The following is a 57671-nucleotide window of genomic DNA, read 5'->3' on the forward strand; positions in this document are numbered from 1 at the left end:
GCCCGTGCTGCTCGTCGACGACCCCGTCCCCGAGCTGGCCAGCGTCGCTCCGCCCCCACGCGCGGACCGTGCCGCCGCCGGTCCGCGCGAGCACGAACTCGGCGCCGGCGGCGAGGTCGGCGGCGTTCTGGATGCTGCTCGTCGGGAGCAGCATCGGGCTCGGCACGGTCGTGTGCTTCCCGCCGTCCCCGAGCGCGGCGTTGCTGTCGTTGCCCCAGGCGTAGACGCGGCCGCCGGACGTCCGTGCGTACGAGGTCCAGCCGCCCGCGTCGGTCTCCGCGATCGTCTCGCCGCCGAGCCCGGCGAAGGTGAGCGGCACCGGCGTCTCGACCTGCCCGTGGGTGCCGTTGCCCACCTGACCGAGCCGGGAGTCGCCCATCCCATAGACGGTCCCGCCGTGCGTGCGCACGAGCGCGTGCGTCGCGCCGGCGGCGACCTCAGCCGCGCCGGTGACGACGCTCATCGGCGTCGGCAGGAGCTGGACGGAGGAGGCGCCGCTGAAGCCGCCGATCCCGAGCTGGCCCTCCATGTTCGAGCCCCAGCTGTAGACCGCCCCGGACTGCGCGATCGCATACGAGGACCCGTTCGCCTCGACGTCGCGGATCGCCGGCAGCGGGTCGCCCGGCGTCGGCGGCTCCCCCGGCTCCGGGGGGTCCCCGGGCGCGACGGTGTGGGTGACCTGCGTCGGCAGGTGCCGCCTGACCACGAAGACCTCGCCGATGCCGAGCTCCCCGTAGTAGTTCGACCCCCACGCGTAGACCCGGCCGTCCTGGGTGACCGCGAGCGAGTGCTCCGCGCCCGCCGCGACGTCCACGATCCGGGAGCCCGCGCCGGTGGGCAGGCCCTGGACCTCGACCGGCCGGGAGCGGTGGACGCTCGTGCCGTCGCCGAGTTGCCCGGCGCTGTTGCGGCCCCACGCGAGGACCCGTCCGTCGGCGGTGCGCGCGAGCGTGTGGTAGCGGCCGGCGTCGACCTGCACGACGTCGCTCGCGACGACGGCGGCTCCCGCCGGCGCGGCGCCGACGACGGCGAGCGTGGCGGCGACGAGCGCGGCCACGAGGGCTTCCCTGCGGTACATCTGGCCTCCGGGCGAGGGGACGGAGCGCGAAAGCGTACGCGAGCGTTCCGAATGACGGGCGGTCATGCGTCGGCCGCGGCGGGCGGGTTCTTCACAGCTCCCTGACGTTCCACGGCGTAGGTTGGAGGGCAGAGGGGCCCTGATGCCCCGCCACCACCACCAGGACATGGGGAAGATGTTCGAGACGCGCAGCCACGCATGGCGGGAGGTCGGGCTTGCCCGGCAGCTCAGCGTGCGCGCGGTGAAGCGGGCGCGGATCGAGGTCCTGATCCTGACGCTGCTGGCCGGCGCGACCCTGGCGCTGTACGTCTTCCGCGAGGAGCTGTTCGGCATCGACGTGCCCGTGCGGCTCATCGCGGCGGTCGCGCTGCTGCTGATCGGCTTCGGCATCGCGCGCGACCTCGGCCGCATCTTCGCACCCGCGCTGTTCCGGCGGATGGACCCTGGGACGGCCGGCACCGTCGGCTTCCTGATCCGGCTGTTCTTCGCGGTGGTCGCGCTGCTCGCGTCGCTGCGGGTCGCCGGCGTGACGAACCAGTCGCTCGTCCCGGCGGCCGCCGCGTCGGCGGTGATCATCGGCCTCGCGGCGCAGCAGACGCTCGGCAACGTCTTCGCCGGCATCGTGCTGCTCAGCGCGCGGCCGTTCGTCGTCGGCGACCGCGTGCGCCTGCAGGGCGGCGACCTCGCGGGCGAGCTGGAGGGCACCGTGTCGTCGCTCGGCCTGCTCCACACGGTCTTCACCAACGGCGACGACTCGATGCTCGTCCCCAACCGCAGCGTGCTCAACGTCGCGATCGTGCCGCTGCGCGAGCCGGCGGCGATCAACCTCCGCGCGCGCCTGCGCCCGGGCGTGACGCCGCTCGACATCCAGCAGCTGCTGCAGCGGGCGGTGGAGACGCCGATCCGCGGCGAGCCGCGCGTGCTGCTGGAGGAGATCGACGGCGACGAGGTGATCGTGCGCATCATCGCCGCGCCCGAGCTGAACGCGGACGGGCCGCGGCTCGCGTCCGAGGTGCTCGCGGCGATCGGCCCCGAGACGCGGCGGTTCGAGCGCGACGAGCAGCGCGAGCGCCACGTGTCGACGACCGTGCCGGACGCGCGGGTGGACTTCGAGGCCGGGCCCGGCGAGTGACGCGCTAGCGCTTGTCCGCCTGGCCGGCTGCGATGCGGTCGGCGATGCCCGCGCCGCCGAGGCGGCGCGTGACCACCTCGGCCACTCCCGGCGCGACGCTGGAGAACACCGCGCCCGCGCGCAGCGGCACCGGCGCGACGTCGATCTCCGCCGGGTGCTTCTCGAGCGCCCGCAGCACCGCCCGGGCGACGTCCTGCGGCGTCTTCGTCCCGACGCCCGCGGGCAGCTCGGCGCCCGACTCGGCGAACATCCCCGCGTCGCGGATGAAGCCCGGGTTGACGACCGTCACCCCGACGCCGGTGCCGTGCAGGTCGGCGCGCAGCGAGAGCGCGAAGCCGCGCAGGCCGTACTTCGTCGCGCTGTAGAGCGACGTTCCGGGCGCCGCGGACTTGCCCGACAGCGACGACATGAAGACGAACGCGCCCCGGCCGCGCGCGACCATCGCCGGCGTCAACGCGTGCGCGAGCATGATCGGGGCGCGGAGGTTGACGTCGAGCAGCCGGTCGATCTCCTCCGGCGTGAACGAGTCGAGGCGACCCGAGCCCGGCAGGCCCGCGTTCGCGACGACCGCGTCGACGTCCGCGACCTCCTGCGCGAGCCGCTCCACCGCGCGCGGGTCCGCGAGGTCGACCCCGATCACCTCGGCGCCGTAGGGCGCGGCGAGCGGCATGAGCACCTCGGTCCGGCGACCGGTGAGGACGAGCTTCGCGCCGCGGTCGCCGAGCGCGGCGGCGATCGCCTGGCCCAGCCCACCCGTGGCCCCTGTCACGAGGATCTTCGAACCCGAGATGTCCATGGGGCGGAAGCCTGGCAGGTGCGGCGGCGACGAGGCGGGGCGGGCTAGCGGGCGAAGACGGCGAGCGTGGCGGTGAACGTGTGGAGGAACGACCCGCCGCCGACGGGGCCGATCTCGCCGGCCGCGAACAGGCCGGCGGCGGGGACGTCGCCGAGCTCCTCGCCGATCGCCTCCGCGTCATGGTCGCCGCGGCCGAACATCCCGCGCCCACGGCCGTTGCACGTGAACACCAGCGCGCCCGCCGCGTCCTGCGCGCCGAGCGCCTCGCGGCGCAGCCCGAGCGCCTCGTGGAGGTCGCGTGTCGCGGTCTCGGCGTCGCGCGCGTGGAGCCGCACGACCTGGCCGGGGCGCACGGCGGTCGCGACCGCGATCGAGCCCTCGTCCGGGTCGGCGCCCGCGAGCCCGCGCACGAGGAAGTCGCCGTGGAGGTACTCGGGCTTGTCGCCGTCGATCACGACGCCGAGCAGCAGGCCGCGCGAGAGCAGCTCGCGGTCGTGCGGCTCCAGCGCGAGGATCACGTCGCGCAGCTTCGCGAGCGCCGGCTGGCCCGCGAGCTCGGCGATGACGTTGCCCTCGCCGGCGGTGATCGTCAGCTCCGGCCCGACCGGCGTCGCGCCCTGCGAGACGCACGGCAGCAGCTCGACGCCCTCCAGCCGCAGCCCGACCGCGCCCTCGAACAGCACCTCGTCGTCGCGGAAGAGCACCGGGCCGCCCGACGCGGACTCGCCGCTCGCGACCCCGCCGAGGACCGGCACGCCCGGCGCCCGCGCGGTCAGCTCCGCGAGCACGAGGTCGGTCGGGTAGCTGAACGGGTCGGGCAGCAGGATCGCCCCGGACGCTCCCGACAGCTCGGGCAGGCCGGTGACCGCGATCGCGTCGTCCTGCTCGATCGCCCGCGAGTGGAACGAGCGCGCCTCACCGCCGTCGAACGCTGCCGCCCACACGGAGATCGCGGTGCCCGACTCGATCTCCCGCCGGCCCTCCAGCACGCCCCCGGCGCCGCACCCGACGAGGGCCCGCGGCGACAGGCCCTCGTGGACGCCTTCGAGCGTCGCGTGCGGGTCGAGCAGGTGCTCGCCTGACGCGAACACGACCGCGACGTCGGCCGGCTCGCCGCCGAGCCCGGCGCGCGCCTGGACGGCCGCCTCGGCCGCCGCGGGAAGCGGCTCGCCCCCGACGACCATCGCGCTTCCGATCCGCACCGCCATGGATCCGACAGTAGCTTGGGTGGGGTGCCGCCGCCGACCGTGTTCGCGCTCTTCGGGCCGACCGGGGTCGGCAAGACGGACGTCGCCCTTGCCCTCGCCGATCGGCTGCGGGCGGACGGCGCGGCGCCCGTCGCCGTGTCGGCCGACGCGCTGCAGGTCTACGCCGGGCTGGAGGTCCTCACCGGCACCGCCAGCGCAGCCGAGCAGCGGCGGCTGGAGCACCGGCTCGTCAGCTTCCTGCCGGTCGACGCGACGTTCTCGGTCGGGGAGTACGCGAAGCTCGCCCACGCGGAGATCGACGGGCTGCTCGCGGACGGGCGGACGCCGATCGTCGTCGGCGGCACCGGCCTGTACCTGCGGGCCGCGCTCGCGGAGCTGGACCTGCGGCCGCCGCCGCCGGAGGGCCTGCGCGAGAAGTGGGAGCGCGCGCTCGAGGCGGAGGGCGTCGAGGCGCTGCACGCGGAGCTGGTGCGGCGGGCGCCGTGGGCGAAGGAGCACGTGGGCGTGCGGGATCGGTCGAGGGTGGTGCGGTGGCTGGAGCTGAGCGACCTCGGCGAGCTGGAGCCCCCGCGCGCCGAGGAGGAGAACCAGCTCTGGACGGCCGACACGCGCCACCCGACCAGGCTCGTCGGCCTGACGATGGAGCGCGACGCGCTGTACGCCCGCATCGGCCGGCGCGTCGACCAGATGGTCGCGCAGGGTGCGCGCGAGGAGGTGCTGCGCGCGAACGCCGCCGGCGCGAGCGAGACCGCGCGCAAGGCGCTCGGCTTCGACGACCTCCTCGCCGGCGACGTCGAGGGCATGAAGCGCCGCACGCGCAACTACGCACGGCGCCAGCTGACGTGGATGCGCAAGCTGCCCGGCGTGGAGCTGATCGACGTGACCACGACGCAGCCGGACGACGTTGCCGCGATGATCCTCGGCGCATGAAGTTCGAGAAGTGGCAGGCGCTCGGCAACGACTACCTGATCGTGACCGAGCCGCTCGACCCCGACGCGGTGCAGGCGATCTGCCACCGCCACCTCGGCGTGGGCGCCGACGGCGTCCTGCTGATCGAGCCGACCGACGAGCCCGGGTTCGTCGCGCGGCTGCGCATCTTCAACCCCGACGGCAGCGAGGCGGAGCTGAGCGGCAACGGCGCGCGCGAGGCGCTGATGTGGCTCCATCACAACGGCTGGGCGCCGGGCCGCGAGTTCTCGATCCGCACGGTGGCGGGGGAGATCCGCGCGCACGTGCTCGACGACCGCTCCTGCCGTGTCGACATGGGCCGCGCGCGGATCGTCGAGGAGGAGGGCGAGATCGGCGGCTTCCGCTACGTCGCGCTCGAGGTCGGCAACCCGCAGTGCTCGATCCGCGTCGCGGACTGGGCGACGCTGCAGGGCCTCGACCTGCCCGCGGTCGGCCGCCCGATCGAGACCGACCCGCGCTGGCCGAACCGCACGAACGTCAGCTTCTGGACGCCCCTTGCGCCCGACCGCATCCGCGCGCGCATCTTCGAGCGCGGCGTCGGCGAGACGATGTCGAGCGGCACCGGCGCGACCGGCGCCGCGATCGCGCACGTGCTGCGCGGCGGCGACTCGCCGGTGACGGTGGAGCTCGACGGCGGGGAGCTGGTCGTCGACGTCGCCGAGGACCTGCACGTCGACCTGACCGGGTGGGCGGTGAAGGTGTTCGACGGCGAGTGGCAACCGCACCCCAACCCCGGCGCAACTCCCCGGTAGCTGCGCGGTAAGCGGGCGGCGGGATCGTCCCCGCCATGCCCGCTGTCGCCACCGCCCTCACCATCGCGGCCGCTGCGGCCGCGTCAGCCCCGGCCCAGGACGCGCCCAGCGCGTGCGTGACCGGGAACGCCCCGTCCTACGCCTGCGAGGCCCAGATCAGGCACCTCGCCGGCGCATCGCCGCTCGCGGTCCCCGCCCAGACGGCGATCGTGCGCCAGCGCCGCGCCGCGATCGAGGTGCGCTGCATCGCCGCGCCTGGCAGCGGATGCCACGGCACGATCGAGCTGCGCGTGCTCGTTCCCGCGCCGGTGCTCGGCGTGGCCCGCGTGGACCTGGACGCGGGCGAGCGGACGGAGATCCGCCTCACGGTGCGCCAGCGCGCCCGGCGGATCGCGGCGGCAGCGGGCGCCGGCTCCGCGGACTTCCCCGCCGTCGCGCGCTTCCGGGCCGACGGGGCGGGCGCGCCGGTGACGGCGGGCGCGGTCGCGCTGCGCTGACGCAGGCGGCGCCGGATGCGCGCTAGGTTCGTGGCCCTATGAGCGGCTACGAGACCCGCGGCGCATCCGGCGCCGGCCTGAGCACCGTCGACGTCGACTCCGGGCGCGTCCTGGACGCGTGGTTCCCGGCTCCGGCGATCGACGCCGAGCCCGAGCGCGTGGACGGCCTGCCGGACACCGCGCGCATCGACGACCTGCGCGGCGTGCGGGTCGAGCCGGTCGTCGTGCGGATCGCCGACCTGTCCGAGCCGCCGGAGGACGCGCGCGACGCGTACCTGCGCCTCCACCTGCTCTCGCACCGCCTCGTCAAGCCGCACCAGGTCAACCTCGACGGCCTCTTCGGCACGCTGGCGAACGTCGCGTGGACGAGCCTCGGCCCGGTCGACCTCGCGAAGGTCGAGCACGTCCGCCTGCGCACGCGCGCGCTCGGCCGCCACTTCGAGGTCTACGGCGTCGACAAGTTCCCCCGCATGACCGACTACGTGGTGCCGTCCGGCGTGCGCATCGCGGACGCCGACCGCGTGCGGCTCGGCGCGCATCTGGCCGAGGGCACGACGGTCATGCACGAGGGCTTCGTGAACTTCAACGCCGGGACGCTCGGCGCGTCGATGGTCGAGGGCCGCATCAGCGCGGGCGTCGTCGTCGGCGACGGTTCGGACATCGGCGGTGGCGCGTCGATCATGGGCACGCTGAGCGGCGGCGGCAAGGAGGTCATCGCGATCGGCGAGCGCTGCCTGCTCGGCGCCAACGCGGGCATCGGCATCGCGCTCGGCGACGACTGCGTGGTCGAGGCCGGCCTCTACGTCACCGCGGGGACGCGCGTGACGACGCCGGACGGCGAGGTCGTCAAGGCCGGCACGCTCAGCGGCGCCAACGGGCTGCTCTTCCGCCGCGACAGCGAGACCGGCGCGGTGCACGCGCTGGCGCGCAGCAGCACGTGGGGCGGCCTGAACGCCGCCCTGCACGCCAACGACTAGGGCCGCGCGGGCGCGGCGGCGAGGATCTCCGCCGCCGCGGCGCACTCCTCGACGGTCGGGACCAGGGCCACGCGCACGTGGCCCTCTCCGCCCGCGCCGAGCCACGAGCCCGGCGCCACGACGATGCCGTGCTCGTCCAGCCAGCGCGTGGCGAGCGCCTGGTCGTCGCCGTCGGGGACGCGCAGCCAGAGGAAGAACGACGCGTCGCCACCCGCCGGCTCCAGCCCCGCCGCGAGCAGCGCGGGGAGGAGCGCGTCGCGCTTGCGGCGGTAGCGCTCGCGGATCTCGACCACGTGCGCGTCGTCCTCCCACGCGGCGACGCTGCCGCGCTGGACGAACCGCTGCGGCGCCGTGCCGACGTTGGGGCGGAAGCGCTTGAGCGCGGCGATCAGCTCGGGGTCGCCCGCGACGAAGCCGCTCCGGTAGCCGGGCATCGACGAGCGCTTGGAGAGCGTGTGGAACGCGAGCACGCCGCGCCGGTCGCCGACCTCGAGCGCGCTGGGCGGCGGGTCGCCGTCGAACCACAGCTCGATGTACGCCTCGTCGCTGGCAAGCACGACGTCGTGCGCGCGGCACCGCGCGGCGGCCTCCTCCAGCCACCTCAGAGGCGCGGTCGCCGCCGTCGGGTTGCCGGGGAAGTTGAGCCAGAGCAGGCCGAGCCGCTCCCACGGCAGCGCGTCGAGGTCGGGCAGCCAGCGGCGCTCGGCGGTCAGCGGCATCCGCACGACCTCTCGCCCCGCGAACAGCGCGCTGCGCTCCTGCACGGGGTAGCCCGGCGTCGGCACCGCGACCGCGCCGTCGAGCACCGACACGAGGCCGTAGATCGCCTCCTTGGACCCGAGCGTCGGCAGCACCTCGGTGTCCGGATCGACCGTCACGCCGAACCGCCGCGCCACCCAGCCCGCGGCGGCGGCGCGCAGCTCGGGCATCCCGGCGGCCAGGGGGTAGGCCGACACGGGCTCGTCCTCGATCGCGCGCGCGACCGCCGCGCGGAGGAAGGCCGGCGTCTCCTCACGCGGCTCCCCGACGCCGAAGTCGATCACGCGCCGCCCGGTGGCGACGAGCCGCGCCTTCTGCTCCGTCAGCCGCGCGAAGGGGTAGCCAGGCAGGCCCGTGAGGACCGGGTTCAGCCGCGGCACAGGGTCTCCAGCAGCTCGTACGAGCGGCGCAGCGCGGCGACCGACACCTGCTCCTCGCGCGTGTGCGCGAAGCGCGGCTCGCCCGGGCCGAGGTTGATGGCGTCGACGCCCGCCAGGCCGAGCTCCGCCACCGGCGTCCACGCCTGCTTGGGCTCCCACGGCAGGCCGGCGTCGAGCAGCCGCGTCACGTAGGGGTTGCTGCGCGGCGGCACCGCGCCCGACGGGGCGTTGGAGATGATGTGCAGCGCGACGCCCTCCAGCCCGCCGACGACCTCCTCCAGGCGCGCCTCCGCGTCCGCGGCGGACGTCCCCGGCGCGTACCGGTAGTTGACGTGCGCGGTGGCGCTGTCCGGGATCACGTTCTGCGCGATCCCGCCCGCGATCTGCGTCACCGACATCGCCTCGACGAACGTCAGGCCCTCGAACTCGCGCTCGGTCCACGGCTGCGCGGCGACGGCGGAGACGGCGGCGGTCAGGCGGTGGATCGCGTTCTCCGCGTGCCACGGCCGCGCGCTGTGCCCGGCCTTGCCCGTCGCGGTGAGCGTGGCGTTGATGTTGCCGACGCAGCCCGCGTGGATCGTGTTCGTCGTCGGCTCCATCACGACCGCCAGCGCGGCGTCCCGCAGCGACGGCTCGCGCGCGAGCAGCGGCGTCAGCGCCGACTCGTGGAACGGCAGCTCCTCGCGCCCGAAGAAGACGTACCGCGCCGGCACGCCGGCCAGCGCCAGCTCGACCATCACCGCCAGCGCGCCCTTCATGTCGGCCGCGCCGAGCCCGTGCACGACGCTCCCGTCCTGCTCCAGGCGACCGGGGCGGTTGTCCTGCGCGGGCACCGTGTCGAAGTGCCCGGCGAGCACGATCGGGGCGTCGTCGGGCCCCGCGATCACGCACGTGTCACCCGCGTCGCGCACGGGCACGTCACCATCCCGGAGAACCGCGAGCACGTGCTCGGCCAGGCGCCCCTCGTCGCGCGACTCGGAGGGGACGTCGATGAGCTCGAGGGTGCGCGCGGCGAGGCGCTCGGCAACCATGGAGGGGGAGGCTATGAGGTACTGCGGCATCGACGTCTCCGCCAAGCCGGGCAACCAGCAGCTCTGCACCCTGCACGAGCGGCCCGGGCCCGAGGGGCAGGAGCTGATCGCGACGTTCTACGAGCCGGGCACGGTGGAGCAGGTCGCGCGCACCGTGCGGGGCTTCGGCGGGGAGGCCGTCGTGGCCGTCGACGCGCCGTCCGGGCACCGGCTCGACCTGCTCGCGGAGGGCGAGCCGCTGCGGGACCGGTTCGGGCTGCAGCCCGGCCGCTACGAGCGCTCGCGCGTGTGCGACATGCTCCTCTTCCGCCGCCGCCTGCCGCTCTACCCGGTGCCCGCGGCCGGGGAGGCGCTGACGCAGTGGCAGGCGTGGATCGGCGTCGGGTTCGACCTGTTCGAGGCGCTGGAGCCCGCGCTGGGCCTGTTCCGCCCGGAGGCCGGCGACGCGCTCGAGGGCCCGATCGCCGCGGGCGACCTGCGCTTCGGCCGCGTCGCCGAGACGTACCCCGACGCGGTCTTCTGCGCGCTGCTCGGCCACCGCCCGCCGAACAAGCGCACGCCGTCGGGCCTGCAGCAGCGCATCGCGGCGCTCAAGCTCAAGGGCGTCGTCGACCCGGACGGCGGCCTGTGGCACCGCTCGCTCGACGAGCTGGACGCCTGCGCGGCGGCGTTCGCGGCGTACGGCCTCGCCGCCGGCCTGGGGTGCTGGGTGGGGGAGCCGCGCGAGGGCGTCATCGTGCTGCCGGTCGCGCGCCTGGAGGACCGCTACGACCCGCTCCCGCCGCCCGCGCGCACGCCCCTGGCGTAGCCCCAGTGAAGTTCCGCATGGAGCGGTCGATGTACCGGTGAGATGGACCTCGTCCGCCGATCGCCCGTTGCCACGTTCAGCGTGGTGAGCCTGGTCACGCTCGCCGCGCTCGCCTCGGTGCTCGGCTTCGTCCTGCAGGACCGCATCCGCGATCGCGCGCTCGACAACGCCGCCGCGAAGGCCGGCATCCTGGGCGAGATCGCCGTCCGGCGGTACATCCCCAAGTCCGAGCTGACGACCGGCCGCATCTCCTTCGGCACCGAGGCGCACCTGGACGAGAACCTCCAGGGCGGCCAGCTGGCCGAGCTGGGCGTCAAGGAGGTCGAGGTCTACAACGTCAAGCGCGAGCTGGCCTACTCGAGCACCGGCGAGATCGCGGGCAACCCCGAGCCGCCGACGTCCCACGTCGCCACCGCCCTGCGCGGCGAACGCGTCGCCACGGTCGCCAAGGGCACCGAGGACGACGGCCACGGCGAGGAGGTCATGTCGGTCTACTCGCCGCTGCGGTACGAGGCGGGCGAGGAGCCCGCCGGCGCCTTCGAGGTCTACCTGGACTACTCGGGCACCGCCGCCGCGGCGCGCTCGGACGTCCTGACCATGTGGTCGCTCGTCGCGGGCGGGTTCGTGATCGTGTGGCTCGCGCTCTTCCGCCTCGTCGGTTCGGTCTCCGGCGCGCTGCGCAAGCAGGTCGACGAGAACCGCCGCCAGGCCACGCACGACGCGCTGACCGAGCTCCCCAACCGCACGCTCCTCTTCGAGCGCGTCGCCGCCGCCGTCGAGGCGGGCCCGGCCGCGCTGCTCATCATCGACCTCGACGGGTTCCGCGAGATCAACGACACGCTCGGCCACGACCACGGCGACGAGCTGCTCGTGGACGTCGCCGCGCGCCTGTCCGCCGCGGCCGGCGAGGACGACCTCGTGGCGCGGCTCGGCGGCGACGAGTTCGCCGTGCTGCGCAGCGGCGAGGCGGGGGAGCAGACCGCCCGCACGCTCGCCGAGGCGCTGGCCGACACGCTCCGCACGCCGCTCCAGGCCGGCGGCACGGCCGTCGTCGTGGACGCGTCGATCGGCCTCGCGCTGGCGCCGACCCACGGCCGCGACGCGGCCACGATCGTCCGCCGGGCCGAGGTCGCGATGTACGTCGCCAAGCGCCGGCGCTCCTCGATCGAGGTCTACGACCCGGGCCGCGACCACCACAACCGCGACCGGCTGCAGCTCCTGGGCGAGCTGGGCGGCGCGATCCGCCGCGGCGAGCTCGTGCTCGCCTACCAGCCGAAGGTCTCGCTCGCGGGCGCGCGCGAGGTGCAGGGCGTCGAGGCGCTCGTGCGCTGGCGCCACCCCGAGCACGGGCTCATCCCGCCCGGCCAGTTCGTCCCCGCCGCCGAGCTGACGTCGCTCGTCCGGCCGCTCACGCTCCACGTCGTCGACGCCGCGCTGCGCACGCACCGCCAGTGGTCCGACACCGGGATCGAGCTGCCGGTCGCCGTCAACCTCGCCGGACCGTGCGTGATGGACGTCGGCATCCCGGCCGCGGTCGCCGACCTGCTCGCCGACCACGACGTGCCCGCCTCCGCGCTGACGCTGGAGATCAGCGAGGAGACGATGATGAGCGACCTCCCGGGCGCCCTGAAGGTGCTCGAGGACCTGCGCTCGCTCGGCGTACGGCTCTCGCTCGACGACTTCGGCACCGGCCAGACCTCGCTCGGCCAGCTGCGCCAGCTCCCGCTCGACGAGATGAAGGTCGACCGCTCGCTGGTGATCGGCGACCACCGGCTGCTCGCCTCGGTCGTCGACATCGCGCACCGGTTCGGGCTGGAGGCGGTCGGCGAGGGCGTCGAGACGCCCGAGATCGCCCGCACGCTGGCCGAGGCCGGCTGCGACCAGGCCCAGGGGTTCCTCTTCGCGAAGCCGATGTGGGCGGACGACGTGCCGCTCTGGATGGCCTCGCGCGAGGTCGCGGAAGCGGCCTGACCCCGGCGGCCCGGAGCGCTCCCTCCGGATGGCCTGCCAGGCTGTGGCGCTGCGATGCGCGCCTGGGTCGCCGCCAACGCCGTCGTCTTCGGCCTGCTGTGCCTGATCACCGTCGGGGGAGGCGCTCTGCGCGTCGAGCCGGCGGCGAACCCGTCGGACTACCAGTCGGTCGACGAGCGAGCGTACGCGCGCATCGCGCGCAACCTCGCGCGGCACGGGACCTACGACGCGCCGGAGATGGCCGATCCGGTCCGCTGGCCGCCCGCCGCGCCGTTCGTCTTCGCGGCCGCACACGAGATCCGGCCGGTGCTGACCGAGGGGGAGCGGTGGGACGTCCCGTCCGCGTACCCGGTCCAGTGGGTCTTCTCGACGGCGACGATCCCCGCCGTCTTCGTGCTCGCGCTGCTGCTCGCCGGGCCGGTCGCGGGGCTGCTGGCGGCGGGCGCGATCGCGTTCTACCCGCCGTTGATCGGCGTGACGGGCGACCTGCTGACCGAGCCGATGGGTGCGCTGGTGCTGACGTGCGCGCTGATCGCGGTCGTGCTGGCGCTGCGCCGGCCGTCGCGGGGGAGCGCGGCGTTCGCGGGCCTCGCGCTCGGGGTCACGGTGCTCACGCGCGTCGACCTCGTCGCCGTGCCGTTCCTGATCCTGCTGCTGTTCACCGCGGTGGTGTGGCGGGGGCTGGGCCGCGACGTCGGGCTGCGCGCGGGCGGCTGGATGCTCGGCGGGATCCTGCTGCTGACGCTGCCGTGGTCGATCTACGCGTCGTCGGTCGCGGGCAAGCCGGTGCCGATCTCCAGCGGCGGTGCGTCGAACCTCTTCGTCGGGACGTACACGCCGGGCGACGGGTCGATGTTCGGGCTCAAGCGGGAGCTGCGCGACGAGGTGGGCCGCCGGTACCCGGAGCTCGACGACGAGCCGTTCTGGCGGATCCCGCAGCAGAAGGTGATCGACACCGTGGCGGCGCGGCGGCCGGAGCTGGACCGCGAGGGCGCGCTGCGGGCGGCGGCGTTCGAGAACCTGCGCGAGCACGTGCTCGGGGACCCGGTCGGGTTCACCGCGATGTCCGGGCGCAAGGCCTGGCGGCTGTGGGGCGACTACACGGTCGGCACGTACCGCAACCACCGCGCGTGGATCACCGCCTACCACCTGCTGCTGGTGGCGGTCGGGTTCGCGGGGCTCGTCGGCGGGCTCGTGCTGCTGCGCGGGCCGCGGCGGGTCGAACTCGGCGCCATCGCGATCGTGGTCGGCTACACGACGCTGATCAACATCGCGCTCGTGAGCGAGGCGCGCCACAACCTGCCGGTGATGCCGGTGCTGGTCGCCGGCGGGGTCGCGGGGCTGTGGCTGCTGATCGCGCCGCGCGTGGCCGCGCGGCGCGCGGGGGCGTCAGCGGTAGCGGGGGATCGGGCGGTCGCCCGCGTCGGCGCGTAGCGCGCGGCGCATCCGCTGCACCGTGGCGGAGCTCGCGCTGCTGACGTCGCGCCGCTCGCGGGGGTCCTTCGTCCGGTCGTAGAGCTTGGGGTCCGTGAAGCGGTTGGAGTCGATGTAGCTCCACCGCTCGTCGCCCGCCCAGACGTAGTCGTTGTAGCCGGCGGTCTGCACCTTGCGCTCCTGCGGCTCCTCGCCGTGGAAGAGCGGCGCGAGGTCGTGGCCCTCGCTCGCCTCGGGCGCCGCGAACCCGAGCATCGCCAGCGCCGTCGGTGCGATGTCGTGGCACTGCGCGAGGTAGTCGGTCACGTCGCCGGCGCGGCGGCCCTCGGGGTGGCGGATGAGCAGCGGGACGTCGACCATCTCCGCGTAGACCTGGCTTGGGTTCTTGCCGACGTAGCCGCGCTCGGCCAGCGAGATGCCGTGGTCGGACCAGAAGACGACGACCGTCCGCTCCAGCAGCCGCAGGTCGTCCAGCCGCTCGAGCAGCGTGCCGAACCACTTGTCCGCCATCGTCAGCTCGGCGCGGTAGAGCGCGCGCATGCGCTGCTGCTGGCGGCGCGTGAGGTAGTCGGCGCCGCCGTAGAACGGCTGGATCGGCTCCAGCCCGCGGTAGCCGGGGTCGTCGTAGAGGTCGACGTACTTCTTCGGGGGGTCCCACGGCTCGTGCGGGTCGTACGACTCGACGAAGAGCGCGAACGGCTGCGTCGGCGCGGTCTTGGTGTGCGTCTCCAGCCAGTCGATCGCGCCGCGGAAGACCTGCGGCGCCCACCAGTCCTCCTCGCGCTCGCGGCCGGACGCGTTCCTGAGGTACGTCTCGACCACCTTCAGGTGCGCGCGGACGCGCTTGTCGTCGCTGCGGCGCAGCTCGCGCGTCACGTGGTCGGCCAGCTCGATCCGCTTCGTCCGCACGCCGCCGCGCAGGCGTTGGTGCTCCTGGCCCTCGATGCCGCGCCAGGTGCCGAACGTGTTCCGGAACCGCTTCCACGACGGCTTGAGCAGCCACGTGTTGTCGGTGACCATCGCGGTCGCGTAGCCGGCGGCACCCAGGACCTCCTGGATCGTCGTCTGGCCGGCCGGGATGCGCTGCCAGCCGTAGATGTGCGGCGAGTCGTCCTCCGGCTTCCAGGCGTCCATGGGGAACGTGCGGATGCCGGTGTAGAACGAGCGGCGCGTCGGGCCGGTGGGCAGCGACTCGGGGCGGACGTGGCGGAACCGCAGCGCGTCCTTCGCGAGCGCGTCGATCGACGGGGTGCGGGCGGCGCGGGCGGGGCGCGTGGCGTCCTGGGCGTAGCAGCCGACGTGGTCGGCGCGGACCGTGTCGAGGTTGACGACGACGAGGTTGAGCGGGACGCCCGGCTTGCGGATCGGCGGCCGCGCGGCCAGGTCGGCGCCGCGGCCGGAGCGGGCGATCGCCCCGCCGCTCCCCAGCAGCACGGCGCCGCCGAGGCCGGCCGCCGACGTGCGCAGGAAGCGACGGCGCGTGTGGCGTCCGTCGGGGGTCATGCAGCGGGCCACGGTACCGGGCGGCCCGGAGGGCTCCGGTGCGCGGCGGCGGTACCCTGCGCGGTCCGTGCTCGCCCGACGCCTCCGCGCCGCCGCGCTCGTCCTCGCCCTCTCGCTCCTGGCCCTCGCCGCCCCCGCGGTGGCCGGTGCTACGACCTTCTCGAACCCGGTGCTGCCGGGCGACTACCCCGATCCGTCGGTCGTGCGGGTCGGCGGCGACTACTGGGCGACCGCGACGAGCGACCGCTGGGCGCCCGTCTTCCCGGTCCTCCACTCGCGGGACCTCGTGACGTGGCGGCAGGTCGGGTCGGTGCTGCCGGACGCGCCGGAGTGGGCGCACGGCGGGCGGTTCTGGGCGCCGGAGATCACGTACGCGGAGGGGCGGCTCGTGGTGCTCTACGCGGGGCTCGAGCGGCCGGGGCGGTTCTGCATCGGCGCGGCGACCGCCGCGCGCGGGGAAGGACCGTGGCGCGACCGGGGCGTGCTGACGTGCCGGACCGGCGGCGCGATCGACCCGGTGACCGTCAAGCGCGAGGACGGCACGCACTGGCTCGTGTGGAAGGCCAAGGGCCACGGCGGCGGGCTGTGGGCGCAGCAGGTCGACCTGGGCGGCCTGCGGGTGCTCGGCAACGCGCTGCCGTTGCTCGCGCCCGAGCGCGCGTACGAGCGCGGGGTGACCGAGGGGCCGTCGCTGATCAAGCGCGGGCCGTGGTGGTACCTGGTCTACAGCGGCGGGAACTGTTGCAAGCCGCCCTGCACGTACGTGACCGCGGTGGCCCGGTCGGCGAACCTGCTCGGGCCGTACGAGAAGGCGCGGCGGCCGATCCTGCAGAGCTCGCCGACGCTGCGCTGCCCCGGTCACGGGACGCTGGTCGACACGCCGGACGGGCGCCTGTTCTACCTGCACCACGCGTATGCGGCGGGCGACCTGCTCAACCGGCGCCGGCAGGGCGTCCTGACGCGCGCGTGGGTCGACGCCGACGGGTGGCTGGCGATGGGCAACGCGGGCGCCGCGGACGTCGGCGGCGACGCGCCGCTGGGGGCGGGGCAGGCGCCGCGGGCGGTGACGTTCGCCGACGACTTCGCCGGGCCGGGGCTCGTGCCGGGCTGGCAGTGGGTGATCCGCCGCGAGCCGCCAACCTTCGCGGTCGGCCACGGCCAGCTCGCGCTCGCCTGCGACACGCACGCGCTCCTCACGCGGCAGGTCGCATCGGACCTGTTCGAGGTGTCGGTGACCGTGCTGCCGCCGCGCAAGGGGGAGACCGACGGGGCGCCCGCGCTGGTGGTGCGGGAGCGCGACGGCGTCCAGCGCGGCATCGAGGTGCGCGACGGCCGCGCGCTCGCGGTCTGGCGCCGGGGGACGGGCGCCGTCCGGCTCGGGCCGTCCGTGAAGGTGCCGCGCCGCAAGCCGCTCCGCCTCGTGGTGACGACCGGCGCGGACGGCACGCTCACCGCCGCGGTCGTGCGCCGCGGCGTCCGCGTCCCGCTCGTCACCGGCCGCGCGGGCCGCGGCGTGGCGCCGACCCGCATCGGCCTCTCCTGCCGCCCGACCCAGGGCGAAGGGGCCGGCACCGCCCGCTTCGAGCGCCTCCGGGTGACGGCGGCGGCGGGCCTCCCGCTGGGCGTCCCCGCCCGCTGAGGCGCGGCGCGCCGCGCAGTATTAGGCAGGGACACGTATGTGTTCGTGATGAGCGCCGATGCGCCAAGTCTTGTGCGATATGCACGAACTTGCTTTGACAGGTGTCGCTCACCGAACAAGGGTGGACCCTCTGATCGGCGTCGTCGATCAAGCAGGCGAAGCACATTGCGCCTGCAGTTTTGACTTTGCCCGAAGGGGACGGAGGACCGATGCGGGAGGGAGCGCTCTGGCTGCGCGCGCTGCGTGCTGCTCAGATGCAGGGACGCCGCGTGTGGCGCGGGACACGGTGGACGCAGGGTGCCGCCGTCGCGATGGTCACTGCGCTCGCCCTGGTCGCCGCGATCGCGTCGGCGCAGACCGTTCCGGCCACCGATCCCGGCACCGAGCCGGAGCAGGCGAAGGTCCCGGCGGCCGATCCCGAGAGCGCGACGCGCTACGCGGGGCTCGACGACGCCGAGGCGTGGCGGCTCGCGCGGACCGTCCTTCCGGCGCCGCTTCCGCTTCCGCTCGACGCGGCACGGCCTACGGCCCCGAGCGGCGGGGCCCGGGCGGCGACGAGCGCGACGCCGGCCGCACCAGCCGCTTCGGCGGCACCGGCGAAGGTCGAGTACCGCGGCGACTACGCCGCGCTCGTCCACCCGGCGGGCGGCAAGAAGCCGTCGCTGGTCGCGACGAGCTTCCCGCTCCGCACCCGCGACGCCAAGGGTCGGGCGCGGCCGGTCGACCTGCGCCTCAGGCGCCGCGGCGCGTACCTCGTGCCGGCCAACGCCGGCACGGACGTGAAGCTCGCGCGGAGCCTGCAGCGCAGCTCGCTGCTGGGTGGGATCGGCCTGCGCGTCCGGCCCGTCGGCCGCCGCGGGCGGATCGCGACCGCCCGGCAGAGCTCGACGGCGTTCTACGCCAACGCCGTGAAGAGCACGGACATCTCCGTCGCCGCGCAGCCTGGCGGCCTGCAGGCCATGTGGGTGCTGCGGGCCGCGTCGAGCCCGGAGACGGTGGCGCTTGAGCTCGCGGCGAAGCAGCTGCGCCTGCGCCGGCGACCGAACGGCGAGGTCGTCGTCCGCGGCAAGGGTGGCAAGCCGATCGCCCTGATCCGCGCTGCCGTCGCATGGGACGCCCGCGGCGTGGCGGTCCCGGTCGAGGTGAGCGTGAAGGGCGACCGCGTCAGCTACCACATCGCGCACCGCGGACGGAAGCTCCAGTACCCGATCGTGGTCGACCCGGTCGTCGTCGGACACAACTGGGTCACGGCCGCCGATACCGCCGGGTGGCAAGCCGGCACGATGCCGTCCGGGCACAGCTCGGCCTTCGCAGGCGGGCTGCAGCTCTCCTACACCGGCGTGCGGGTGGACCCCGGGTTCGCGGAGTGGCGGTACACCGCACCCGGCGGAGGGACGATCACCGAGTTCTCGCCTGGCGTCGTCGCGATGGCCAGTGAGGGCTCGCCGACCACGTGCGGCTCGATCGGTCTCCGCACGTCCGGCGGTGCGGCGATCGACACCAGCGGCGCCTCGACGTGCGCCGCGACCATCCCGCTCGACACCTACCTCGCCCCGGTCGACGTCCCGGCGAACCAGGGCAACGTCGCGTTCTTCCGTCACCTGCCGGTCGCGAACGAGACGATGTCCGCGAGCGCGCTGCTGCCCGGCGCGACCATCAGGCTTGACGACGACGACCTGCCGGCACATGGAGCGCTCGCCACCAGCCACCCGCCCGGTCAGTGGATCAACGAGAGCTCCGTGTGGATCGAGACGACGGCCACCGACGCCGGCCTCGGGATGCGCCGCTTCGAGTTGTACGACCCCGTGAGCGGCGCGCGGCCAGCGGTGCTCAACGGCGGCTGCACCGGGACGGCGGCGGCACCGTGCTCGACGACCTTCTCGGCCCGTTTCTCGCCGGCGGCCGAGCTGATCGATGGCGCGGGCCAGGACTTCTCCATCTCGGCGGAGGACGCGCTGGGCAAGGGAACGTCGCGCACGGTGACCTTCAAGGTCGACCGTGAGAAGCCGGTGCTGACGCTCGGGGGCACGCTCAGCGAGGGCGCGATCCTCAAGTCCGGCCACCGTGCAGTCGACGTCTCCGCGCTCGACGGCGACCCCGCCCTCGGGAACTCGAGCTCGATCACGGCGCGTCGCCTGCGCCGGGCCGGCGTCCGCTCGATCCGCGTCAAGCTCGACGGTGCGACGCAGAGCCCGGATGCCGAGCAGACCTGCGAGCACAGCTGCGCGCTCAACCGCTCGTTCCCCGTCGACCCCGACACGCTCGGGCACGGCAACCACACCGTCGAGGTCATCGCGACCGACCAGGCGGGGAACGCGCGCAGCGTCACGCGGAGCTTCGCCGTCGACAAGCGCGGGCCCGACATCGGGCTGACCGGCCCGCTGATGGATGCGCGCGGCTCCACGCTGACGAAGGAGAGCTACCGGCTCGACATCACCGCGCAGGACGGCGTCCACGGCTCGGCGCCGGAGTCGGGGACCCGCCGGATCGAGGTTCTCTGGCAGGACACGGGCTCGAGCACGTGGCAGCCACTGGACGAGGTCGACCGAGCCTGCGCCACCGACTCATGCTCGCTGGAGCACCAGTTCACGTTCGAGCCCCGGAAGTTCGACGGCGCGGGCCGCCTGCTGATCAAGGCGTGGGACGAGCTGGACAACATCAGGCAGGAGGTCGTCGACCTGTCGCCTGGCACGGCCGCCTACGAGACGACCGCGCTGAGCGGGCTGGAGGAGTACCTGCAGTTCGACAGCGTCGAGACGGGCGCCGGCGGCCGCGCGCACGTCAACCAGACGACGGGCAACCTCGTGTGGAACCTGCTGCCGCTGGTCAACCCCGGTCGCGGCCTCTCGACGTTCGCCAACGTCACGTACAACAGCCAGACGGGGCCGCCGGAGGGCACGTTCGCGCCGTACGACGAGATCGGTCTCGGCTTCTCGCTCGGGATCTCGACGATCACGCGCGTCAACGAGCCGCTCGACCTGAGCGAGCTCGAGTCGACGCTCGACCCGCACATCGCGCTGGTCGACCCGGATGGCACCCGCCACGTGTTCAAGGAGCACACGTCCGGCGAGTACTACGTTCCCCCGGCCGGCTTCAACGTCCACCTGCGCAGGTACTCGAACGCGTACGCGCGCACCTGGGCGGCCACGCGCCCGGACGGCGCGACCTACTTCTTCGACCAGCAGGGCTACGCGACCTCGATCGAGGATCGCAACGGGAACGTCCTGCGGTTCGCCTACGAGATCGTCCCGCTCACCGGCGGCGCGTCGTGCCCCGCGTGGGCGGTCACGACGCCGATGTTCGACGCCGACGACTGCCGTCAGCGGCTGGTGTCCGTCACCGACTCGGCGGGCGTACTGGACGGCGCCCCGAACCGCTCGGTCGGGATCGCCTACGAGGCCGGCGGCGACGGGCGGATCGCCTCGCTCACCGACCACGCCGGCCGCGTCCTGCGCTTCACGTACAGCGGCGGCCGGCTCACCGCGCTCACCCAAGCCGACGGCACCGACGAGGAGCGCACGCACCGCTTCCTCTACGGCCCCGACGGGCTCGGAGCGGTGCAGGATCCCCGCGGCGCCGAGACGCGCTTCCGCTACGGGAGCGGCTACGAGGCGGCGCTCGACGACGCGGCGCACGCGCCGGACGAGCTCTCCGACACCCGCGTCGAGCGGGTCACGCAGCGCGACGGGCGCCGCCGCGACTACACCTACCTCGACGGCCCGGACGGCGCCGACGAGCTCGTGTGGGAGACGCGGGCCTCCAACGCGCGCGGCGAGGTCACGCGGTACGCGACCGATCACCGCGGGCGGACGAAGAAGATCACCGATCCGCGCGGTACGGACACGCTCCTGCGCTGGGACGGCGACAACAACGTGACCCTCGTCCGCGAGGCCGCCGGTACGTCCGACGCCGCGCAGACGGAAATGGGCTACAACGCCAACGGCCAGCTCGAGTGGATCACTAACCCCGAGGACGAGCGGACGGACCTGCACTACGCCGTCGGTCAGGGCGTCCACCAGCGGCCGGCGGGCGAGCCGCTCGAGGGGTTCGTCTCGGACCTGAACCAGATCGAGACGCCGAAGGGCGACGCGACCGGCATCCCGGGCGACTTCGCCGAGCTGTACGAGCTCGATGCGCGCGGCAACGTGACCGGGCGCCGCGACGGCGATGGCAACTGGTCGCGCACGGCGTTCGACTCCTACGGCCAGGTCGTCAAGGAGACCGACGCGATCGGGAACGTCACGCGGTACGAGCGGTACGACGCGAGCGGCCTCGCGCGCGTGATGATCGACCCCAAGCAGGGCCGCTGGGAGTACGCGTACGACGCGGTCGGCAACCTCCTCGCGACCAGCGACCCGCGCTCGGCCGAGCACGGCGGGGTCAGCGACTCGGCCCACCGGTTCAAGGCCCGCTTCAGCTACGACGCGCTCGACCAGCTGGTCGGCGAGATCCTCCCCAAGGACTCGCGCGCCGGCGAGTTCATCACGCGCACCTACGACCACGACGCCAACGGCAACCCCGAGCGCTCCGTCGACGGCACGGGCGCGGCGACGACGCAGGTCTTCGACGAGATGGACCGGCCGACCGCGGTGCGGACGCCCGCGGTGCCGCACGCGGACGAGGAGAGCCCGGCGCCGGAGACGACGCGCATGGAGTACGACGGTGAGGGCCTCGTCACCCGCGAAACCCGTCCGCGCGGCGAGGAGAACGCCGGCTCCGCCCTCGACTACTCGACCGACTACGAGTACGACGGCAACGGCCAGCTCGTGGTCGAGCGGCGCCATCAGCTCGAGCCCGGTGGTCAGCTCACCTCGCTCATCACGTCCCGCGCCTATGACCGCCGCGGCAACCTCGTCGGGATCGCCGACCCGCGCCGCAACGCGGGCACGTCGCTGTCGCCGATCGACGCGGTCGCGAGCGCGGCCCACCGCCGCTGGACCTACGAGTACGACCTCGCTGACCGGCGGATCGGCGAGACGGAGGACCCGTCCGGCGAGGCGCTGCTGACCCGGTACGAGTACGACGTCAACGACAACCTCACGCGGACGATCTCGCCACGCAACCATGCGGCGACCCGCTCCTACGACGGGCGCGACCTGCTCGTCGACAGCACGAACGCCGCCGGCGAGACGACCCAGTACCGGCGGCGCGCGGACGGGCGGGTCGAGGAGATCCGCCACCCGCGCTACTTCACCGCCTGGGACCCGAACGAGTTCGTCGAACGGTTCGTCTACGACGCGGCCGGCGACGTGGTGGAGCATCGCCTCCCGCGGACCGACACGGCCAACGAGCCCGAGACGCCGCCGACGTGGAAGTACCAGCGCGACGCCATCGGCGACGCGGTGAAGGTCACCGACCCGCGTGGGGACGTGTTCCAGAGCACGTTCCTGGACTCGGGCTCGGTCAGGACGACCACGCGCCCGAGCGCGTGGAAGGTCGAAGGTGACGCGCTCGTGCCCAAGGCGTGGCGCGAGATGGTCAACGACGCCGAGCGGCCGGAGCTGCCGAGCTCGGACGGCGCCGGCGACGGAGAGGCGGAGGCCGAGGGCGACTTCGGTGCGGTCGAACCCGCGCCGGCACCCGGATTGCTCCCGAAGGCCGGCCGCACGCAGTTCGGCTACGACGCGGAGCTGCGGCTGACCTCGGTGACCGAGCTCCTCGACGTGTCGAAGCCGGCCGATGACGTCACGACGCGCATCGAGCGTGACGCCCTCGGCCGGATGACGAAGCTCGTTCGGCCGCGCGACACCGCCGTGGGGGCGGTCATCACCGAGCTCACCGCGTACGACCGCAACGGCAACGTCGCCGCGGCGACGGACGGCGAGCTGGCGACCACGCGCTTCGTCTACGACCAGTTCGACCGCCCGGTCGAGCACCACGCGCCGCCGGGCAGCGGCGGGACGCCCGAGGTCACGAAGGTCGCCTACACGCCGAACGGCCAGGTCGCGTCGACGACGACCCCGCGCGGGACCGTCACGCACAGCTGCTACGACCGCGCGGACCGGCTCGAGAGCGTCACCGACCCGCTCGGTGCCTACACGTCGTACGACTACGACGCCGACGGCAATCGCACGTTCGAGGGCGGGCCGCGCGCGTTCAACGCCGACGCCCAGCCCACGAGCTGCACGAACTGGCCAGGCCCGTCTGACACCCCGACCGCGCAGACGGTGGACCGGACGCACGACGAGGTCGGGCGGGTCCTCACTGAGCGAGAAGGTGGTCCGAGCAGCCCGCGGCTGACGGCCTACGAGTACGACCTCGACGGCAACATCAGCAAGGTCACGGCGCCCGGGGCGAACGCGGACGCGCAGGCCGCCGCTGACGCTGTGCAGGCGCGGGTCTCGGAGTTCCGGCACGACGGGCGCGGCTTCCTCTACCGCACGAAGGTCACCGGCAGTGACCGCGTCCGCTTCACCGTGCAGGAGCGAGACGCGCTTGGCAACCTGCGCCGCGTCGTCGATCCGGAAGGCGTCGACGACAACGGCCAGCGCGAGCACGCCGACGCGGCACCCTTGCGGACGTCGATCGACGTCGAGGACGATCGCGAGAACGACGCGCTCCAGCCGGCGACCGAGCACGCGACGCTCTACGAGTACTCGCCGGACAACCTGCTGACGTCGATCCACCTCCCGAACGGCGGAGGCGACGACCAGCGCTACCGGCAGACGTTCCACCTCGACGCCCGGGGCCGCGCCACGAAGATCGACGCGCCGAACGAGTGGACCAAGGCCCCGGCCCTGTGCAGCGGCGACGTGCTGGACCAGTCGTACCAGGACGTCACGAAGACCGCGTGCGTGCAGCGCACCGAGTACGCGTACCTCGACACGGGCTGGATCACCTCGTCGACCGAGCCGAAGGGCCGTCGCAAGATCGAGAACGGCGGTGAGGCGTCCGTCGGCGGAGAGATCCACACGTACGAGTACGACGACCGCGGCCTCCAGACGGGATGGACGGTTGCGAACGCCGGCGAGGTCGTGCGGCGCGTCTCCACGCGGTCCTACTGGCCGAACGGCAAGCTCAGGAGCCGGATCGCCGACCGCCCGGGGAACAGCGAGCCGGAGGAGAAGACGCGCGAGTACGACTACCGCTGGTCGGCGAACGGAAAGCTGATCTCCGTCCTCGACCGTGGGCTTGAGACCAGCCCACTGCAGCCAGGTGACGATCGGGTCTACCGGCTGGGCTACGACGCTGCGGACCGGCTGATCGCGACCGACGAGGACGACCTCCCGGCACGCGGCGAAGCCCCGGCCCGCCCGGGCGCCGACACCGCCATGCAGCGGGACCTGGCTGGCAACGTGACGCACCGCTGGCACAACGGCAGGCTCGACGGCGCGGCCGTCACGTCGGCCGGGACCGTCCAGGGCGCGGTCAGCAGCTACACCGGCGGGACGCTCTCGACGTTCTCCTACGACGACTTCGACCAGGAGACGAAGGCGGTCATCGAGCCGCCGCACGACGACGACGCGCGGCAGCAGATCGAGACGGCGTACTGGCCGTCCGGGGACCGCCGCAGCCGCGTGGAGTCGACGTTCGAGCCGGACTCGGCGCCGACCGCGCGGCTCACCGAATGGAACGGATGGTCGACCGACGGCCGGCCGTGGCACACCAAGCGCCAGCAGCGCGGCCAGACGGCCTTCGAGAAGGACCAGGGGTACCGGTACAACCCGAACGGCGACCGGACGCAGGACGAGACCGGCACGTACGTCGTCAACGCGCGGCACCAGCTCACACGCTGGAATCGACTGGGCGAGGGGAGCCCAGCGGTCGAGTACACGCTCAACGGGGCGGGCGACGTCCTCGAGGAGAAGGACGCGGCCGACCAGAGCACGACGCGCTACAGCTACGCGGCGGGCCGGCTGGCGGAGGAGCGCACCGAGCGCGGCGGGCCCGAGCCCTCCACCGAGAAGCTCCGCTACGGCTACGACACCGCGTCGGCGAACGTCGAGTCGATCAGCTCGATCACCGGCCCCGAGACGTCCGAGCAGCGGATCAAGCAGGCCGACTTCCGCTACGACGCGTTCGACCGGGTGACCAGCCAGGGCGTGTACCGGGCCGGCCAGGGCACGCCCGAGGAGACGGACGACGACGAGGACGTCGAAACGCTGACGTACGACGCGTTCGACCGGCGCGATCAGATCACGGAGGACGCCGACCGTCCGGACTCCGACCCCGATCCGGCGACCGCCGACTTCGGCTACATCGGAACGACCGACGCGCTGTCGCGCCGTACGCCGCTCAACCGTCCCGGAAGCGCGTTCAGCGCGTGGGACTACGACTCGCAGATGGAGGCCGTCGGCCAGCGCCGCAGCCTCACGGCCGACGGCGAGCAGCTGACCTATCGCACGTTCGGCAAGGACGTCAACGGCTCGGTCGAGAGGCTCTCGGACGAGAGCGGCGCGGAGGCGGCGCGGTACCGGTTCGACCCGTACGGCACCGCCGTCGATGATCAGCAGCGGCAGGAGCCCGGCGGCCTCGCGGCGGACACGATCGAGCAGTCGCTGCCGGACTTCGCCCGCGACAACCCGATCCGGTTCCAAGGCTTCTACTACGACTCCGGCGTCCGCACGTACGACATGCGGGCCCGCCAGTACCTGCCGTCCGCAGGCCGGTTCCTCACCCAGGACCGCTTCGAGGCCTCCACCGGCGACTTCAACCTCGTCGCCGACCCGCTCACCCAGAACCGCTACGCGTTCGCGGGCGGCAACCCGATCTCCAACGTCGAGTTCGACGGCCACGCACCGTGCAGGGAGGAACTCACCCCGACCTCCGACCCGTGCCCGACACGTGAGCAGCTAAGGCGTGCCCGCGAGATCCTCATCAACGCGGGGCACATCCCTCCATCGGGCCGCCTCTCTGAGGACGAGGCCAACCGGTTCCTGGATGCGTACGAGCGGAACCATCCGATGGAGACCCGGCGCCATTGGGAGCTCGGTGGCCGCCAGCGCGTCTTCGACTGCCTGACGCGACGCGCGAAGGGCGCCTGCCAGAACTCGCCCGTCGACACGACCAAGCCCGACTGGGCCACGAAGTCCGAACAGGCGATGGCGATCATCGCCTGGCTCCCTCAAGGGCTGGCGGCGAAGGGTGGTTCCTCGCTCGTCGGCCGCATGGCGGCCGCTGGAGCCGAGAAGGCGACGCAATCGAACTACCGGAAGCTCTTCATCAAGAACGTCGGCAAGCTCCCGAACAAGAACTACCAGGTCCACCACGCGCTACCACAGCGGTACTCCGAGCAACTCGCGAAGCACGGGGTCAACGTCCATGACGTTGCCCTGCTACGTGGCGTTCACCAGAGGGTGCACACACGGGTCACGAACGAGTGGGAAGCCTGGCACCGCGACATCGTGAACAGGCTGGGCCGCCCGCCGACGACTGACGAGATCATCGTGCAGTCGTACAAGATCGACGCGAAGTACGGCAAACAACTGATTTTCCCGAAGCAGTAGGTTCGCGCGCATGTCCGACACCACACAAACTCGTCGTGCGTTCTTCGAGCAGGTCGCCGGCGCGTATGACGGCGCCCTTGAGAGCGTCTCCGAAGCCCTTCTGTCGCAGGAGGAGGCCGAGATCCTCTACGACAACGCCAAGTCGTTCGCCACCCTGCGGGCTCAGCTCGATCCCGAGGGTCGAGAAGCGCTCGCTGCGGTCATCTCGGAATCGTTGCTGGGGTTCGCACACAGCTTCTTTGCGATTCTCGACGGTGCGCAGGCAGACACGGAAGAAGAGCTCGTCTCGGTCACGAATCACCGGGGCGAGTCACTGGGAGAGGGCCTTCATGAGCACTGGGTTTCCCATCTGTTCGACACGGGTCGCCAGGAGTAGCGGCCGCAAGGCGCGAGGCGTCGCCGGGGCGGTGGCGTTCGTGGCGCTGCTACTCGTGTCGGCGAACCCGGTTCCGGCGTACGCGGTGTCGCCCGGGTCGCCTGTGGTGGCGATGGGGTTCGACGAGGGCCAGGGGTCGGTGGTGCGCGACAGCTCGCCGTACGGCAACGACGGCGTGATCACGGGCGCGCAGTGGTCGGAGGTCGGGCGGCACGGCGGCGCGTTGCGGTTCGAGGCCGACGACCGGGTGACGATCGCGGACGCTGCGTCGCTCGACCTGACGCAGGTGACCCTGGAGGCGTGGGTGCGGCCGGCGACGACCGGGGCGTTCGAGACGGTGGTGGCGCGCAAGGCGGCCGACCCGGCGACGAACGCGGTCTACGCGCTGCACGCGAGCTCGGACTGGACGTTCGCGCCACCGATGGCGACGGGCTCGTGGAGCCAGGTGTGGGGGGTCGAGGCGCTCCCGACGAACGCGTGGACGCACCTCGCCGCCACGTTCGACGGCGCGTGGTGGCGCATGTACGTCAACGGGGTGCTTGTGCGCGAGAACCCGGGCTCGCCGCTGCAGGCCAGCGACCGGCCGCTGGTCATCGGCGCGTTCGAGCAGCTCCCGGCGTATGGCTACGACGGGTTGCTCGACGAGCTCCGCGTGTATCCGCGCGCGCTGTCGGCGCTCGAGATCCAGCGCGACCGCGACTCACGCGTCGGCACGCCGCCCGAACCCGAAGGGCCAGCCGCGCCGGTCCTCGCCATGGGCTTCGAGGACGGTGCGGGCGAGATCGCCACGGACGCGTCCACCTACGGCAACCACGGGACGATCTACGGTGCGCGCTGGACGAGCGACGGCCGGTTCGGCAAGGGCCTCTCGATGCACGCCGACGAGGGCCACGTCCACGTCGCTGACAGCGACTCGCTCGACTTCACGACGGCGTTCACGATCTCGGCCTGGGTCAAGCCCCGGACGACGAACCAGTACCAGTCGATCTTCTCGAAGGACCTCGGGCTCACATACACGACGTGGCAGCTCTTCGCGTTCAACGGCCCGGACGGCTCCCCGCCGTTCGGCATGGTCGCGAAGGGGCAGGAGCCGAGCGACGGGCAGTGGTGGGTCGTCCCACCGCAGTTGGCCGCGCTGCAGGTCGGAGAGTGGACCCATCTGGCGCTCACGCTCGACGGCGGCACCGCGCGCCTGTATTGCGACGGCGTGCAGGTCGCGGCGGCAACCGGCGTCGGCCCGGCCGTGCCGTCCAACGGGGCGCTCCACATCGGCGGCGCGCGGGTCGATACGAACAACGAGAACTTCGAGGGCGTGATCGACGAAGTGCGCGCGTACGACGTCGCGCTGTCGCAGCCGCAGGTGGTCGCCGACCGCGACACGCCGGTGCGCCGCTCCCTGCCGCCGGCCCGCGGCGGCGCGGAGCAACCGCCCGGCCCCGTACCGGCACCCGCCCTCCTGGCGCCGGTGCCGGCCGTGCCGCCGGCGCCGACCGCCGCCGCTCCCTCACCCGCGGGTGCTGCGCCGGCGATCGGGCGGAAGGCCGTGACGAAGAAGGCGTCACGGAAGGCCGCGAAGCGCAGGGCTGCGAAGCGCTGCGCGGCGCGCAGGACCAAGGAGGCGCGCCGCGCCTGCGCACGGACGACGAACGCCGGCAGGCGCGGCTAGGCGGCCGCCGACCCGGCGCCGCTCGCCGCGGCGCCGAGGGCGAGGATCGGCGCGACGTCGGGCGCTCCGAGGCGCACCGCGTCCGCCGCGAGGTCGTCGTCCTGCTCCTGCGACTCGCGCTCGGCCTTCACGCGGGCGCGGTAGTGGTCCACCTCGCGCGCGATTCGCTCCTCGTCCCAGCCCAGCGGCTCGGCGATCAGCTCCGCGACCAGCTCCGCGCACCCGACGCCGCGGTCCCACGACTCCACCGAGATGCGGGTGCGGCGGGTGAGCACGTCCTCGAGGTGCAGCGCGCCCTCGTGCGTGGCGGCGTAGAGCGCCTCGACGGCGAGGTAGTTGTCGGCGCCCGGCAGCGCCTGGGCCAGCTCGGGACGGTCGGCCACCATGTCGAGCAGGTCGGTGATCTGCGTGCCGTACCGGTGCAGCAGGTGCTCGATCCGCCCGACGTGCAGCCCGCTGGTCTTCGCGAGGCGGTGACGCCCGTTCCAGACCGCCTCGTACCCGGCGGCGCCGAGCAGCGGCACGCGGTGCGTCACCGACTCCGGGACGGCCTCGTCGAGGCCGTGGACCGCGGCGTCCACCGCGTCCTTGGCCATGACGCGGTACGTCGTGTACTTGCCGCCCGCGACCGCGACGAGCCCCGGCACGGCGTGCGCGACGACGTGCTCGCGCGACAGCGAGCTGGTCGACTCGCTCTCGCCCGCCAGCAGCGGCCGCAGCCCGGCGTACACGCCCTCGACGTCCTCGAACCCGAGCGGCCGGACGAGGTACTCGTTCACGTGGTCGAGCAGGTACTCGATGTCCTTGCGCGACGCGGCCGGATGGGCCTTGTCGAGCTCCCAGTCGGTGTCGGTCGTGCCGATGATCCAGTGCCGGCCCCACGGGATGACGAAGAGCACGCTCTTCTCGGTGCGGATCGTGAGCGCGGTCGAGCCGTGGATGCGGTCGCGCGGGACGAGCAGGTGCACGCCCTTCGAGGCGCGGACGTGGAACTGCCCGCGCTGGGCGACGAGGTCCTGCGTGTCGTCGGTCCACACGCCCGTCGCGTTGATGACCTGCCGGGCGCGGACCGCGATCGGCGTGCGCTCGGCGCTCTCGAGGTCGTGGACCTCGACGCCGGTCACGTATTCGCCGTCGCGGAGGAAGCCGGTCGCCTGCGCGCGGGTCGCGACGACCGCGCCGTTCGCCGCGGCGGTGCGGGCCAGCGTCAGCGTGTGGCGGGCGTCGTCGACCTGCGCGTCGTAGTACTGGATCGCCCCGCTGAACGCGTCCGGCGACAGCGACGGGAACTTCTTGAGCGCCTGCTTCTTCGTGTAGTGGCGCTGGGCGGGCACGCCGCGCGAGCTGCCGAAGGCCGTGCCCATCGTGTCGTAGAGGACGAGGCCGGCGCCGATGTAGGCGCGCTCGCGGAGCCCGCCCTGGAGCAGCGCGAGGAACGGCAGCGGACGGACGAGGTGGGGGGCGAGGCGGTCGAGCATGAGCGCGCGCTCGTGCAGCGCCTCGCGGACCAGGCCGAACTCGAGCTGCTCGAGGTACCGCAGGCCGCCGTGGATGAGCTTGGAGGAGCGGCTCGACGTCCCCGACGCGATGTCGCGGGCCTCGACCAGGGCGACCTTCAGGCCGCGCGTGGCCGCGTCCAGCGCCGTGCCCGTGCCGACCACACCGCCGCCGACCACGACGACGTCGAACTCCTCGTCGGCCATGCGCTGCAGCGCCGCGGCGCGGGCGGCCGGCCCCAGGACACTCGACTCGCTCATCTCGTCCTCTCGTTCGTCGTCACGGCAAGCACTACCCGGCACGATAGAACCGAGACGGCCGTTTGACAATGTCGTACGACCGTCGTACTGTGCCCGCCGTCACAGCGGTCTGATGCGGAAGGGAGACGAGATCGTTGAGCATCTTCGGAGCTGAGGTGATCGGGACGGCGCTGCTGATCCTGCTCGGCAACGGCGTGGTCGCGGGCGTGCTGCTCGCACGCTCGAAAGCAGAGAACGGCGGCTGGATCGTCATCACGTTCGGCTGGGGTTTCGCCGTCGCGATGGGGGCGTTCGCCGTGGGGCAGTTCAGCGGCGCCCACCTGAACCCGGCGCTGACCATCGCGCTCGCCGTCAAGGGCGACGTGGAGTGGGGCGACGTCCCCGAGTACCTCGCCGGCGAGTTCGTCGGCGCGTTCATCGGCGCGACGCTGGTGTACCTCACCTACCTGCAGCACTGGGGCGTCACCGACGACCCCGGCGCGAAGCTGGCCTGCTTCTGCACGGCCCCGGCGATCCGGAACACGCCGGCGAACATCATCACCGAGGTCGTCGGGACCTTCGTCCTGGTGTTCGGCATCCTCGCGATCGGCGCCAACCAGGCGACCGTGGACACCGGGCTCGTCCCGCTGCTCGTGGGCTTCCTGGTCTTCGCCATCGGCCTGTCGCTCGGCGGGCCGACGGGCTACGCCATCAACCCGGCCCGGGACCTCGGGCCGCGGATCATCCACGCGCTGCTGCCCATCCCCGGGAAGGGCAGCTCGGACTGGGGGTACGCGTGGATCCCCGTCGTGGCCCCGATCGTCGGCGGCATCCTCGCCACCGGCGCGTTCACGGCGTTCTACCCCTGAGCGCGGCACGTCCGTGTCCCCTGTCCCACTGAGCTAGGAGTCCCATGGCCAAGTACGTCGCCGCCCTCGACCAGGGCACCACCAGCACCCGCTGCATCCTGTTCGACCACGGCGGGCGGATCGTCGCCAGCGAGCAGCGCGAGCACGAGCAGATCTACCCCCAGCCGGGGTGGGTCGAGCACGACGCCAACGAGATCCGGTTCCGCACCGAGCAGGTCATCAGCGGCGCGCTGAGCAAGGCGGGCGCCGACAAGGACGACGTCGCGGCGCTCGGCATCACGAACCAGCGCGAGACGACCGTCGTGTGGGAGCGCGCCACCGGCAAGCCGATCTTCAACGCGATCGTCTGGCAGGACACCCGCACCGACAAGATCTGCGCCGAGCTGGCCCAGGAGGGCGGGCAGGACCGCTTCCGCCAGAAGACCGGCCTGCCGCTGGCGACCTACTTCGCCGGGCCGAAGGCGCGCTGGATCCTGGACAACGTCGACGGCGCGCGCGAGCGGGCCGAGCGCGGCGAGCTGCTCTTCGGCACGATCGACACCTGGGTCATCTGGAACCTGACCGGCGGCCCGGACGGCGGCGTCCACGTCACCGACGTCTCGAACGCGAGCCGCACGCTGCTGATGGACCTCGAGAGCCTCGAGTGGGACGACGAGCTCCTGCAGGCGATCGGCGTCCCGCGGGCGATGCTGCCCGAGATCAAGCCGTCGTCGGCGGTCTACGGCGAGGTGCGGTCGGGCGCGCTGCAAGGCATCCCGATCGGCGGGGCGCTGGGCGACCAGCAGGCCGCCACGTTCGGCCAGACCTGCTTCTCGCCGGGCGAGGCGAAGAACACGTACGGCACCGGCAACTTCCTGCTGCTCAACACGGGCACCGAGCCGGTCCAGTCCGAGTCGGGGCTGATCACGACCGTCGGCTACAAGATCGACGGCCAGGACGCCGTGTACTGCCTGGAGGGCTCGATCGCCATCACCGGCGCGCTCGTCCAGTGGCTGCGCGACAACCTGGGCCTGATCACCGGCTCCTCGGAGGTCGAGGACCTCGCCAAGACCGTGACCGACAACGGCGGCGTGTACTTCGTGCCCGCGTTCTCCGGCCTCTTCGCGCCGTACTGGCGGTCGGAGGCCCGCGGCGTGATCGCCGGCCTGACGCGGTTCGTCAAGTCCGGCCACATCGCGCGCGCGGTGCTGGAGGCGACGGCCTTCCAGTCCAAGGAGGTCGTCGAGGCGATGAACAAGGACTCGGGCGTCGAGCTGGACTCGCTGAAGGTCGACGGCGGCATGGTCGTCAACGAGACGCTCATGCAGTTCCAGGCCGACATCCTCGGCGTCCCGGTCATCCGGCCGGTCGTCTCGGAGACGACGGCGCTGGGCGCGGCCTACGCCGCCGGGCTGGCGACCGACTTCTGGCCCAGCGTCGAGGACCTGCGCGAGAACTGGGCCGAGGACAAGCGCTGGCAGCCGGGCATGCAGCCGGGCGACAGCGACGAGCTCTACCGCTACTGGAAGAAGGCCGTCGGACGCACGTTCGACTGGCTCGACTGACGGCGGGGCGGCCCCGCCCGCCCTTGTACCGTCGTTGCGTCGTGCCCGGGAACATCCAATCGATCGAGCGAGCAGCCGCGATCCTGCGGCTGCTCTCCGGGCGCACGCAACGCCTGAGCGTGGGGGAGATGGCGGCCGAGCTCGGCCTGCCGAAGGCGACCGCGTATGGCATCCTGCGCACGCTCCAGTCGGTCGGGTTCGTCGAGCAGGATCCGGAGTCCGGCCGCTACCGGCTCGGGGCGGCCCTCCTCCACATGGGGTCGAGCTACCTCGACGGCAACGAGCTGCGCACCCGCGCGCTCAACTGGGCGGACTCGCTGGCTGCGCGCAGCGGCGAGAGCGTCCGGATCGGCACGCTGCACCACGGGGAGGTCCTCATCGTCCATCACGTCTTCCGTCCCGACGGCTCGCGCCAGGCGCTCGACGTCGGCTCGCTGCAGCCCGCGCACGCCGGCGCGCTCGGCAAGGCCCTGCTCGCGTACGGCGGGCTGGGCATCGGGCTGCGCGAGGACGAGCCGCTCGAGCGCTACACCCCGGCGACGATCACCGACCCCGACGCCCTGCGCGAGGAGCTGGACGGCATCCGGGCCCGCGGGTGGGCGATGGACCGCGAGGAGCTCGTCGAGGGCGAGGTGGGCTACGCCGCGCCGATCCAGGACCGCCGCGGGCTCACCGTCGGCGCCATCGGCGTCTCGGGGCCGGTCGAGCGGTTGTGCGCGGCGGGCGAGCCGCGCGAGGACCTCGTCGTCTACGTCCGCGAGGCCGCGCGCTCGGTCTCGCGCGAGCTGGGAGCATTGCGCTGGTGAGCCCGCGCTACGTCGCCGCGATCGACCAGGGCACCTCGTCGACGCGCTGCATGGTCTTCACCGACGAGGCACGCCTCGTGACCGTCGCGCAGAAGGAGCACGCGAGCCGCCACCCGCGCCCCGGCTGGGTCGAGCAGGACCCGTCGGAGATCTGGGCCAACGTCGTGGAGGTGGTCGAGCGCGCGCTCGCCGACGCCGGCATCCGGCGCGACGAGGTGGCCGGGCTCGGCATCACGAACCAGCGCGAGACCGTCGTGCTGTGGGACCGCGAGACCGGAGAGCCGGTCGGGCCGGCGATCACGTGGCAGGACACGCGGACCGACCAGCTGGTGCACCGGCTCGAGGCAGGCGAGGGCCGCGACCGGTTCCGCGCGCGCACGGGGCTCCCGCTCGCGACGTACTTCAGCGCGCCGAAGGTGCGGTGGATGCTCGACCACGACCCCGAGCTCGAGCGCCGCGCGGAGGCGGGGGAGATCGCGTTCGGGACGATGGACTCGTGGCTGATCTGGAAGCTCACCGGCCGCCACGTGACCGAGCCGACGAACGCGAGCCGCACGCTGCTGCTCGACCTCGGCACGCTCACGTGGGACGCCGAGCTGCTCGACGTGATGGGCGTCCCGCGCGCGATGCTGCCCGAGATCCGCACCTCCGCCGAGATCTACGGCGAGGCGCAGGGCCCGCTGGCGGGGCTCCCCGTGGCGGCCGCGCTCGGGGACCAGCAGGCCGCCCTGGTCGGCGAGACGTGCTTCTCGCCGGGCGAGGCCAAGTGCACGTACGGCACCGGGTCGTTCCTGCTCGTCAACACGGGCGCCGCGCCGCGCGCCTCGCGCCACGGCCTGATCAGCACGGTCGCCTACTCCCTCCCCGGCCAGCCGCCCGCGTACGCGCTGGAGGGGTCGATCGCGGTCACCGGCTCGCTGGTCCAGTGGTTCCGGGACAAGGTCGGCCTGATCGGGAGCGCGGCGGAGATCGAGACGCTCGCCCGGACGGTCGACGACAACGGCGGCGTCTACTTCGTGCCCGCCTTCTCCGGGCTGTTCGCCCCGCGCTGGCGCAGCGACGCGCGCGGCGTGCTCGCCGGGCTGACGGGCTACGTCGAGCGCGGGCACCTGGCCCGCGCCGTGCTGGAGGCGACCGGCTGGCAGACGCGCGAGGTGGTCGACGCGATGGCCGAGGACACCGGGCTGCCGCTGAGCATGCTCAAGGTCGACGGCGGGATGACCGCCAACCACCTGCTCATGCAGTTCATCGCCGACGTGCTGGACGTGCCGGTCGCCCGGTCGCTGGTGGCGGAGACGCCGTCGCTCGGCGCCGCGTACGCCGCCGGGCTCGCGACCGGCGTCTGGCCGGACCTGGATGCGCTGCGCGCGCACTGGCACATGGCGGCGGAGTGGCGTCCGCAGATGGAGGCGCGGGTGCGCGACCGCAGCTACCGCAAGTGGCGCAAGGCGGTCGAGCGCACGCTCGACTGGGTCGACGAGGACGACGAGGAGGAGCTGCGCTGAGCGAGCAGCCGGTCCGCCGGGTGTCGCTCGCGCTGGGCGCCGGCGGCGCGCGCGGGTACGCGCACATCGGCGCGATCCAGGAGCTGGAGGCGCGCGGGATCGAGGTCGTCGGCGTGGCCGGCTGCTCGATGGGCGCGCTGGTCGGCGGTGTCTACGCGGCGGGGGAGCTCGACGCGTTCGCGGAGTGGGCGCTGTCGCTGACGCAGCGCGACGTGCTGCGCCTGCTCGACGTCGCGGTCAAGGCGCCGGGCGTCATCCGGGCCGAGCGGGTCCTCGCGCGCGTCCGCGACCTCGTCGGGGACCGGCGCATCGAGGAGCTCGACATCCCGTTCACCGCGGTGGCGACCGACCTGCTCGCCCGGCGGGAGGTGTGGTTCCAGCGCGGCCCGCTCGACCTGGCGATCCGCGCCTCGATCGCGCTCCCCGGCATCTTCACGCCCGTGATGCTCAACGGGCAGCTGCTCGCCGACGGCGGCCTGATGGACCCGCTGCCGGTCGCGCCGACCGCCGCCGTCGCGTCCGACCTGACGATCGCCATCTCCCTCGGTGGCGAGCGAGAGGGTGTCGCCGCCGACGCGGGCGCGACCGTGCGCGAGACCGCCGAGCCGCGCCCGATGGACGAGTGGATCCGCCGGTTCCGGCGCGGGACGGCGCAGGCACTCGACTCCGAGACCGCGCGGGCGCTGCGGGCGCGCTGGGCGGGCCCGGCCGCCGAGAGCGCCCCCGACGCCGTCGAGGCGGTGGTCGAGACGTTCGAGGAGCTGCCCGCCGGCCTGACGCGGTTCGACGTGATGAACCACTCGCTCGAGGCCATGCAGGACCTCGTCACCCGCTACCGCATGGCGGCGTTCCCCGCCGACGTGCTCATCACCGTCCCGCGCGACGCGTGCGGCACGCTCGACTTCCACCGCGCCGCGCACATGGTGGAGCTCGGCCGGGAGCTGACCGCCCGGAGGCTGGACGAGCTCGCGGCCGAAGGGTCCGCCTGAGCGCTGCTCAGCGCGCGGAGCGCACGCGCTCGGCCGGCGAGGTCGCGAGCACCTCGCCGTCCTTGTCCACCGCGCGCACGGCGACGTAGCGGGCACTCGTCTTCGCGTTGATGCTCGTCTCGAAGCCGGAGCGGCGCGCGCTCGCGACCTTCGTCAGGGAGGAGCGGGAGGAGCCCGCGAGGACGTCCCAGCGGCGGACCTCCGTCGCGCCGTTCCAGCTCGCCCAGACCGTCGTGCGGCCGTCGTCGCGCCGCTCGGCCGCCAGCGCGGGCTTCTCGCCCGGCGTGCCGGTCCACGGGGAGCGGTAGGCGCGGTAGCTGTCGTTGCCGCGGGCGACGCGCGCGTCGAACAGGATGCGGTTCGACTTCGTGATCTCGGTGAAGTAGCCCTGCGAGCCCCAACCGATGAACGTGTTGCCGTTCGGGAGCGCCTGCGCGTTGCCCTGCGTGCCGGACGAGAGGTCGTCGGGGTGCTCGAACTGGCGGGCGATCGACGCGGTCCTCCTCGCCTCGTCGAGCTTCAGCCAGAGGATGCGCGACTGCGGGCGGATCCGGGGCGCGGCCTGGTTGTCGAAGATGCGCAGCGTCCCGTTCGGGTCCCGCTGGACGTCGTGCTGCCACGCCGGCCGGGCGTTGCGCGGCATCGCGAACGACGACCGCTTGCCGCCCAGACGCCACATCAACTCGCCGGTCGCGCGGTTGAGCTTGTAGATCGCGCGCGTGTCCCGGGCGGAGACCAGCAGGTTGCCGTCCGTGTCCTCGCGCACCGAGTTGAGGTGCGCGTAGTCGTACGGCTGCGTCCGGCTCACCGGGTGGCGGCCGTAGCCGTCGGTGATCGGGATGTGGTGGAGGCTGTGCCACTCGAACAGCACGCGGCCGGTCTTGATGTCGACCTCCTGGATGACCCCGTCGACCGCGCGGCCGTTCTTCGGGCCGCCGACCTTCCGCAAGTCCCACGGCACCGGGCTGTAGACGATCCCCAGGTAGGTGTCGCGCGGCGTGATGTACGCCTCGTGGAAGTCGAACTGGTAGCCGTTGCCGGCCTTCACCGTCTTGATCGACCGGTAGTCCTGGCCGACGATCTGGACCTGGCCCTCGCCGGTGCCCAGCACCTGGCGGCCCTGCCACCACGTCAGGACCGGCTTGCCCTCGTACCGCTGGACGCGGAAGTCGTTGACGTTGCCGTCGGTCAGGTTCGCGAACCACACCGGCTCGCCCCGGCCGTCGACGATCATCGGCCCGGACTGCAGGCCCGGCCGGTCCTTCGCCCCGAACACCTTCTTCGGGGACACGAACGAGTAGCCGGGCGCGACGCCGCTCCTGGTCGGCCGCGTGACATCGACCTCCGGCGGGCGCAGGTCCGGGCGCGACTCGTAGCGCGGGACCGCGCCGCTGGGCGCCTTGCCGCGCTGGCCGAAGAGCTGCTGGGCGAGCGAGCGCGGGGGCGCCGAGCCGCCCGAGCCCAGGCCCTCCTTCGGCCGCGGCGCGGTCGTGAACGTGAAGTCGCCGTCGGTGCCGCCGGTGACGTCGAGCGCGGTCTGGACCGTGACCTTCTCGCTGTCGGCGAAGTCCTTGGCGGGGACGAAGCTCGCGCCCCGGCCGTCGCTGTGCGGGACGAGGTTCCCCGCGTGCGCGCCCGACTCGGAGCCGGTCACCGTCACCGTGCCGATGTCCTTCGGAGCCACGCCGCGGAAGCTGATCTCCGTGCTCGGGGACGCGGTGGGCACGCCGGCGGCGGGGAAGACCCCGACGGCGGCGGCGGGCGCCGAGCTCCCCTGCCCGGACGCGGTGACGGCGACGAGGACGCTGGCGACGAGCGCCACCAGCGCGAGGATGGCGGTGCGGACCTTCATCGAGCGGCCACCCTATTCCCTGGCCAGGCTGGAACGCGCCCCTACCATGGAGGGGGTGACCGCTGGGGTCGAGAACGGACAGCCGCAGCCGCGCGCCAAGCAGCGCGCGTACATCGTCGGCGCGCTCGAGAAGGGGGACGACCTCTCCGAGCTGCGCGAGCTGCTGCGCACCGCCGGGGTGGCGGTCGTGGGTCAGTCGGTGCAGCACCGCGAGAAGCCGCACCCCAACACGTACCTGGGGCCGGGCAAGCTCGAGGAGGTCAAGGAGGCCGCGAAGGCCGCCGACGCGAACATGATCGTCACCGACGACGAGCTGTCGCCGCGGCAGGAGCGCAACCTCGAGCAGGCGGTCGGCATGCCGGTCGTCGACCGCACCGCGACGATCCTCGACATCTTCGCCGCGCACGCGCACTCGTCGGAGGGCAAGCTCCAGGTCGAGCTGGCGCAGCTCGAGTACAACCTCGCGCGCATGCGCGGCCTGTGGACGCACCTCGAGCGCCTCGGCGGTGTGTCGAGCGGCGGGTTCGCCACCCGTGGCCCGGGCGAGTCGCAGATCGAGACCGACCGCCGCCTCGCGCGCAACCGCATCGCCGCACTGCGCCGCCGGCTGGGGGAGGTGTCGCGCCACCGCGAGACGATGCGCGCCGAGCGTTCCGCCACGGCCGTCCCGCAGGTCGCGCTCGCCGGCTACACCAACGCCGGCAAGTCGACGCTGCTGAACCGCCTGACGGGCGCCGAGGTCGGCGTGCGGGACCGGCTGTTCCACACCCTGGACCCGACGACCCGCACCACGCGGATCAACGGCCGGCCGTACCTCTTCACCGACACCGTCGGGTTCATCCGCAAGCTCCCGCATCAGCTCGTCCAGGCGTTCGGCGCGACGCTCGAGGAGACGCGCCTGGCCGACCTGCTCCTCCACGTCGTCGACGCGCACGCCGAGGAGGAGGAGATGCAGGAGATGCTCCGCGCCGTCGACAGCGTGCTGGAGGAGATCGGCGCCGGCGACCAGCCGCGGCTGCTCGTGCTCAACAAGGCGGACCTGCTGACGCCCGAGCGGCGCGAGGAGCTGTTCTTCGAGCACCCCGACGGCGTGCTGGTGAGCGCGGCGACCGGCGAGGGGCTCGAGGACCTCGCGCAGCGGATCGAGGACGAGTTCGAGAAGCGCCTGCGCACGGTGGAGCTGCTGCTGCCCTACTCCGAGGGTGGCCGGCTGGCCGAGCTGCACGACGTCGCGGGCGACCTGGAGCGCGAGGACACGCCCGCGGGCGTGCGCATCCGCGCACGGCTCCCCGCCTCGGTCGCGGAGCGGTTCGCGACCTACTCGGCGTCCGAGAACGGCACCGAAGGCTCGAACGGCGCCGGCAACGCGTAGGCCGCGCGCGCCTCGGCCTGCAGCGCGTCCCACGAGCGCTGCCACTGGCCCGCGCGCGGCGTGCTGAGCGCGAGGCGGCGGAGGATCGTCGCGGCCGCCGCGGGGACGACCGCGTGCGGCTGCGGGTGGCGGAGGCAGACGCCGATGCACGGCTGCGGCGCCTCGATGCGCCCGCACGACGCGCACCACCAGCCCTCGATCGGGCCCGTCTCGTCGGTGGCGAGCGCCCGCAGCGCCGTGCGGGCCGACGCTGCGTGACATCTCGTCGCGATCGGCGCACCGAGATGTCGTTGACCGTCGGCAGGCGACGCTGGATGACATCTCGTGCGCCCCCGCCGCACGAGATGTCACGAACCGTCGGCAGGCGAGCGGGGCGCGGCAGCGCCGCGCGCTACAGGAGGTCCGCGACCGGCACGCCGAGCGCGGCGGCGAGCAGGCGCAGGTGGGTGAGGCTCGGGTCGGCCAGGCGGTCCGGGGACTCCTCGAGGAGGGCGAGCAGCGCGGGCGTGAGGCCGGTTGCGGCGGCGAGGTCGGCGCGGGTGAGGCCGCGGGCCTCGCGCAGGGCGCGGACGCGCGCGCCGACCACGTGCGCGTCGAGCGCGGCGAGGCGCTCGCGGCGCGCCAGCAGCGCGGGCCGGAGCGCGGCGAGGGCGTCGTGGAGCGGTGCGTGGAGGTCGGCGGAGGAGGCGAAGGGCACGACCGTCGTGTCCGCCGGCGCGCCGAGCGTCATCCGGCTCACCCGCACCCCCTCCGGCACGAGCAGCACCACCGGCAGCGCGGAGGCGAGCGCCATGTTCAGCTCCTGCCCGACCCCCAGGCTGGGCACGTGGGCGAACGCGATCAGGACGTCGGCGGACTTGACCCGGTCGCGGTCGATCCGGAACACGTCCTCGGGCGTGACGTGCGCGTCGCGGATCGGGTCGGTGACGTCGCCAGGGAAGTAGACGTCGAGGTCGACCGCGGGCGCCGCGCACACCTCGCGGACCACCGCGACGGTCGCGTCGATCCGCGCCCGCGCCTCAGGCGCGACGCCGGTGAGCGCGGTGGAGAGGTAGGCCGTGAGGCGCGTCGGGGGCGAGGGGGCTCCCGCGCTCATCGCCCCGACGAGCCGAACCCGGCCTCACCGCGCCCGTCGGCGGAGCCGGGGAGCGCGTCGGTGAGGACGACGGCGGGGGCGGCGAAGGGCACCACCAGCAGCTGCGCGATCCGGTCGCCCGCGGCGCCCGCGAACGCCTCCTCGCCGAGGTTGACCAGGATCACCTTGACCTCGCCGCGGTACGACGGGTCGATCAGCCCCGGCCCGTTGACGACGGAGATCCCGTGCCGTGCCGCGAGCCCCGACCGCGGCACCACGAGGCCCGCGTGCCCGTCCGGCAGCGCGATCGCCACGCCGGTCGGCACCGTCGCCCGTGCGCCGGGCGCCAACACGAAGTCCTCCACCGCAGCGAGGTCGTAGCCGGCGTCGCCGGCGCGCGTCCGCGCAGGCGGCTTCGCGGCGGGGTGGAGGAGGCGGACCGAGAGCTCCATGAAGCCGCGCACCCTAACGCGCGGCGCATGTACATCACGCGTTCTAGCCGGCGAGTAACCCGACCGCGCCGCCAGCGACCGCGCCTGCGACGGCGGCTACCGCGGTCACACGCATCAGCGCGCCGTTGTCCAGCCGTGTCGCTGCCTCTTCGACTCCCGATCGCATCAGATCGAGATCGAGGGAACGGACGCGATCAACCTCGTCGGTGTAGTCCTGCTCAAAAAGCTGGACAAGCCCGCGCTCGGCCGCTCTTGTCTCGAACTCGAAGAGCTGGCCGTCCCACTGGCGTCGCAGAGTCTCGATATTCGTCAGGGCAAGCCAGATGCGCGCGATGCGGGCGCGCGACTCGCGGTGCCATCCGTGCATTTGCCATCGCTGCATCATCCGCATACGCAACGGCGCCCTCAGCAACTGTGCGCGCTGGTAATCCGTGCCGACCAGTTGGCCGAGTGTCTGGCGCGTGTCGGATTCGACCTCGAGTATGCGCCGGCCAAGGTTCTTGAGCCAGGCAAACTCCTCAGCGGGGATCCGGAGATCGCTGAACACGAATGCGACTGGATCTTCAATCTCGGCGGGGACCGCCGCGTCTACCTCCCCCCACCATCCGCTCGGGCGGTACTCGACGTCGGCGGCGTCCGAGGCGCCTGCGCTGAGCCGAAGTGTCGTATGTGCGAAGTCGTTGTGACAGTTGGGTGAGCAAGCCTGCACATAGAGGACCAGACCTCGTCGTGCAAGTGCATCTCGCAACAGGTCGACGACGACATGGCCGCCGGACATCGGTAGCGCCTTATCCGCGGGGGCAGTCCACACCACGAGAGCGACGACGCCGTCCCAGAGAACGTCGTACTTCGTGGGTAGCTCGTCCTCCTCCATCATCCGCCTTTGGTTCTTTGCGGGTACCTCAACAGAGAAACGGATCCAGCTGCTCAGCCGCAACGTGTGCAGTGCGTCCGCGCCCGTGATCAGGTACTCCGGATGAGCCGGCGCCGGGAACGCTACGCGGGCTGCGCACCAGGCCTCGTCTAGGCGCTCGGGCGGACTGACTTCAACAACCCGTGGATCCTCTTCGAGAGCCTCGACGATCACGCCGACCAGCTCACCGTACGGCTGGGTCCACGGCGTCGTGCTCGCGAGAACGAAGGTCCCGAACCGTCCGGCGACGATCGAGTCGACGCCGTTGTCATGCGTCTTTGGGAGGGCGGTGACGCGACGCGCCGGAACGTGTGTGCTCATACGCACAATCTACCTCTGGTGGTCGTCGTTCGTGAAGTGGCGGCGTGGGGCGCGGCGGGCTCAACCACGCCCTCTGACTGTCGATCACCAAGGCAATGGCTCGCCGTTATGTCCCCCTTCTCACGCTCGTCCTCGCGCTCGTGATGACCTCCGCGGCCACCGCGCGCTCGGGGTCGCTCGGCGTCGACCACATGAGCGGCTCCGGCCGCGCCGACACGCTCCACGGGCTCGGCGGCAACGACCGCCTGCTCGGCCAGGGCGGCGGCGACCGGCTCCACGGCGGCAGCGGCAACGACGCGATCAGCGGCGGCAGCGGCGTCGACCGGATCGACGGCGGCGACGGGGACGACACCGTGCACGGCGGCAGCGGGAACGACCGCATCGTCGAGGCGCGGTTCGGCGACGACCGGCTCTACGGCGACGCGGGCGACGACCTCATCAACGGCGCGCGCGGCAACGACTTCATCAGCGGCGGCAGCGGCGACGACACGATCTACGGCGGCCCGGGCAAGAACCGTGTCGACTGCGGTCCGGGCTTCGACACGCTCCACTACGAGAGCATCGGCACCGCCCGCCGCGCGTCCGGCTGCGAGCGCAAGGTCCGCGTGGACTCCTCCATCAACGGCCGTCTGTGCAGCTCCGGCGGCACGAACGCCGACGAGGCGCTCCGCGGCGGCAACGGCGCGGACACGTGCCGCGGCGAGGGCGGCAGGGACGACCTCGAGGGCGCGGGCGGCAGCGACGACCTCTTCGGCGGCGCCGGCAACGACCGCCTCTTCGGCCGCTTCGGCAACGACCTCCTCGTCGGCGGCCCCGGCAGCGACGAGCTCGAGGGCGGCCGCGGCGACGACAACCTGCAGGGCGGCTCCGGCGCCGACAAGATCAACGGCGGCTACGGCCGCGACCGCATCGACGCGGGCCCCGGCAACGACGTCGTCAACGCCGGCTGGGGCGAGCGCGGCGAGATCGTGGACTGCGGCCCGGGCCACGACGTCGTGCGCCGTGGCCCGGGTGACCGCTATCGCAACTGCGAGGTCGTCCGCTAGGACGCGGAGACCAGGCCCGACTCCTGGAGGTACTGCCCGGCGACGGCCTCGGGCGTCTCCTTGTCGAGGTCGACGCGGGCGTTGAGCTCCTGCATCACCTCGTCGGTCAGGCCCTGGTTGACCTGGTCGATGACCTTCGTCAGGTCGCCGCCCGCCGCCTGCGCGACGTCGTCACGCACGACGAACGTCGAGTTGTAGGGCGGGAACATGCCCTTGTCGTCCTCGAGCAGCGTGATCTTGTCGCGCTTGTTCTGCGGGTCGGTCGTGAACACGATCGAGGCCACGTCGTCGCCCCGGTCGAGGACCTCGTGGCGCAGGTCGATCTCGACCGGTGTGAACTTCTTGAACTTCAGGCCGTAGGTCTGCTCGAGACCGAGCAGGCAGTCCGTGCGCTGGCGGCACTCGGGCGAGCCGTAGAGCGTGAACTTGTCCTGGACCTTCGACAGGTCGCTGATCTTCACGAGCCCGTTCGCCTTGGCCACGGCCTCCTTCACGCCGACCTCGTTGGAGGACGTGAACGGCGTGGGCGGCAGCGCGGTCAGGCCGTCCTTGGCGAAGCACTCCTTCGCGTCCTGGAAGGCCTTGTCCGGGTCCTTGGGGATGTCGTCGGTGGGCACCTCGCAGAGCGAGAGGAGCGCCGTGCCGGTGTACTCGGGGTAGCCGTCGATCGCCTTGGACTTCAGCGCCTGCTGGGCGGTCTTCTCGTCCCCGAGGTTCAGCTCGGTCTTCACCGTGTAGCCCGCGGCCGCGAGGCCCTGGGCGTAGATCTCGCCGAGGATCTTCTGCTCGGTGAAGTTCTTCGAGCCGACGGTGATCGTCGTCGAGGCGTTGGCCTCGTTCTTCTGGATGCCCGTGCCCGAGGCCGTCGAGCCGGTCTCGGTCTGGGCGGCCGGCGCCTCGGACGCGCCAGAGTCCTCCTCGTCGTCGCCGCACGCGGCGAGCGCCAACATGCAGGCGAACAGCGAAAGAAGAGCGAACAGGGAGCGGTGCTTCACGTGGCCTCCTGGAGCCTCGTCGTGGTGGGAGTGAACCGGCGCTGGACCCCGGCGAGCCCGACCTCGGTTGCGACGGCGAGCAACGCCACCACGATCGAGGCCCCGAGCCTGCCGGCGTCCCCGTAGACGCCGTAGGAGATGATCGGGTCGCCAAGCGACGCGACCCCGGCGAGCGGCGCGATCGTCGCCGTGGCGACGACGTTGACCGCCGACGTGCGGATGCCGCCGATGACGAGCGGAGCGGCCAGCGGCAGCTCCACCCGGCGGGCCACCTGCAACCCGCTCATGCCCATCCCGCGCGCCGCGTCCACGGCGTCGGGATCGACCCCGCGCACGCCGGTGTACGTGTTCGCGAGGATCGGCGGCACGGCGAGCAGCGCGAGCGCGAGCATCACGTTCGCGAAGCCGGTGCCGAGGTAGGCGACGAAGAAGACGATGAGCGCGATCGACGGGACCGCGCGGCCGACGTTGGCCACGCCGATCGGCAGGAACGAGCCGCGCCGCGTGTGGCCCAGCCACAGCCCGAGCGGCAGCGCGACGAGCGTGCCGACGAAGAGCGCCGTGACGGACAGGACGAGGTGGTCCCACAGCAGCCGCAGGACCTCGGCACCGCCGATCTCGGACCCGCCCGCGCGCGACTCCTGCGAGGTGAAGATGAAGTCGAGCGCGTCGCCGAAGTCCGACGACAGCGACGCCATGACGGGTGCCGCGCCGCTCACCGGGCGGCCTCCGCGCGCGTCCACGGGGTCGTCAGCCGCTGCGCGAGGAGCACGAGCGCGTCGAGCGCCGCCGCCAGCGCCACGCACAGCCCGCCCGCGACGATCACGTTCGACTTGAACGTCTTGTCGGCGTTGAGCTGCTCGCCCAGCCCGCCGGCGCCCGCGAAGAACGCCAGCGCCGCGAGCCCGACGGTCGTCGTCAGCGCCACGCGCAGCCCGGCGCAGATCGCCGGCCGGGCGAGCGGCAGCTCGACCTGCCACAGCAGCTGCCGCGAGGACAGCCCCATCCCGCGGCCCGCGTCGCGCGCCTCCTCCGGCACGCCCGCGAGGCCCTCGTAGATGTTGCGGAAGAGGATCAGCAGCGTGTAGCCGGTGAGCGCGATGATCGCGGTCGTGTTGCCGCGGCCGGTGATCGGCAGGAGCAGGAAGAACAGCGCGACGCTCGGGATCGTGTAGAGGATCCCGGTGACGTTGGTGATCGGCCCTACGAGCCACCGGCGCCGGTGCGCGAGCAGCGCCAGGCCGAACGCGATCACGAACCCGATCCCGACCGACACGACCGTCAGGTAGACGTGCTGCCAGAACGGGTCGACGTACCGGTCGAAGTTGTCGACGATCCAGTCCGGGCAGAAGCCGTTGTCCTGCACGCAGGACGCGGCGTCCGTCGAGCGGTCGCGGATCTCGACCTGCGCCAGCATCAGCCCACCGCCGGGTCGGGCGCCCCCGACGCGTCGTGCTGCAGCGCGGTGTGGACGGTGTCGAGCGTCACGACCCCGACCACGGTGCCACCGCCGTCCACGACCGCCAGGCGCGGCTCGGGCGCGGCGAGCAGGAGCGAGACCGCGTCCTGGACCGGCGTGTCGGCCGTGAGCGGCGCGCCGTCGGGCGTCCCGCCGTCCGCCGCCTCCAGCGGCAGCTCGCCGACGCGCAGGAGCGACAGGCGCTTGAGCGCGCGGTCGCGGCCCACGAACTGGGCGACGAAGTCGTCGGCGGGGTGGAGCAGCAGGTCCGCGGGCGGCGCGTACTGCGCGAGCACGCCGCCGACCTTCATCACCGCGATCCGGTCGCCCATCTTGATCGCCTCGTCGATGTCGTGCGTGACGAAGAGGATCGTCTTGCGGATCTCGCCCTGGAGGCGCAGGAACTCGTCCTGGAGCCGGTCGCGCGCGATCGGGTCGATGGCGCCGAACGGCTCGTCCATCAGCAGCAGCGGCGGGTCGGCCGCGAGCGCACGCGCGACGCCGACGCGCTGGCGCTGGCCGCCGGACAGCTGCGCCGGGAAGCGCTTGGCGAGCGACCGCTCCAGCCCGACGAGGTCGAGCAGCTCGTCGACCCGCGCGGCGGTCCGCTTGCGGTCCCAGCCCTCCAGCTCCGGCACCGTCGCGATGTTCTGCGCGACCGTGCGGTGGGGGAACAGGCCGATCTGCTGGATGACGTAGCCGATCGAGCGCCGCAGCCGGTCGACCTGCGTCTCGCGGACGCTGCGCCCGTCGAGCAGTATGTCGCCGGAGGTCGGCTCGATCATGCGGTTGACCATCCGCATCGCGGTGGTCTTGCCGCAGCCGGACGGGCCGACGAGGATGCAGATCTCCCCGGCCGGCACTTCCAGGGAGAGGTCGCGGACCGCCGGATCGGCGGCCCCGGGGTAGCGCTTGGACGCCTGCCGGAACTCGAGGGTGGCCGCCATACGTTGTCGATCGAACCTATCGAATAGGGCGGACCGACCGTCGTTAGCCGGTTACGGCAGCTCGACCCGCTTGAGCCACCACTGGCGCAGCTCGCCGATGAGCTGCACGAACTCGTCGAGCTCCACGGGCTTGCTCACGAACGACGACGCGTGCAGCTCGTAGGCCTTCTTGACGTCACCTGGCGCACGCGAGGTCGTCAGCACGACGACGGGCGTGCGGCGCACGCGCGGGTTCGGGTGGTTGCGAACCTGCTCGAGCACCTCGAAGCCCGACATCTTGGGCAGGCCGAGGTCGAGCAGGATCAGCCGCGGCGGGGACTCGGGGTCCTCGTCGAGCTCCTTCAGCGCCGACTCGCCGTCGCGCGCGACGCGCAGCACGTCCGGCAGGCCCTCGCGCTCGAAGGCCAGCTCGCAGAACGCGACGTGGACCTCGGCGTCCTCGACGAGGAGGACGTCGCCGGCGGCGGTCATCGCAGCTTCCGTTCGGCGGGCTCGAGGGAGACGACGAAGCGCGAGCCGCGGCCGGGCTCGGACTCGACGCGGACCGTGCCGCCGGAGCGCTCGACGATCCGCTTGACGAGGGCGAGGCCGACGCCGGTGCCCTCGACCTCCTCCTCGGTGTGCAGGCGGCGGAACATCTCGAAGATGCGCGCGTGGTGCTCGGGCGGGATGCCGATGCCGTTGTCGGCGACGGCGATCTCCCACGCGCCGTTCACGCGCTCTGCCTCTGCATGGACCTCGGGGGCATTCTCACCTCGGTATTTGACCGCATTTCCAATGAGGTTGGTGAAAACCTGAACGAGCTGGCCGGGATCACCGGTCACGACCGGCAGCTCGCCGCGGCTCACCCGAGCATCGGCGGATTCGATCGTCGTCTTGAGCTGCTCGACGGCCGAGTCCCAGGCGTCGTCGAGCGGCACCGGCCTGAGCGGCCGGTCCTCGCGCCCGACGCGCGAGTAGGCGAGCAGGTCGTCGATCAGCCCGGCCATGTGCCTCGTGCCCTTCTGGGCCTGGTCGATGTACTCGTGGTCGCGCTCGGTGAGCCGGTCGCCGGCCTGGTGCTCGAGCAGCTGGAGGAACCCGGACACCGTCCGCAGCGGCATCTGCAGGTCGTGCGAGGCGAGGAACGCGAACCGCTCGAGCTCCTCGTTGGAGCGCTGCAGCTCGACCGTCATCTGGTCCGCCAGCGCCTTCGCGCGCCGGGTCGCCGACGACATCGCCTGCACGGTCGCGCCGGCGAGCAGCGAGACGACGAGGCCGAGGCCCGCGATCAGCCACGGGATCGCCTCCTCCGAGCCGCTCACCAGCTCCGCGCCGGGGCGGAAGTAGACCTGCCAGCGGCGGCCCGCGACGGCGAGCGGCAGCACGCGGCTGGCCTCCTCGTCGCGCGACGGCGCGTTCGGGCCGCCCTGGAGGTCGAACGCCTGCGAGCCCGCGCGCAGGCGGGCCGGGACCGGGTCGTCGACCGAGCCGACGTCGTAGATCTCCAGGTCGTCGCGCTGGGTCGCGATGCCGCTCATCAGGTCGGGCAGGCGCAGCGCGGCGTACGCGACGCCGCGGAAGCGCTCCTGGCGCTCGGACGCCGGCGGCGACTGGTCCTCGCCGCGGTACATCGGCAGCAGCACGAGCACGCCCTGCTCGTCGCCGGACTCGGTGACGAACGTGAGCGGCGCGGTCGCCGCCGGGCGCGCGAGGTCGCGGGCGCGCGTGACGGCCTTGCGGCGGTTGAACTCGGACAGCAGGTCGAACCCGAACGCGCGCTGCAGCCCCGCGACCGGGTGCGTGAAGTCGACGACGACGCTGAGCGGGCGCTGGGCGTTGGGGCGGATCGCGAACCGCGGGTACGGCAGGCCGCTGACGCCAGCGTCGTAGTCGATGCGGTCGATGAACTCGTCGCGGTCCTGGAGCGTCGTGACCTCCGCCACGCCGAGCGAGAGCGCGCCGGGGAAGCGCTCCTGGATTCGCTGACCCGCCATGTACGTCTCGAACTGCACGCGGCTGGGATCGCGCACCTGGAACAGGCCGCGGATGCCGTACGTCTTCTCCAGGTAGGTGCCGACGCGGCGGTCGATCGTCGACGCGATCGCGGCCGCCCGCTCGGTCAGCGCGTCGTCGGCGCGCTGGTCGACCTGCCGCGCGCCGAACCACGCCGCGAGCGCGGTGGCGAGCAGGAGGCAGACCGTGACGACGGCCGCGGCGGCGGACGGACGGAAACGCGTGATGCGCGCGACATTACCTCTGCGCGCGGACCGCGTGGGATCGGTGCACGACCTTCGTGACGGTGAGCTCGTCGAGCAGCTCGGGGCCGTAGCCGAAGCCGTGGCCGCTCGCCTTGCGCGGCTGGGCCGCTCCGCCGGGCGCGCCGCCGAAGACGGCGTTGATCTTGACCGTGCCGGCGACGAGCTCGCGCGCCGCGATCCTGGCGTGCTCGTCGTCGTCCGTCAGGACCGTCGCGGCGAGGCCGTAGTCGGTGCGGTTGGCGAGGCCGAGCGCCTCCTCGAACGTGTCGACCACGCGGACGGGCGCGACGGGGCCGAACGTCTCCTCGCGCATCAGCGGCGTGTCGTCGGGGACGTGCGTCAGGACGGTCGGCGGGTAGAAGAAGCCGGGCCGGTCGGGGATCGCGCCGCCGGTCTCGAGGCGGGCGCCCGCGGCGACGGCCTGGCAGACGTGCCGGTCGACCGTGTCGCGCTGGGCGGCGTCGATCAGCGGGCCGATCTCGAACCGCTCGGCCTCCTCGACGAGCGCCGTCGTGAACGCGTCGGCGACGTCGCGGTGGACGTAGATGCGCTCGACCGCGGTGCAGATCTGGCCGGCGTTGGCGAACGCTCCGAGGGCCGCCTGCTGCGCGGCCCAGCGCGGGTCGACGCCGCGGTCGACGATCAGCGGGTCCTTGCCGCCCAGCTCCAGCACGAGGTGCTTGGGGGTGCCCGCGGCGGCCTGCGCGATGGTGCGGCCGGTCGCGACCGAGCCGGTGTGCACGATCGCGTCGACCTGCGGGTGCGCGACCAGCGCGGCGCCCGCGCGGCCGTCGCCGTGCAGGAGCGTGAGCACGTCCTCGGGCAGCTCGGCCTGGAGGACGGTGGCGACCAGCTCGCCGGAGAGCGGCGTCTTCTCGGACGGCTTGAAGACGACGGCGTTGCCGGCCGCGAGCGCCGCGGCGATGCCCTGGCACGCGATCGCCACCGGGTCGTTCCACGGCGTGAGGAGCGCGACGACGCCGCGCGGCTCGCGGACCATCTCGTCGACCGCCTCCCAGCCGCCCTGGAGCCGCTGGCCGCGGTGGAGTGGCCCCAGCTCGGCGTACTGCTCGATCGCCCCGATGCCCGCCTCGACGCCGCCGCGCGAGTCGCCGATCGGCTTGCCGCCCTCGCGCGTCTGCAGCTCGGCCACCTCGTCGAGCCGCTCCCGCAGCGCCCGCGCGCCCGCCTTGAGGCACGCGGCGCGGTCGCCGGGCGCGGTGCGCGCCCATGCGTGCGCGGCCTGGCGTGCGCCGCGGACGGCGGCGTCGGCCTCCTCCGGCCCGCTCGCGGGGATCGTCCCGACGGGTTCGCCGGTGGCGGGGTCCAGCACCTCGATGGTCTCGGTGGAAGCGGCGGTCGCAGCCATGGCGGCGGCCTCTCCACCTCCGGGCGCGGCGAAACGCGCGGCCCTGCGGCTAGTCCAGCCCGGCGGCGCGGCGGGCGCTGCGGTGCGCGGCGTCCTCGAGCGCGTCGTCGAGCGGCGCGAGCTCCTCGAGGCCCGTCGCGCGGCGGATGAGCCAGTCGGCGAACCAGGCGTTCTTGGGCAGGAGCGGGCCGTGCAGGTAGGTGCCGATCACGCCGTCGCGGCGGACGCCCTCGAAGCCCGACGCGCCGTCGTTGCCGTGGCCCTTCAGCACGCGGCCGAGCGGCGCGTCGCCCGGGCCGACCGTCGTGCGGCCGAGGTGGTTCTCGAAGCCGGCGAGCACCTGCGTGCGGCCGTCGCCGTCGAGGTCGACCTCGATCGCCACGTTGCCGATCAGGCGGTCGCTCGTGCTGGGCGCGGGCTGCGTGTCGACGTCGACGAGATCGATGCCCGGCATCTCGCCGTAGCCCCTGCCGAGCAGCTGGTAGCCGCCGCACACCGCGAGGATCACCTTCCCGGCGTCCGCCGCGGCGTGGAGCGCCGCGCGCTTGGTGTCGACCATGTCCTGCGCGCACAGGAGCTGGTCGCGGTCCTGCCCGCCGCCGATGTAGAAGAGGTCGTGCGCGTCGGGGTCGACGCCCTCGCGCAGGCCGGCCGCGCTGAGCTCGAACCCGATCCCGCGCCACCGGCACCGCTGCTCGAGCAGCAGGAGGTTGCCGCGGTCGGCGTAGATGTTGAGCAGGTCGGGATAGAGCGCGCAGACGCGCAGCACGGGGTCAGCCACGGAGCATCGCCACCTCGGAGCCGACGTGGTCGGCGGTCTCGGCGACGCTCCGCCGCCGGTCGATCGTGAAGCCCAGCTCGCGCGCCTCCTGCTCGAACGCGCGCGCGTCCAGCCGGTCGAGCCGGATGCGGTCCTCGCTCGCCACGTGCGTGCCGTCGGTGCCGACCCGCTCGCGCAGCCGCTCCAGCACGAACCCGCCCGGGTCCTCGCGGATCGCGACCGGGCGCGACGAGTACACGACGCCGGCGATCTCGCGCACGTCGGGCATCGGGACGAGCGTCTGCTCGTCGAACGCGTCGATCTCGTGCGCGATCGCCGCGGCGACCAGGCCGCCGGGCGCGAGGTGGGCTTTCGCGCTGCGCAGCAGGCCCGCGCGGCCCTCGGGCCCGCCGAGCAGCTGGACGGTCTGCATCGGGGCGAGGATGAGGTCGAACGGCGCGGCGTCGAGCGTGAAGGCGCGCGCGTCGGCCTCGTGCGTCACCACGCGCGCGCCCAGCCCGCGCGCCTCCGCCCGCTCGCGCAGCGCCGCGAGGAGCACCGGCTCGTAGTCGAGCGCGTGGACGGTCACGCCCGCCGCCGCCAGGTCGAGCGCCACGCGGCCCGTGCCCGCGCCGAGGTCGAGCACGGGTGCGGCAGGGTCGGGGCGCACGGCGCACAGCTCCCGCCACAGCGGCAGGTCGGCGGCGTACGAGCCGCACTCGACGTCGTGCCAGATCACCTCGTCCACTGCGACGACGCCGCTCCCCGGCGGACGAGCTCGGCGCGCAGCTCGAGCATGGCGGTGTAGGTCGGGATCGCGTAGACGTCGCTCGACGCGGCCTGCGCGATCGTGTCGTCGATCGCCGCGGGCAGCGACGGCTCGACGTGGAGGCGGGCCGGGTCGACGCCGGCGTACTTCATCCGCACGGCCAGCTCGGCGGCGCGGGTGCCGGCGCAGACCATCCGGCGCACGCGCGGCGCGAGCACCTCGAAGTCGGCGTCCCACACCCACGAGACGTCGCGGCCGTCGGCGGTGCGGTCGTTCAGCACGCCGAGCAGGTCCAGCTCGCCGCCCTCCAGCGCCAGCGTCCGCACGACCTCGTTGGCGCCCGCCGGGTTCTTGACGAGCAGGATCGCGAGGTCGCGGCCGCCGACGTGCACGGTCTCGGCGCGGCCGAACGCGGGGGCGACCGCCTCCAGGCCCGCGACGACGTCGTCGAGCGGCGCGCCCAGCTCCAGCGCGAGCGCGGCGGCGGCCAGCGCGTTGTAGACGTTGTAGAGCCCGGGCAGCGGCAGGTGCACCGTGCGGCGGCCCTGCGGCGTGCGGAGCGTGAACCGCGCGGCGCGGACGCCCTCCAGCACGACGTCCTCGGCGGCGATCTGCGGCTCGGGCCGCCGTGCGTCGCCGGTCGGGCAGTGGTAGCGGCCGAGGTGCCCGAGGAAGACCGCGTCGTAGACGTACGGCTGCCCGCAGCGGCGGCAGTGCTTGGCGTCCGACGCGTGGGGGAGCCCCGGCAGCGCGACCCGGTCGTCCTCGACCCCGAAGTACGTCACGCCGTCGCCGCCCCGCGGGACGCCCAGGTCCGCCACGGTCGGGTCGTCGGCGTTGAGCACCAGGGCGGAGTCGCGGGCGCGCTCGACGACCTCGACCCAGCGGTCGGCGATCGTCTCCAGCTCCCCGTAGCGGTCGAGCTGGTCGCGGAAGAGGTTCGCCAGCAGGATCGCGCGCGGCCGCAGCTCGGGGACGACCTGCGGGAGCCAGAACTCGTCGACCTCGAACAGGCCCGTGTCGCCGCGTCCGTGGAGCAGCGCGCTCGCGACGCCGCCGGCCATGTTCGCGCCGGTGCGGTTCGAGACGAGCTGCGCGCCGCCGCGCTCGAGGATCGCGGCGACCATCGCCGCGGTCGTCGTCTTGCCGTTCGTCGCGCTGATGACCGCGTTGCCGCGCGGCAGCTGCCGCGACAGCTTCCCGATCGCGTGCGGCTGGAGCTTGAGCAGCACTTTGCCGGGCAGCGACGTGCCGCCGCGGCCGGTGCGGCGCGAGAGCGTGCCGGCGGCCCGGGCGAGGGCGGCGGAGGCGCGGAGGCCGGGGCTCGCGCTCACGCGGGCACCAGGACCTTCAGCGCCGCCGGCACCGCGCGGATCGTCGCGGGCGTCGTGCCGATCGGGTCGCCGTCGGCGTAGATGCGGAACGGGCGGTCGGCGTCGACGCGCACCTCGGGGGTCCGCACGAGCGTCACGTGCGCGTCCTGCAGGTGCTTGCCGCTGAAGACGCGCGTCAGGCCGCGCAGGTACGCGCGCTTGGGCGTGTCCGCCATCAGCACGACGTCGAGCAGGCCGTCCTCCAGCGAGGCGTCGGGCGCGAGCTGCATCCCGCCGCCGAACACGCCGGAGTTGCACGCGGCGATGGCGTAGCCCGCGAACCGCTGCGCGTTCGCCGCGCCGTCGAGCGTGTACGTCAGCCCGGTCGCCCGCCAGCCCGCGAGCGTCCGCAGCGCCGCGTAGAGGTAGACCGCCTGGCCGCGCACACGGGTCGTCGCGTTGGCGAGGTCCTGCACCTCGGAGTCGAAGCCGTAGCTCGCGATGCCGAGGAACGTGCGGTCCTCCACCTCGGCGACGTCGACCGTCCGCTCCGCGCCGGTGGCCAGCACGTGCGCGGCCTTGGCGGGGTCGCGGGGGATGCCGAGCTTGCGCGCGAAGTCGTTGCCGCGGCCGCCGGGGAGCACGCCGAGCACGCCGTCCGTGCCGCGGACCGCGTGGGCGACCGCTCCCGCCAGGCCGTCGCCGCCGAAGCTCACCGCCACCTCGTCGCGCGCGACCGCCTCGCGGCCCAGCTCGACGGCGTGGGCGATGGAGAGCGTGTGCTCGACGTGGAAGGGCAGGCCGAGCCCGCGCAGCGCGTCCTCCACCTCGGGCAGGGCCTTCGCGGTCCGGCCACCGCCCGCGTGCGGGTTGACGATGAGGCAGAGGCTGCGCACCGGCGGACAGCCTATGAGGGGCCGAGCACGAGCTCGCCCAGCGACGGCGCGACCGCCACGGGGGCGGGCTCGGAGGCCGCCTCCGCGTCGCGGGCCGTCGTCGCGCCGGTGAGCACGATCGCGCCGTCCAGCCCGGCCGCCGCGGCGCCGCCCAGGTCGGCGTCGAGCCGGTCGCCGACGACGAGCGCGCGGGCGCCGTTCGCGCTCCCCAGCCGGTCGAGCGCGGTCTCGAAGATCTGCGCCTCGGGCTTGCCGACGCTGCGCGCCGTCCGGCCGCTCGCGGCCTCCAGGAACCCGAGCAGCGCGCCGGTGCCGGGGTAGAGCCCGTCGGGCATCGGATACGTCGCGTCGCGGCCCGCGCCGAGGAAGTGCGCGCCGCGCAGCAGCGCCTGGGTGGCGATCTTCAGCTCGTCGAAGCGCAGGTCCTCCGTCCCGGCCGCGACGACGACCTCCGCGCGGGAGGCGAAGTCGCTGCCGTTGACGATCCGCAGCCCCGCGTCGGTGACGTGGCGGTGGATCGCGGGGGAGCCGATCACGAACGCGCTCGCGCCGTGGTGGTCGGTGTTGAGGACGTGCTGGAGCGCCCCGCCGACGGTGACGATCTCGCTGGCGGACGCGCGGATGCCCAGCCGCCACAGCTTCCGCACGAAGTCCTCGGCCGCCGAGCGCCCGTCGTTCGTCACGAACGCGACGCCCTTGCTCGCGGCGCGGAGGGCGTCGAGCGCCTCGGCGGCGCGCGGCGTGGGCTGATCGCCGACCCAGACGCAGCCGTCGAGGTCGAGGAGGACGTGGTCGTAGGAGGCGACGAGCGGGGTGATCGGCACGCCCAGATGAATATCCTGCCGCCACCATGCGCCGCCTGCTGCCCGCCCTGATCCTCGTCCTCGCCCTCGTCTTCGCCGCGTGCGGCGACGACGACTCCGGCGACGACTCCGCGTCGACCGGCACGGCCACCGCCGCCGAGACGGAGGCCGCGGACACGACCGCGACCGAGGAGGCCGCGAGCGGCTGCAAGGAGGTCGAGGCGCCCGAGCCGCGCGAGGAAGGCGACCTGAAGAAGCCGACCGACAAGCTCGACGCGTCGAAGACCTACACGGTCACGATCGAGACGAACTGCGGCACGATGGAGATCGAGCTCGACGTCAAGCGCGCGCCCAAGACCGCCGCGTCGTTCGCGCACCTGGTCCAGGAGAAGTTCTTCGACGGCCTGACCTTCCACCGCATCATCGCGGCGTTCGTCGTCCAGGGCGGCGACCCGCTCGGCAGCGGCATCGGCGGCCCGGGCTACAAGGTCGTCGAGGCGCCGCCGGAGGACCTGCGCTACGAGCGCGGCGTGGTGGCGATGGCCAAGGGCGGCAACGAGCAGGCCGGCACGTCCGGCTCGCAGTTCTTCATCGTCACCGGCGACGACGCGCAGCTGCCGCCGGACTACGCGCTCGTCGGGAAGCTGACGAAGGGCGACGACGTGCTCGACACGATCGCCGGCGTCCAGACGGACCCGTCGACCGACCAGCCGGTCGCGCCGGTCGTGATGTCGAAGGTCACGCTCAGCGAGAAGTGAGCGACTTCCTCGGCGGCGTCCGTGCGGGCGCGGTCCTCTTCGACCTCGACGGCTGCCTGGTCGACTCGCGGCGCGCGATCACGACCTCGACGAACGCGACGCTCGCGGCGCTCGGCCTGCCCGAGCGCGCGCCGGAGGACCTGTACCGGTACATCGGCCCGCCGACGCACGAGGCGTTCGAGGACATGGTCGGGCCCGAGCTCGTCGACCGCGCGGTGGAGATGTACCGGGCGCGGGCGCGCGTCCACGCGGCGGGGGAGAGCGACGTCTTCCCGGGCATCCCCGAGGTCCTCGACACGCTTCGCGACGCGGGCATCCCGCTGTCGGTCGCGACGTCCAAGCCGCAGCCGCTCGCGGAGCCGCTGCTGGAGGAGCTCGGCCTCGCCGACCGCTTCGACGCGATCACCGGCCCCGCGCTCGAGGCCCGCAACGAACCCAAGCGCATCACGCTCGGCACCGCCCTCGAGCTCCTCGCCCCGGACGCGACCGGCCCGCGCGTCCTGATCGGCGACCGCCGCCACGACGTCGACGCGGCCAGGGCCCACGGCGTCCACTCCATCGGCGTCCTCTGGGGCATCGGCAGCGAGCAGGAGCTGCGCGACGCGGGCGCGGACGCGCTGGTGGCGCAGCCCGCGGACCTGCTCCCGCTCCTGCTCTGAAAAGCAGACTCTCCCACACGGTCACCAGCGGTTGACCCGTGCACACGCGCGGCTCTAGGGTCGCGCGCAGCCCGGCCCTCAGGAGGGGAACATGCGCAAGCTGTGTCGCGCGATCGTGCTCGTGATCGCGCTGTTGTCGCCATGCGTCGCCGCGCAGTCCGCGCCGGCGTGGACCACCAACGGCCCCGTTCCGTTCACCGCGACCGCGCCGGCGTTGACCATCGCGATCAGCTCGGTGCCGCCGGTGACGCTCCAGTGCAACGGCTCTCCGAACAAGATCGCGGGCGTGCTCAACGCGTCGTCGCCGACGAGCCCGTTCCTCGTCACGACCGTGACGGAGACGATCGACAACTGCCCGTTGATCGGAACGGCGTTCTTCGTGAGCTGCACGACGTCGCAGATGTGGGCGACCGCTTACGCGGCCGGCACCACGACCGCCGAGCGGCGGAACATCACCTGCACGCTGACGTTCCCGCCCTTCCCGGCCTGCGTCGTGACCCTGGCGAGCACGGGCCCGAGCGGACGCGCGTGGATCGAGACCTACCAGAACGCGACCTCGAAGTTCACCCGCCAGGTCGCGGGCCAGACGCTCACGGCGACCTGGAACGCGGCCTGCACGTTCTTCGCGACCGCGCCGGGGAGCGCGCCCGCGACGATCACCGGCGCGTTCAGCTCCGCCCTCGTGCACACGGTGTCGGCCGGTCCGGCGCCGGTCATCACGAACCCGTGACGGAGGCGCGCAACGGGACGCTCCGCGCCTGCGCGCCTCGCGGCCTACCGGCCGGGCGGGCCCGCGGCCGCGCGGGCCGCGCGGGCCTTGGCCTGCCTGCGGCGGCCGAAGAGGGCCAGGCCGCCGAGGATGAGGGCGACGATCAGGAGGCCGAGGAAGATCGCGCCGAAGGTCGAGATGCCGCCGAACGGGAGCGTCACGAGCTTCGCGAGGCCGAAGCCGACCGCGAGGACCACGACGACGAAGAGGACGATGAGGCCGATGCCGCGCAGGCGGGTCGTCAGCGGCGAGCCGGGCGGCGGGGCGAGCAGGCCCATCAGGCGCAGGAGGAAGAGCTGGCGGCCGGACGGCGGCGCCTGACCGAGGCGCTCGACGGCGGCCTTCAGGTCGTCAGGGCGGCGCTCGGCGAGCGCGAGCGACGCGTCCGCCATCCGCCGCAGCGCCATGCGCTCCTGCGGGCGGGACTGCGCGATCGCGCGCTGGAAGTGCTTGCGGGCGGCCACCGCGTCGTAGCGCTCCGCCGCCCGAGCACCGAGGATCGCCTGCGCGGCGGCCTTGTGCTTGGTCTCGCGCTCGAGCTCCTCGTCGGAGCGGCTCTCGAGCGACTGCATCGCGGCGAGGGCGCCGCGCTGCTCCATGCGGATCTGACGCTGCTTCGGGGGCACCGCGCGAGTGTATCCCTCCTGACGGCCCTCCAACCTCCCTTGCCGGTACGCTCACGCGCGCCGACATGCCTGCCCGCCTGACCTCCCTCACCGCGCTGACCCTCCTGGCCTGCGCCCTGCTCCTCCCGGCCGCCGCGTCCGCCCAGAGCAGCCCGTTCACGCCGCTTCCGCAGCCCGCGCCGCAGCAGGAGACGGTCGTCGTCCCCCAGCCGGAGGACGACGGCGACGGCCTCACGGACACCCAGCAGCTCCTCATCGGGCTCGCCGGCTTCGTCCTGCTCGGCGGCATCGCGTGGGCGATCCTGCGCGACGCGCGCTCGGCCGCGCCCACCGACGGCGGCCGCGTCGACCCGCTCGCCGTCGCGGGCGAGGAGGGCCACCACCGCGGCACGCGCGCCCCGAAGCA

At 73.4% G+C, this 57671-nt stretch carries 48 protein-coding genes (2 of these 48 only partly in view); 23 read left to right on the top strand and 25 right to left on the bottom strand.

The genetic code is table 11. The annotated features are described in order from the left end of the window. A protein-coding gene (locus tag AC1UE5_RS16655; RefSeq protein WP_482925504.1) for an RCC1 domain-containing protein crosses the window boundary here: on the bottom strand, positions 1 to 1057 show its 5' portion. 1943 nt of this gene lie to the left of the window's left edge; 1057 of the gene's 3000 nt are visible here — the first part of the coding sequence; the start codon lies at positions 1055 to 1057; its stop codon lies beyond the left edge, outside the window. Positions 1058 to 1220: 163 nt separating this feature from the next. Between AC1UE5_RS16655 and AC1UE5_RS16660 the strand changes: the two genes are divergently transcribed. Further along, positions 1221 to 2210, top strand: a complete 990-nt coding sequence (locus AC1UE5_RS16660) for a mechanosensitive ion channel domain-containing protein (protein ID WP_482925506.1) — start codon at positions 1221 to 1223, stop codon at positions 2208 to 2210. A 4-nt stretch (positions 2211 to 2214) separates the two neighbouring features. Here AC1UE5_RS16660 and AC1UE5_RS16665 read toward each other — a convergent pair whose 3' ends face one another. Then, positions 2215 to 3006, bottom strand: a complete 792-nt coding sequence (locus tag AC1UE5_RS16665; protein ID WP_482925508.1) for an SDR family NAD(P)-dependent oxidoreductase — start codon at positions 3004 to 3006, stop codon at positions 2215 to 2217. A 44-nt stretch (positions 3007 to 3050) separates the two neighbouring features. Beyond that, a complete protein-coding gene (locus AC1UE5_RS16670; RefSeq protein WP_482925510.1) occupies positions 3051 to 4214 on the bottom strand; it encodes an FIST signal transduction protein in 1164 nt (387 codons plus the stop codon). A gap of 24 nt (positions 4215 to 4238) precedes the next feature. On the opposite strand from AC1UE5_RS16670, the gene AC1UE5_RS16675 reads away from it, so the two are divergent. The 4 genes from AC1UE5_RS16675 to dapD are packed head-to-tail and all read left to right on the top strand — an operon-like array spanning position 4239 to position 7409. Continuing rightward, positions 4239 to 5144 carry a tRNA (adenosine(37)-N6)-dimethylallyltransferase gene (locus tag AC1UE5_RS16675; RefSeq protein WP_482925512.1) on the top strand — a complete coding sequence of 302 codons (906 nt, stop codon included), beginning with the start codon at positions 4239 to 4241 and terminating at the stop codon, positions 5142 to 5144. Then, on the top strand, positions 5141 to 5935 hold the full coding sequence (gene dapF, locus AC1UE5_RS16680; protein ID WP_482925514.1) for a diaminopimelate epimerase: 795 nt from the start codon (positions 5141 to 5143) through the stop codon (positions 5933 to 5935). The genes AC1UE5_RS16675 and dapF overlap by 4 nt, the downstream gene beginning before the upstream one ends. Before the next feature lie 35 nt (positions 5936 to 5970). Beyond that, on the top strand, positions 5971 to 6432 hold the full coding sequence (locus tag AC1UE5_RS16685) for a hypothetical protein (RefSeq protein ID WP_482925516.1): 462 nt from the start codon (positions 5971 to 5973) through the stop codon (positions 6430 to 6432). Between the two features lie 38 nt (positions 6433 to 6470). Further along, on the top strand, positions 6471 to 7409 hold the full coding sequence (gene dapD, locus AC1UE5_RS16690) for a 2,3,4,5-tetrahydropyridine-2,6-dicarboxylate N-succinyltransferase (RefSeq protein WP_482925518.1): 939 nt from the start codon (positions 6471 to 6473) through the stop codon (positions 7407 to 7409). Here the strand turns inward: dapD and AC1UE5_RS16695 are convergent. Both AC1UE5_RS16695 and dapE read right to left on the bottom strand, forming a co-directional pair. Then, entirely contained in the window at positions 7406 to 8548 is a 1143-nt protein-coding gene (locus tag AC1UE5_RS16695; protein WP_482925520.1) for a pyridoxal phosphate-dependent aminotransferase, read from the bottom strand. The genes dapD and AC1UE5_RS16695 overlap by 4 nt on opposite strands. Beyond that, the gene (gene dapE / locus AC1UE5_RS16700; protein ID WP_482925522.1) at positions 8536 to 9579 is read right to left on the bottom strand and encodes a succinyl-diaminopimelate desuccinylase; all 1044 of its coding nucleotides are present in this window, start codon (positions 9577 to 9579) and stop codon (positions 8536 to 8538) included. Before dapE ends, AC1UE5_RS16695 begins: the two co-directional genes overlap by 13 nt. A 13-nt stretch (positions 9580 to 9592) precedes the next feature. On the opposite strand from dapE, the gene AC1UE5_RS16705 reads away from it, so the two are divergent. The 3 genes from AC1UE5_RS16705 to AC1UE5_RS16715 all read left to right on the top strand — a co-directional run bounded on the left by AC1UE5_RS16705 (position 9593) and on the right by AC1UE5_RS16715 (position 13792). Further along, positions 9593 to 10387 (top strand): DUF429 domain-containing protein, encoded by a 795-nt coding sequence (locus AC1UE5_RS16705; RefSeq protein WP_482925524.1) that lies wholly within the window; start codon positions 9593 to 9595, stop codon positions 10385 to 10387. A gap of 84 nt (positions 10388 to 10471) precedes the next feature. Then, entirely contained in the window at positions 10472 to 12358 is a 1887-nt protein-coding gene (locus AC1UE5_RS16710; protein WP_482925526.1) for a putative bifunctional diguanylate cyclase/phosphodiesterase, read from the top strand. Between the two features lie 54 nt (positions 12359 to 12412). Beyond that, complete coding sequence (locus AC1UE5_RS16715) at positions 12413 to 13792, top strand: glycosyltransferase family protein (protein ID WP_482925528.1); 1380 nt, start codon at positions 12413 to 12415, stop codon at positions 13790 to 13792. Here the strand turns inward: AC1UE5_RS16715 and AC1UE5_RS16720 are convergent. Then, the gene (locus tag AC1UE5_RS16720) at positions 13748 to 15295 is read right to left on the bottom strand and encodes a sulfatase family protein (RefSeq protein WP_482925530.1); all 1548 of its coding nucleotides are present in this window, start codon (positions 15293 to 15295) and stop codon (positions 13748 to 13750) included. The two genes, AC1UE5_RS16715 and AC1UE5_RS16720, sit on opposite strands and share 45 nt — an antisense overlap. A 67-nt stretch (positions 15296 to 15362) precedes the next feature. On the opposite strand from AC1UE5_RS16720, the gene AC1UE5_RS16725 reads away from it, so the two are divergent. The 4 genes from AC1UE5_RS16725 (at position 15363) to AC1UE5_RS16740 (ending at position 28422) form a co-directional block, all read left to right on the top strand. Further along, on the top strand, positions 15363 to 16934 hold the full coding sequence (locus AC1UE5_RS16725; RefSeq protein WP_482925532.1) for a glycoside hydrolase family 43 protein: 1572 nt from the start codon (positions 15363 to 15365) through the stop codon (positions 16932 to 16934). A gap of 209 nt (positions 16935 to 17143) precedes the next feature. Further along, positions 17144 to 26380, top strand: a complete 9237-nt coding sequence (locus AC1UE5_RS16730; RefSeq protein WP_482925534.1) for an RHS repeat domain-containing protein — start codon at positions 17144 to 17146, stop codon at positions 26378 to 26380. A 10-nt stretch (positions 26381 to 26390) separates the two neighbouring features. Further along, positions 26391 to 26756: a hypothetical protein gene (locus AC1UE5_RS16735; RefSeq protein WP_482925536.1), complete on the top strand. Its 366-nt coding sequence runs from the start codon at positions 26391 to 26393 to the stop codon at positions 26754 to 26756. 40 nt (positions 26757 to 26796) lie between these two features. Next, on the top strand, positions 26797 to 28422 hold the full coding sequence (locus tag AC1UE5_RS16740) for a LamG domain-containing protein (protein ID WP_482925538.1): 1626 nt from the start codon (positions 26797 to 26799) through the stop codon (positions 28420 to 28422). Here AC1UE5_RS16740 and AC1UE5_RS16745 read toward each other — a convergent pair. Beyond that, positions 28419 to 30179 (bottom strand): glycerol-3-phosphate dehydrogenase/oxidase, encoded by a 1761-nt coding sequence (locus tag AC1UE5_RS16745; protein WP_482925540.1) that lies wholly within the window; start codon positions 30177 to 30179, stop codon positions 28419 to 28421. The genes AC1UE5_RS16740 and AC1UE5_RS16745 overlap by 4 nt on opposite strands. 134 nt (positions 30180 to 30313) lie before the next feature. On the opposite strand from AC1UE5_RS16745, the gene AC1UE5_RS16750 reads away from it, so the two are divergent. The 5 genes from AC1UE5_RS16750 to AC1UE5_RS16770 are packed head-to-tail and all read left to right on the top strand — an operon-like array spanning position 30314 to position 35871. Further along, a complete protein-coding gene (locus tag AC1UE5_RS16750) occupies positions 30314 to 31027 on the top strand; it encodes an MIP/aquaporin family protein (RefSeq protein ID WP_482925542.1) in 714 nt (237 codons plus the stop codon). Between the two features lie 44 nt (positions 31028 to 31071). Then, a complete protein-coding gene (gene glpK / locus AC1UE5_RS16755) occupies positions 31072 to 32571 on the top strand; it encodes a glycerol kinase GlpK (RefSeq protein ID WP_482925544.1) in 1500 nt (499 codons plus the stop codon). A gap of 41 nt (positions 32572 to 32612) precedes the next feature. Next, entirely contained in the window at positions 32613 to 33377 is a 765-nt protein-coding gene (locus AC1UE5_RS16760) for an IclR family transcriptional regulator (protein ID WP_482925546.1), read from the top strand. Next, positions 33374 to 34882 (top strand): glycerol kinase GlpK, encoded by a 1509-nt coding sequence (glpK, locus tag AC1UE5_RS16765; protein WP_482925548.1) that lies wholly within the window; start codon positions 33374 to 33376, stop codon positions 34880 to 34882. The genes AC1UE5_RS16760 and glpK (AC1UE5_RS16765) overlap by 4 nt, the downstream gene beginning before the upstream one ends. 20 nt (positions 34883 to 34902) lie before the next feature. Continuing rightward, positions 34903 to 35871 carry a patatin-like phospholipase family protein gene (locus AC1UE5_RS16770; protein ID WP_482925550.1) on the top strand — a complete coding sequence of 323 codons (969 nt, stop codon included), beginning with the start codon at positions 34903 to 34905 and terminating at the stop codon, positions 35869 to 35871. Positions 35872 to 35878: 7 nt separating this feature from the next. On the opposite strand, the gene AC1UE5_RS16775 is transcribed toward AC1UE5_RS16770, so the two are convergent. Next, a complete protein-coding gene (locus tag AC1UE5_RS16775) occupies positions 35879 to 37723 on the bottom strand; it encodes an arylsulfotransferase family protein (protein WP_482925552.1) in 1845 nt (614 codons plus the stop codon). A 55-nt stretch (positions 37724 to 37778) separates the two neighbouring features. On the opposite strand from AC1UE5_RS16775, the gene hflX reads away from it, so the two are divergent. Then, positions 37779 to 39095 (top strand): GTPase HflX, encoded by a 1317-nt coding sequence (gene hflX, locus AC1UE5_RS16780; protein ID WP_482925553.1) that lies wholly within the window; start codon positions 37779 to 37781, stop codon positions 39093 to 39095. On the opposite strand, the gene AC1UE5_RS16785 is transcribed toward hflX, so the two are convergent. Genes AC1UE5_RS16785 through AC1UE5_RS16800 form a run of 4 tightly spaced genes read right to left on the bottom strand, consistent with a single transcriptional unit; the run spans position 39041 to position 41856 of the window. Further along, a complete protein-coding gene (locus tag AC1UE5_RS16785) occupies positions 39041 to 39436 on the bottom strand; it encodes a hypothetical protein (protein WP_482925555.1) in 396 nt (131 codons plus the stop codon). The two genes, hflX and AC1UE5_RS16785, sit on opposite strands and share 55 nt — an antisense overlap. Positions 39437 to 39486: 50 nt before the next feature. Next, complete coding sequence (locus AC1UE5_RS16790; RefSeq protein WP_482925557.1) at positions 39487 to 40191, bottom strand: helix-turn-helix domain-containing protein; 705 nt, start codon at positions 40189 to 40191, stop codon at positions 39487 to 39489. Further along, the gene (gene dut, locus AC1UE5_RS16795; RefSeq protein WP_482925559.1) at positions 40188 to 40622 is read right to left on the bottom strand and encodes a dUTP diphosphatase; all 435 of its coding nucleotides are present in this window, start codon (positions 40620 to 40622) and stop codon (positions 40188 to 40190) included. Before dut ends, AC1UE5_RS16790 begins: the two co-directional genes overlap by 4 nt. Before the next feature lie 43 nt (positions 40623 to 40665). Continuing rightward, entirely contained in the window at positions 40666 to 41856 is a 1191-nt protein-coding gene (locus AC1UE5_RS16800) for a hypothetical protein (protein ID WP_482925561.1), read from the bottom strand. Positions 41857 to 41951: 95 nt separating this feature from the next. Between AC1UE5_RS16800 and AC1UE5_RS16805 the strand changes: the two genes are divergently transcribed. After that, entirely contained in the window at positions 41952 to 42902 is a 951-nt protein-coding gene (locus AC1UE5_RS16805) for a calcium-binding protein (protein ID WP_482925563.1), read from the top strand. Here the strand turns inward: AC1UE5_RS16805 and AC1UE5_RS16810 are convergent. From AC1UE5_RS16810 to AC1UE5_RS16865, 12 genes are all read right to left on the bottom strand, one after another. Beyond that, the gene (locus AC1UE5_RS16810; RefSeq protein WP_482925565.1) at positions 42899 to 43897 is read right to left on the bottom strand and encodes a glycine betaine ABC transporter substrate-binding protein; all 999 of its coding nucleotides are present in this window, start codon (positions 43895 to 43897) and stop codon (positions 42899 to 42901) included. The two genes, AC1UE5_RS16805 and AC1UE5_RS16810, sit on opposite strands and share 4 nt — an antisense overlap. Further along, positions 43894 to 44616 carry an ABC transporter permease gene (locus tag AC1UE5_RS16815; protein WP_482925567.1) on the bottom strand — a complete coding sequence of 241 codons (723 nt, stop codon included), beginning with the start codon at positions 44614 to 44616 and terminating at the stop codon, positions 43894 to 43896. Before AC1UE5_RS16815 ends, AC1UE5_RS16810 begins: the two co-directional genes overlap by 4 nt. Beyond that, complete coding sequence (locus tag AC1UE5_RS16820; protein ID WP_482925569.1) at positions 44613 to 45314, bottom strand: ABC transporter permease; 702 nt, start codon at positions 45312 to 45314, stop codon at positions 44613 to 44615. The genes AC1UE5_RS16815 and AC1UE5_RS16820 overlap by 4 nt, the downstream gene beginning before the upstream one ends. Continuing rightward, entirely contained in the window at positions 45314 to 46303 is a 990-nt protein-coding gene (locus AC1UE5_RS16825) for an ABC transporter ATP-binding protein (protein ID WP_482925571.1), read from the bottom strand. The genes AC1UE5_RS16820 and AC1UE5_RS16825 overlap by 1 nt, the downstream gene beginning before the upstream one ends. 51 nt (positions 46304 to 46354) lie before the next feature. Beyond that, complete coding sequence (locus AC1UE5_RS16830) at positions 46355 to 46774, bottom strand: response regulator (RefSeq protein ID WP_482925573.1); 420 nt, start codon at positions 46772 to 46774, stop codon at positions 46355 to 46357. Then, complete coding sequence (locus tag AC1UE5_RS16835; RefSeq protein WP_482925575.1) at positions 46771 to 48297, bottom strand: sensor histidine kinase; 1527 nt, start codon at positions 48295 to 48297, stop codon at positions 46771 to 46773. The genes AC1UE5_RS16830 and AC1UE5_RS16835 overlap by 4 nt, the downstream gene beginning before the upstream one ends. Before the next feature lie 238 nt (positions 48298 to 48535). Beyond that, positions 48536 to 49912, bottom strand: coding sequence for an aldehyde dehydrogenase family protein (locus tag AC1UE5_RS16840; protein ID WP_482925577.1), 1377 nt, complete (start codon positions 49910 to 49912; stop codon positions 48536 to 48538). Positions 49913 to 49961: 49 nt separating this feature from the next. Then, positions 49962 to 50693, bottom strand: a complete 732-nt coding sequence (locus AC1UE5_RS16845; protein WP_482925579.1) for a type 1 glutamine amidotransferase — start codon at positions 50691 to 50693, stop codon at positions 49962 to 49964. Beyond that, positions 50686 to 51420: a class I SAM-dependent methyltransferase gene (locus tag AC1UE5_RS16850; RefSeq protein ID WP_482925581.1), complete on the bottom strand. Its 735-nt coding sequence runs from the start codon at positions 51418 to 51420 to the stop codon at positions 50686 to 50688. The genes AC1UE5_RS16845 and AC1UE5_RS16850 overlap by 8 nt, the downstream gene beginning before the upstream one ends. Then, entirely contained in the window at positions 51408 to 52775 is a 1368-nt protein-coding gene (locus tag AC1UE5_RS16855) for a Mur ligase family protein (RefSeq protein WP_482925583.1), read from the bottom strand. Before AC1UE5_RS16855 ends, AC1UE5_RS16850 begins: the two co-directional genes overlap by 13 nt. Beyond that, a complete protein-coding gene (locus AC1UE5_RS16860) occupies positions 52772 to 53650 on the bottom strand; it encodes a diacylglycerol/lipid kinase family protein (RefSeq protein ID WP_482925585.1) in 879 nt (292 codons plus the stop codon). The genes AC1UE5_RS16855 and AC1UE5_RS16860 overlap by 4 nt, the downstream gene beginning before the upstream one ends. 11 nt (positions 53651 to 53661) lie before the next feature. Then, complete coding sequence (locus AC1UE5_RS16865; RefSeq protein WP_482925587.1) at positions 53662 to 54474, bottom strand: HAD-IIA family hydrolase; 813 nt, start codon at positions 54472 to 54474, stop codon at positions 53662 to 53664. 26 nt (positions 54475 to 54500) lie between these two features. On the opposite strand from AC1UE5_RS16865, the gene AC1UE5_RS16870 reads away from it, so the two are divergent. The 3 genes from AC1UE5_RS16870 to AC1UE5_RS16880 all read left to right on the top strand — a co-directional run bounded on the left by AC1UE5_RS16870 (position 54501) and on the right by AC1UE5_RS16880 (position 56600). Next, positions 54501 to 55211, top strand: coding sequence for a peptidylprolyl isomerase (locus tag AC1UE5_RS16870; RefSeq protein WP_482925589.1), 711 nt, complete (start codon positions 54501 to 54503; stop codon positions 55209 to 55211). After that, positions 55208 to 55870, top strand: a complete 663-nt coding sequence (locus AC1UE5_RS16875) for an HAD hydrolase-like protein (protein ID WP_482925591.1) — start codon at positions 55208 to 55210, stop codon at positions 55868 to 55870. The genes AC1UE5_RS16870 and AC1UE5_RS16875 overlap by 4 nt, the downstream gene beginning before the upstream one ends. A gap of 91 nt (positions 55871 to 55961) precedes the next feature. Continuing rightward, on the top strand, positions 55962 to 56600 hold the full coding sequence (locus AC1UE5_RS16880) for a hypothetical protein (RefSeq protein ID WP_482925593.1): 639 nt from the start codon (positions 55962 to 55964) through the stop codon (positions 56598 to 56600). Between the two features lie 44 nt (positions 56601 to 56644). On the opposite strand, the gene AC1UE5_RS16885 is transcribed toward AC1UE5_RS16880, so the two are convergent. Then, complete coding sequence (locus AC1UE5_RS16885) at positions 56645 to 57265, bottom strand: hypothetical protein (RefSeq protein WP_482925595.1); 621 nt, start codon at positions 57263 to 57265, stop codon at positions 56645 to 56647. Positions 57266 to 57330: 65 nt separating this feature from the next. On the opposite strand from AC1UE5_RS16885, the gene AC1UE5_RS16890 reads away from it, so the two are divergent. Beyond that, positions 57331 to 57671, top strand: the 5' portion of a protein-coding gene (locus tag AC1UE5_RS16890) for a hypothetical protein (RefSeq protein WP_482925597.1). It continues 67 nt past the right edge of the window; the window shows 341 of its 408 coding nt (coding positions 1–341); its start codon is at positions 57331 to 57333; the stop codon falls past the right edge of the window.

It is taken from the genome of Parviterribacter multiflagellatus (assembly GCF_056863265.1).

Coding starts and splice junctions, on each gene's coding strand:
- AC1UE5_RS16685 (WP_482925516.1), top strand. CDS start 5,971: ATGCCCGCTGTCGCCACCGCCCTCACCATCGCGGCCGCTGCGGCCGCG.
- AC1UE5_RS16830 (WP_482925573.1), bottom strand. CDS start 46,774: ATGACCGCCGCCGGCGACGTCCTCCTCGTCGAGGACGCCGAGGTCCAC.
- AC1UE5_RS16705 (WP_482925524.1), top strand. CDS start 9,593: ATGAGGTACTGCGGCATCGACGTCTCCGCCAAGCCGGGCAACCAGCAG.
- AC1UE5_RS16715 (WP_482925528.1), top strand. CDS start 12,413: ATGCGCGCCTGGGTCGCCGCCAACGCCGTCGTCTTCGGCCTGCTGTGC.
- AC1UE5_RS16840 (WP_482925577.1), bottom strand. CDS start 49,912: ATGGCTGCGACCGCCGCTTCCACCGAGACCATCGAGGTGCTGGACCCC.
- AC1UE5_RS16870 (WP_482925589.1), top strand. CDS start 54,501: ATGCGCCGCCTGCTGCCCGCCCTGATCCTCGTCCTCGCCCTCGTCTTC.
- AC1UE5_RS16735 (WP_482925536.1), top strand. CDS start 26,391: ATGTCCGACACCACACAAACTCGTCGTGCGTTCTTCGAGCAGGTCGCC.
- AC1UE5_RS16670 (WP_482925510.1), bottom strand. CDS start 4,214: ATGGCGGTGCGGATCGGAAGCGCGATGGTCGTCGGGGGCGAGCCGCTT.
- AC1UE5_RS16800 (WP_482925561.1), bottom strand. CDS start 41,856: ATGAGCACACACGTTCCGGCGCGTCGCGTCACCGCCCTCCCAAAGACG.
- AC1UE5_RS16880 (WP_482925593.1), top strand. CDS start 55,962: ATGCGCAAGCTGTGTCGCGCGATCGTGCTCGTGATCGCGCTGTTGTCG.
- AC1UE5_RS16790 (WP_482925557.1), bottom strand. CDS start 40,191: ATGAGCGCGGGAGCCCCCTCGCCCCCGACGCGCCTCACGGCCTACCTC.
- AC1UE5_RS16805 (WP_482925563.1), top strand. CDS start 41,952: ATGGCTCGCCGTTATGTCCCCCTTCTCACGCTCGTCCTCGCGCTCGTG.
- AC1UE5_RS16730 (WP_482925534.1), top strand. CDS start 17,144: ATGCGGGAGGGAGCGCTCTGGCTGCGCGCGCTGCGTGCTGCTCAGATG.
- dapD (WP_482925518.1), top strand. CDS start 6,471: ATGAGCGGCTACGAGACCCGCGGCGCATCCGGCGCCGGCCTGAGCACC.
- dapE (WP_482925522.1), bottom strand. CDS start 9,579: ATGGTTGCCGAGCGCCTCGCCGCGCGCACCCTCGAGCTCATCGACGTC.
- AC1UE5_RS16660 (WP_482925506.1), top strand. CDS start 1,221: ATGCCCCGCCACCACCACCAGGACATGGGGAAGATGTTCGAGACGCGC.
- AC1UE5_RS16775 (WP_482925552.1), bottom strand. CDS start 37,723: ATGAAGGTCCGCACCGCCATCCTCGCGCTGGTGGCGCTCGTCGCCAGC.
- dapF (WP_482925514.1), top strand. CDS start 5,141: ATGAAGTTCGAGAAGTGGCAGGCGCTCGGCAACGACTACCTGATCGTG.
- AC1UE5_RS16825 (WP_482925571.1), bottom strand. CDS start 46,303: ATGGCGGCCACCCTCGAGTTCCGGCAGGCGTCCAAGCGCTACCCCGGG.
- AC1UE5_RS16820 (WP_482925569.1), bottom strand. CDS start 45,314: ATGCTGGCGCAGGTCGAGATCCGCGACCGCTCGACGGACGCCGCGTCC.
- glpK (WP_482925544.1), top strand. CDS start 31,072: ATGGCCAAGTACGTCGCCGCCCTCGACCAGGGCACCACCAGCACCCGC.
- AC1UE5_RS16745 (WP_482925540.1), bottom strand. CDS start 30,179: ATGAGCGAGTCGAGTGTCCTGGGGCCGGCCGCCCGCGCCGCGGCGCTG.
- dut (WP_482925559.1), bottom strand. CDS start 40,622: ATGGAGCTCTCGGTCCGCCTCCTCCACCCCGCCGCGAAGCCGCCTGCG.
- AC1UE5_RS16720 (WP_482925530.1), bottom strand. CDS start 15,295: ATGACCCCCGACGGACGCCACACGCGCCGTCGCTTCCTGCGCACGTCG.
- AC1UE5_RS16665 (WP_482925508.1), bottom strand. CDS start 3,006: ATGGACATCTCGGGTTCGAAGATCCTCGTGACAGGGGCCACGGGTGGG.